The sequence below is a fragment of the Celerinatantimonas yamalensis genome, assembly GCF_046054155.1.
In the GTDB taxonomy this organism is placed as follows: Bacteria; Pseudomonadota; Gammaproteobacteria; order Enterobacterales; family Celerinatantimonadaceae; genus Celerinatantimonas; species Celerinatantimonas yamalensis.
This window is the reverse complement of the sequence record NZ_JBEQCT010000004.1, coordinates 115,343-173,013: the sequence shown is the minus strand read 5'-3', so window position 1 is coordinate 173,013 and position 57,671 is coordinate 115,343. Positions and strand designations below refer to the sequence as shown.

Annotated in this window: 55 protein-coding genes (2 of these 55 running past the window's edge); 24 read left to right on the top strand and 31 right to left on the bottom strand. The window is 47.5% G+C overall.

Annotated features, from left to right (window positions below):
• The 16 genes from rpmC to ABUE30_RS10475 all read right to left on the bottom strand — a co-directional run.
• Nucleotides 1-100: the 5' portion of a 50S ribosomal protein L29 gene (gene rpmC / locus ABUE30_RS10550; protein ID WP_408623734.1), read on the bottom strand. It extends 92 nt beyond the left edge of the window; the window shows 100 of its 192 coding nt (coding positions 1-100); its start codon is at nt 98-100; the stop codon falls past the left edge of the window.
• Nucleotides 100-510, bottom strand: a complete 411-nt coding sequence (rplP, locus tag ABUE30_RS10545; protein ID WP_408623733.1) for a 50S ribosomal protein L16 — start codon at nt 508-510, stop codon at nt 100-102. Before rplP ends, rpmC begins: the two co-directional genes overlap by 1 nt.
• An 11-nt stretch (nt 511-521) precedes the next feature.
• Nucleotides 522-1,214: a 30S ribosomal protein S3 gene (gene rpsC / locus ABUE30_RS10540; RefSeq protein WP_408623732.1), complete on the bottom strand. Its 693-nt coding sequence runs from the start codon at nt 1,212-1,214 to the stop codon at nt 522-524.
• A gap of 10 nt (nt 1,215-1,224) precedes the next feature.
• Nucleotides 1,225-1,557 (bottom strand): 50S ribosomal protein L22, encoded by a 333-nt coding sequence (gene rplV, locus ABUE30_RS10535; RefSeq protein ID WP_408623731.1) that lies wholly within the window; start codon nt 1,555-1,557, stop codon nt 1,225-1,227.
• Between the two features lie 10 nt (nt 1,558-1,567).
• Nucleotides 1,568-1,846 carry a 30S ribosomal protein S19 gene (gene rpsS / locus ABUE30_RS10530; RefSeq protein WP_408623730.1) on the bottom strand — a complete coding sequence of 93 codons (279 nt, stop codon included), beginning with the start codon at nt 1,844-1,846 and terminating at the stop codon, nt 1,568-1,570.
• An 11-nt stretch (nt 1,847-1,857) separates the two neighbouring features.
• The gene (gene rplB, locus ABUE30_RS10525; protein ID WP_408623729.1) at nt 1,858-2,688 is read right to left on the bottom strand and encodes a 50S ribosomal protein L2; all 831 of its coding nucleotides are present in this window, start codon (nt 2,686-2,688) and stop codon (nt 1,858-1,860) included.
• A 15-nt stretch (nt 2,689-2,703) separates the two neighbouring features.
• Nucleotides 2,704-3,006: a 50S ribosomal protein L23 gene (rplW, locus tag ABUE30_RS10520; protein ID WP_408623728.1), complete on the bottom strand. Its 303-nt coding sequence runs from the start codon at nt 3,004-3,006 to the stop codon at nt 2,704-2,706.
• Complete coding sequence (rplD, locus tag ABUE30_RS10515; RefSeq protein WP_408623727.1) at nt 3,003-3,608, bottom strand: 50S ribosomal protein L4; 606 nt, start codon at nt 3,606-3,608, stop codon at nt 3,003-3,005. Before rplD ends, rplW begins: the two co-directional genes overlap by 4 nt.
• Nucleotides 3,609-3,625: 17 nt before the next feature.
• Nucleotides 3,626-4,261: a 50S ribosomal protein L3 gene (gene rplC / locus ABUE30_RS10510; protein WP_408623726.1), complete on the bottom strand. Its 636-nt coding sequence runs from the start codon at nt 4,259-4,261 to the stop codon at nt 3,626-3,628.
• Nucleotides 4,262-4,291: 30 nt separating this feature from the next.
• Nucleotides 4,292-4,603, bottom strand: coding sequence for a 30S ribosomal protein S10 (gene rpsJ / locus ABUE30_RS10505; protein WP_005307944.1), 312 nt, complete (start codon nt 4,601-4,603; stop codon nt 4,292-4,294).
• A gap of 285 nt (nt 4,604-4,888) precedes the next feature.
• The gene (gene argH / locus ABUE30_RS10500; protein ID WP_408623725.1) at nt 4,889-6,769 is read right to left on the bottom strand and encodes an argininosuccinate lyase; all 1,881 of its coding nucleotides are present in this window, start codon (nt 6,767-6,769) and stop codon (nt 4,889-4,891) included.
• 84 nt (nt 6,770-6,853) lie between these two features.
• A complete protein-coding gene (locus tag ABUE30_RS10495) occupies nt 6,854-8,056 on the bottom strand; it encodes an argininosuccinate synthase (protein ID WP_408623724.1) in 1,203 nt (400 codons plus the stop codon).
• A 12-nt stretch (nt 8,057-8,068) separates the two neighbouring features.
• Nucleotides 8,069-8,980: an ornithine carbamoyltransferase gene (locus ABUE30_RS10490; RefSeq protein WP_408623857.1), complete on the bottom strand. Its 912-nt coding sequence runs from the start codon at nt 8,978-8,980 to the stop codon at nt 8,069-8,071.
• A 47-nt stretch (nt 8,981-9,027) separates the two neighbouring features.
• The gene (argB, locus tag ABUE30_RS10485) at nt 9,028-9,795 is read right to left on the bottom strand and encodes an acetylglutamate kinase (RefSeq protein WP_408623723.1); all 768 of its coding nucleotides are present in this window, start codon (nt 9,793-9,795) and stop codon (nt 9,028-9,030) included.
• On the bottom strand, nt 9,789-10,832 hold the full coding sequence (argC, locus tag ABUE30_RS10480) for an N-acetyl-gamma-glutamyl-phosphate reductase (RefSeq protein ID WP_408623722.1): 1,044 nt from the start codon (nt 10,830-10,832) through the stop codon (nt 9,789-9,791). The genes argB and argC overlap by 7 nt, the downstream gene beginning before the upstream one ends.
• Before the next feature lie 290 nt (nt 10,833-11,122).
• Nucleotides 11,123-11,311, bottom strand: coding sequence for a hypothetical protein (locus ABUE30_RS10475; RefSeq protein WP_408623721.1), 189 nt, complete (start codon nt 11,309-11,311; stop codon nt 11,123-11,125).
• A gap of 112 nt (nt 11,312-11,423) precedes the next feature.
• Here ABUE30_RS10475 and ppc point away from each other — a divergent pair, with 112 nt between their 5' ends.
• Nucleotides 11,424-14,060: a phosphoenolpyruvate carboxylase gene (ppc, locus tag ABUE30_RS10470; RefSeq protein WP_408623720.1), complete on the top strand. Its 2,637-nt coding sequence runs from the start codon at nt 11,424-11,426 to the stop codon at nt 14,058-14,060.
• Between the two features lie 58 nt (nt 14,061-14,118).
• Here ppc and ribA read toward each other — a convergent pair whose 3' ends face one another.
• Both ribA and metF read right to left on the bottom strand, forming a co-directional pair.
• Entirely contained in the window at nt 14,119-14,739 is a 621-nt protein-coding gene (gene ribA, locus ABUE30_RS10465) for a GTP cyclohydrolase II (RefSeq protein ID WP_408623719.1), read from the bottom strand.
• A gap of 61 nt (nt 14,740-14,800) precedes the next feature.
• Nucleotides 14,801-15,700: a methylenetetrahydrofolate reductase gene (metF, locus tag ABUE30_RS10460; protein WP_408623718.1), complete on the bottom strand. Its 900-nt coding sequence runs from the start codon at nt 15,698-15,700 to the stop codon at nt 14,801-14,803.
• Between the two features lie 451 nt (nt 15,701-16,151).
• On the opposite strand from metF, the gene ABUE30_RS10455 reads away from it, so the two are divergent.
• The 3 genes from ABUE30_RS10455 to ABUE30_RS10445 all read left to right on the top strand — a co-directional run bounded on the left by ABUE30_RS10455 (nt 16,152) and on the right by ABUE30_RS10445 (nt 18,008).
• Nucleotides 16,152-16,820: a hypothetical protein gene (locus tag ABUE30_RS10455; protein WP_408623717.1), complete on the top strand. Its 669-nt coding sequence runs from the start codon at nt 16,152-16,154 to the stop codon at nt 16,818-16,820.
• Nucleotides 16,821-16,848: 28 nt separating this feature from the next.
• Nucleotides 16,849-17,094: a hypothetical protein gene (locus ABUE30_RS10450; RefSeq protein ID WP_408623715.1), complete on the top strand. Its 246-nt coding sequence runs from the start codon at nt 16,849-16,851 to the stop codon at nt 17,092-17,094.
• A gap of 308 nt (nt 17,095-17,402) precedes the next feature.
• The gene (locus tag ABUE30_RS10445; protein WP_408623713.1) at nt 17,403-18,008 is read left to right on the top strand and encodes a YhgN family NAAT transporter; all 606 of its coding nucleotides are present in this window, start codon (nt 17,403-17,405) and stop codon (nt 18,006-18,008) included.
• A 145-nt stretch (nt 18,009-18,153) separates the two neighbouring features.
• On the opposite strand, the gene ABUE30_RS10440 is transcribed toward ABUE30_RS10445, so the two are convergent.
• Nucleotides 18,154-18,414: a DUF1145 domain-containing protein gene (locus ABUE30_RS10440; RefSeq protein WP_408623712.1), complete on the bottom strand. Its 261-nt coding sequence runs from the start codon at nt 18,412-18,414 to the stop codon at nt 18,154-18,156.
• Nucleotides 18,408-19,004 (bottom strand): 16S rRNA (guanine(966)-N(2))-methyltransferase RsmD, encoded by a 597-nt coding sequence (gene rsmD, locus ABUE30_RS10435; RefSeq protein ID WP_408623711.1) that lies wholly within the window; start codon nt 19,002-19,004, stop codon nt 18,408-18,410. Before rsmD ends, ABUE30_RS10440 begins: the two co-directional genes overlap by 7 nt.
• Nucleotides 19,005-19,135: 131 nt before the next feature.
• Here rsmD and ftsY point away from each other — a divergent pair, with 131 nt between their 5' ends.
• From ftsY to ftsX, 3 genes are read left to right on the top strand one after another with little or no spacing between them, the layout of a single operon-like run.
• Nucleotides 19,136-20,470 (top strand): signal recognition particle-docking protein FtsY, encoded by a 1,335-nt coding sequence (gene ftsY, locus ABUE30_RS10430; RefSeq protein WP_408623710.1) that lies wholly within the window; start codon nt 19,136-19,138, stop codon nt 20,468-20,470.
• A gap of 25 nt (nt 20,471-20,495) precedes the next feature.
• The gene (gene ftsE, locus ABUE30_RS10425; RefSeq protein ID WP_408623709.1) at nt 20,496-21,167 is read left to right on the top strand and encodes a cell division ATP-binding protein FtsE; all 672 of its coding nucleotides are present in this window, start codon (nt 20,496-20,498) and stop codon (nt 21,165-21,167) included.
• Nucleotides 21,164-22,126: a permease-like cell division protein FtsX gene (ftsX, locus tag ABUE30_RS10420; RefSeq protein WP_408623708.1), complete on the top strand. Its 963-nt coding sequence runs from the start codon at nt 21,164-21,166 to the stop codon at nt 22,124-22,126. Before ftsE ends, ftsX begins: the two co-directional genes overlap by 4 nt.
• A gap of 38 nt (nt 22,127-22,164) precedes the next feature.
• On the opposite strand, the gene ABUE30_RS10415 is transcribed toward ftsX, so the two are convergent.
• On the bottom strand, nt 22,165-22,962 hold the full coding sequence (locus tag ABUE30_RS10415) for a DODA-type extradiol aromatic ring-opening family dioxygenase (protein ID WP_408623707.1): 798 nt from the start codon (nt 22,960-22,962) through the stop codon (nt 22,165-22,167).
• 228 nt (nt 22,963-23,190) lie between these two features.
• On the opposite strand from ABUE30_RS10415, the gene manA reads away from it, so the two are divergent.
• The gene (gene manA / locus ABUE30_RS10410) at nt 23,191-24,387 is read left to right on the top strand and encodes a mannose-6-phosphate isomerase, class I (RefSeq protein WP_408623706.1); all 1,197 of its coding nucleotides are present in this window, start codon (nt 23,191-23,193) and stop codon (nt 24,385-24,387) included.
• Nucleotides 24,388-24,807: 420 nt separating this feature from the next.
• Nucleotides 24,808-26,094 carry an ammonium transporter AmtB gene (amtB, locus tag ABUE30_RS10405; RefSeq protein ID WP_408623705.1) on the top strand — a complete coding sequence of 429 codons (1,287 nt, stop codon included), beginning with the start codon at nt 24,808-24,810 and terminating at the stop codon, nt 26,092-26,094.
• Nucleotides 26,095-26,158: 64 nt separating this feature from the next.
• On the opposite strand, the gene ABUE30_RS10400 is transcribed toward amtB, so the two are convergent.
• The gene (locus ABUE30_RS10400; RefSeq protein ID WP_408623704.1) at nt 26,159-27,040 is read right to left on the bottom strand and encodes a LysR family transcriptional regulator; all 882 of its coding nucleotides are present in this window, start codon (nt 27,038-27,040) and stop codon (nt 26,159-26,161) included.
• A 124-nt stretch (nt 27,041-27,164) separates the two neighbouring features.
• On the opposite strand from ABUE30_RS10400, the gene ABUE30_RS10395 reads away from it, so the two are divergent.
• Nucleotides 27,165-28,109, top strand: coding sequence for a glutathione S-transferase family protein (locus ABUE30_RS10395; RefSeq protein ID WP_408623703.1), 945 nt, complete (start codon nt 27,165-27,167; stop codon nt 28,107-28,109).
• 37 nt (nt 28,110-28,146) lie between these two features.
• Here ABUE30_RS10395 and ABUE30_RS10390 read toward each other — a convergent pair whose 3' ends face one another.
• The 4 genes from ABUE30_RS10390 to recC all read right to left on the bottom strand — a co-directional run bounded on the left by ABUE30_RS10390 (nt 28,147) and on the right by recC (nt 38,485).
• On the bottom strand, nt 28,147-29,703 hold the full coding sequence (locus ABUE30_RS10390; RefSeq protein ID WP_408623702.1) for a glucan biosynthesis protein: 1,557 nt from the start codon (nt 29,701-29,703) through the stop codon (nt 28,147-28,149).
• A 154-nt stretch (nt 29,704-29,857) separates the two neighbouring features.
• Entirely contained in the window at nt 29,858-31,681 is a 1,824-nt protein-coding gene (gene recD, locus ABUE30_RS10385; protein WP_408623701.1) for an exodeoxyribonuclease V subunit alpha, read from the bottom strand.
• A complete protein-coding gene (recB, locus tag ABUE30_RS10380; protein ID WP_408623700.1) occupies nt 31,678-35,205 on the bottom strand; it encodes an exodeoxyribonuclease V subunit beta in 3,528 nt (1,175 codons plus the stop codon). Before recB ends, recD begins: the two co-directional genes overlap by 4 nt.
• A complete protein-coding gene (recC, locus tag ABUE30_RS10375; protein ID WP_408623699.1) occupies nt 35,198-38,485 on the bottom strand; it encodes an exodeoxyribonuclease V subunit gamma in 3,288 nt (1,095 codons plus the stop codon). Before recC ends, recB begins: the two co-directional genes overlap by 8 nt.
• A gap of 928 nt (nt 38,486-39,413) precedes the next feature.
• Here recC and ABUE30_RS10370 point away from each other — a divergent pair.
• The 4 genes from ABUE30_RS10370 to ABUE30_RS10355 all read left to right on the top strand — a co-directional run bounded on the left by ABUE30_RS10370 (nt 39,414) and on the right by ABUE30_RS10355 (nt 43,278).
• Complete coding sequence (locus tag ABUE30_RS10370) at nt 39,414-39,740, top strand: hypothetical protein (RefSeq protein ID WP_408623698.1); 327 nt, start codon at nt 39,414-39,416, stop codon at nt 39,738-39,740.
• Between the two features lie 472 nt (nt 39,741-40,212).
• Complete coding sequence (manD, locus tag ABUE30_RS10365) at nt 40,213-41,427, top strand: D-mannonate dehydratase ManD (RefSeq protein ID WP_408623697.1); 1,215 nt, start codon at nt 40,213-40,215, stop codon at nt 41,425-41,427.
• Nucleotides 41,428-41,482: 55 nt separating this feature from the next.
• The gene (locus tag ABUE30_RS10360) at nt 41,483-41,629 is read left to right on the top strand and encodes a hypothetical protein (protein WP_408623695.1); all 147 of its coding nucleotides are present in this window, start codon (nt 41,483-41,485) and stop codon (nt 41,627-41,629) included.
• A 128-nt stretch (nt 41,630-41,757) separates the two neighbouring features.
• Nucleotides 41,758-43,278 carry a YifB family Mg chelatase-like AAA ATPase gene (locus ABUE30_RS10355; protein WP_408623694.1) on the top strand — a complete coding sequence of 507 codons (1,521 nt, stop codon included), beginning with the start codon at nt 41,758-41,760 and terminating at the stop codon, nt 43,276-43,278.
• A 317-nt stretch (nt 43,279-43,595) separates the two neighbouring features.
• Here the strand turns inward: ABUE30_RS10355 and ABUE30_RS10350 are convergent, their stop codons facing one another.
• Nucleotides 43,596-44,285 (bottom strand): GntR family transcriptional regulator, encoded by a 690-nt coding sequence (locus ABUE30_RS10350; protein ID WP_408623693.1) that lies wholly within the window; start codon nt 44,283-44,285, stop codon nt 43,596-43,598.
• Between the two features lie 413 nt (nt 44,286-44,698).
• Here ABUE30_RS10350 and ABUE30_RS10345 point away from each other — a divergent pair, with 413 nt between their 5' ends.
• The 8 genes from ABUE30_RS10345 to ABUE30_RS10310 all read left to right on the top strand — a co-directional run bounded on the left by ABUE30_RS10345 (nt 44,699) and on the right by ABUE30_RS10310 (nt 52,935).
• Complete coding sequence (locus tag ABUE30_RS10345; protein ID WP_408623692.1) at nt 44,699-45,193, top strand: DUF6515 family protein; 495 nt, start codon at nt 44,699-44,701, stop codon at nt 45,191-45,193.
• 417 nt (nt 45,194-45,610) lie between these two features.
• Nucleotides 45,611-47,260 carry an acetolactate synthase 2 catalytic subunit gene (gene ilvG / locus ABUE30_RS10340; protein ID WP_408623691.1) on the top strand — a complete coding sequence of 550 codons (1,650 nt, stop codon included), beginning with the start codon at nt 45,611-45,613 and terminating at the stop codon, nt 47,258-47,260.
• A complete protein-coding gene (gene ilvM / locus ABUE30_RS10335; protein ID WP_408623690.1) occupies nt 47,257-47,514 on the top strand; it encodes an acetolactate synthase 2 small subunit in 258 nt (85 codons plus the stop codon). Before ilvG ends, ilvM begins: the two co-directional genes overlap by 4 nt.
• An 11-nt stretch (nt 47,515-47,525) precedes the next feature.
• The gene (locus ABUE30_RS10330; protein ID WP_408623689.1) at nt 47,526-48,449 is read left to right on the top strand and encodes a branched-chain amino acid transaminase; all 924 of its coding nucleotides are present in this window, start codon (nt 47,526-47,528) and stop codon (nt 48,447-48,449) included.
• 76 nt (nt 48,450-48,525) lie between these two features.
• Nucleotides 48,526-50,364: a dihydroxy-acid dehydratase gene (gene ilvD, locus ABUE30_RS10325; RefSeq protein WP_408623688.1), complete on the top strand. Its 1,839-nt coding sequence runs from the start codon at nt 48,526-48,528 to the stop codon at nt 50,362-50,364.
• 50 nt (nt 50,365-50,414) lie between these two features.
• A complete protein-coding gene (ilvA, locus tag ABUE30_RS10320; protein ID WP_408623687.1) occupies nt 50,415-51,941 on the top strand; it encodes a threonine ammonia-lyase, biosynthetic in 1,527 nt (508 codons plus the stop codon).
• 86 nt (nt 51,942-52,027) lie between these two features.
• Complete coding sequence (locus ABUE30_RS10315) at nt 52,028-52,381, top strand: hypothetical protein (RefSeq protein WP_408623686.1); 354 nt, start codon at nt 52,028-52,030, stop codon at nt 52,379-52,381.
• A 386-nt stretch (nt 52,382-52,767) separates the two neighbouring features.
• The gene (locus tag ABUE30_RS10310; RefSeq protein ID WP_408623685.1) at nt 52,768-52,935 is read left to right on the top strand and encodes a hypothetical protein; all 168 of its coding nucleotides are present in this window, start codon (nt 52,768-52,770) and stop codon (nt 52,933-52,935) included.
• Between the two features lie 14 nt (nt 52,936-52,949).
• On the opposite strand, the gene ABUE30_RS10305 is transcribed toward ABUE30_RS10310, so the two are convergent.
• The 3 genes from ABUE30_RS10305 to ABUE30_RS10295 form a co-directional block, all read right to left on the bottom strand.
• Nucleotides 52,950-54,248, bottom strand: a complete 1,299-nt coding sequence (locus ABUE30_RS10305; RefSeq protein ID WP_408623684.1) for a sensor histidine kinase — start codon at nt 54,246-54,248, stop codon at nt 52,950-52,952.
• A 2-nt stretch (nt 54,249-54,250) separates the two neighbouring features.
• Nucleotides 54,251-54,925, bottom strand: coding sequence for a response regulator transcription factor (locus ABUE30_RS10300; RefSeq protein ID WP_408623683.1), 675 nt, complete (start codon nt 54,923-54,925; stop codon nt 54,251-54,253).
• A gap of 264 nt (nt 54,926-55,189) precedes the next feature.
• Nucleotides 55,190-55,435 carry a hypothetical protein gene (locus tag ABUE30_RS10295; RefSeq protein WP_408623682.1) on the bottom strand — a complete coding sequence of 82 codons (246 nt, stop codon included), beginning with the start codon at nt 55,433-55,435 and terminating at the stop codon, nt 55,190-55,192.
• A 388-nt stretch (nt 55,436-55,823) separates the two neighbouring features.
• On the opposite strand from ABUE30_RS10295, the gene ABUE30_RS10290 reads away from it, so the two are divergent.
• On the top strand, nt 55,824-56,360 hold the full coding sequence (locus ABUE30_RS10290; RefSeq protein ID WP_408623681.1) for a hypothetical protein: 537 nt from the start codon (nt 55,824-55,826) through the stop codon (nt 56,358-56,360).
• A 111-nt stretch (nt 56,361-56,471) separates the two neighbouring features.
• Entirely contained in the window at nt 56,472-57,041 is a 570-nt protein-coding gene (locus ABUE30_RS10285) for a GNAT family N-acetyltransferase (protein WP_408623680.1), read from the top strand.
• Nucleotides 57,042-57,072: 31 nt separating this feature from the next.
• Here ABUE30_RS10285 and ABUE30_RS10280 read toward each other — a convergent pair whose 3' ends face one another.
• Nucleotides 57,073-57,671: the 3' portion of a glycerate kinase gene (locus ABUE30_RS10280; RefSeq protein ID WP_408623679.1), read on the bottom strand. It continues 553 nt past the right edge of the window; only the last 599 of its 1,152 coding nucleotides appear in the window; the start codon falls outside the window, past its right edge; its stop codon occupies nt 57,073-57,075.

The window sequence follows — 57,671 nt, the reverse complement described above, 5'->3', positions numbered from 1 at the left end:
TGCTTGCTTGCATGCGCAGGTTGAATTGCTCACGAAGCAGGCTTAACAGCTCTGCATTTAGCTCTTCAACACTTTTGTCTTTAAGTTCGCTAGCGTTCATCACATCACCGTCCGAGTTACAAAAGTAGTACTGATTGGCAATTTAGCAGCTGCCAATTCAAATGCTTCGCGTGCCAGAACTTCTGGAACACCATCCATTTCGTACAATACTTTACCAGGCTGAATCTGAGCGACCCAGTATTCCACACTACCTTTACCTTTACCCATACGAACTTCAAGAGGTTTTTCAGTAATTGGTTTGTCTGGGAATACACGAATCCAGATTTTGCCCTGACGTTTAATATGACGAGTCATTGCCCGACGAGCTGCTTCGATTTGACGAGCAGTCAAACGGCCACGACCGGTCGCTTTTAGACCAAAGTCACCGAAGCTTACTTGGGTACCTTTAGCAAGACCACGGTTACGGCCTTTATGAACCTTACGGAACTTAGTACGTTTTGGTTGCAACATTACCGTGTCTCCTATTTACCGCGACGATCTTTACGTTTTGGCTTCGCAGGCGCTTCAGGTTGTACAACAGGCATTCCACCCAGTACTTCACCTTTGAAGATCCAAACTTTTACGCCAATAATACCGTAAGTTGTCTTTGCTTCAGAAGTAGAGTAATCGATATCAGCGCGCAATGTATGCAATGGCACACGACCTTCACGATACCATTCGGTACGTGCGATCTCAGCGCCGCCAAGACGACCACTTACTTCAACTTTGATCCCTTTCGCGCCCAAACGCATTGCATTTTGCACTGCACGTTTCATCGCACGACGGAACATAACACGACGTTCCAGCTGACTAGCAATCGAGTCACCGACTAATTGACTATCCAGCTCAGGCTTACGAACTTCAGAGATGTTGATCTGTGCTGGAACACCAGCCAGTTGAGCAACGCGTTTACGCAGCTTTTCAACATCTTCACCTTTTTTACCAATGACGACGCCAGGACGAGCAGTATGAATAGTCACACGAATGCTCTTAGCTGGACGTTCAATCACGATACGTGCCACTGATGCGTTTTTCAGTTCCTTTGTAAGAAACTCACGCACTTTGTGATCACTATGCAGGTTCTCTGCATATTCGCCTTTATCTGCATACCAAGTAGAATTCCATGGTTTGACGATACCTAGGCGAATACCATTAGGATGTACTTTCTGACCCATTGCTTATCTCCTAGTTATCAGATACAACCACAGTAATGTGGCTGGTACGCTTGATAATGCGGTCTGCGCGGCCTTTGGCACGTGGACGTACACGTTTCAGAGTCGGGCCAGTATCTACAAAGATTTTGGCTACTTTCAACTCGTCAATATCCGCACCTTCGTTATGCTCAGCGTTGGCGATAGCAGACTCTAAAACTTTCTTCACTAAAGCAGATGCTTTTTTGTTATTGAAAGTTAGTTCCGCCAGTGCTTTCTCAACAGATAGACCACGAATAAGGTCAGCGACCAGACGGGCTTTCTGTGGAGAAGTGCGGGCAAAACGGTGTTTAGCTAATGCTTCCATCATTTTCCCCTTAACGCTTTTTCGCTTTCTTATCAGCAGCATGACCGCGATAAGTACGAGTTGGTGCAAATTCACCCAGTTTATGACCAACCATTTCGTCGGAAACAAAAACTGGAACGTGCTGACGACCATTATGGACAGCGATGGTCAAACCAATCATATTAGGGAAGACCGTTGAACGACGGGACCAAGTTTTAATTGGTTTTTTATCCCCGCTTTCCACCGCTTTCTCTACCTTCTTCAGCAAGTGCAGGTCAATGAATGGACCTTTCTTGAGAGAACGTGGCATGGTGAATCCTCTTATTTCTTAGATGTACGACGACGTACAATATATTTATCGGTACGCTTGTTGCTGCGAGTTTTCTTACCTTTAGTTGGTGTACCCCAAGGTGAAACTGGATGACGGCCACCAGAAGTACGACCTTCACCACCACCATGTGGGTGATCAACAGGGTTCATTGCAACACCACGTACGGTAGGACGAACACCACGCCAACGGCTGGCACCCGCTTTACCCAACTGACGCAACATGTGCTCAGCATTACCTACTTCGCCTAAAGTTGCCCGGCAATCTGCCAGAACTCGGCGCATTTCACCACTACGTAAACGCAGGGTGACATATTCGCCTTCACGCGCAACAACCTGAGCATATGCACCGGCACTACGAGCCAACTGCGCACCTTTACCCGGTTTCATTTCAATTGCGTGAACAGTCGAACCAACTGGAATGTTACGCAATGGCAGGCTGTTACCTGCTTTAATTGGTGAATGAATACCGCTGATGATTTGATCGCCAGCCTGCATGCCTTTAGCAGCTAGGATGTAACGACGTTCACCGTCGGCATAACACACCAACGCAATATTTGCGCTACGGTTAGGATCATATTCCAGACGTTCAACTTTTGCCGAAATATCGTCTTTATTGCGTTTAAAATCAATAACACGATAATGCTGCTTGTGACCACCGCCGATATGACGAACAGTGATACGGCCGTTGTTGTTACGACCACCAGATTTACCTTTGGTGTCCAACAGCGGAGCATACGGCTTGCCTTTATGCAGGTCATTATTTACCACTTTAACAACGTGGCGACGACCAGCAGATGTAGGCTTAGTTTTAACAATAGCCATTTTAAGAAACTCCTCTTACTCTGCGCCGCCAACGAAGTCGATGTCTGCACCTTCAGCCAAAGTCACGTATGCTTTTTTCCAGTCGCTACGGCGACCAATACGTGCACCATGACGTTTGGTTTTACCCTTAACATTCAGGGTATGTACACCAGTTACTTCAACTTCAAACATTTTTTCTACAGCAGCTTTAATTTCAGCTTTAGTAGCAGTAGTGGCAACTTTAAAAACGATTGTGTTGTCGCTTTCAGCAGACACAGTGCTCTTTTCAGAGACGTGCGGTGCCAAAAGTACTTTTAACAGACGCTCTTCACTGATCATTTCAGCCACTCCTCAATCTGCTTCACTGCATCAGCAGTGATCAACACTTTGTCGAATGCGATCAAGCTAACTGGGTCAATACCAGCAACGTCACGTACATCAACGCGATATAAGTTGCGAGCAGCTAAGAATAAGTTCTCAGTTACTTCATTTGTAACGATCAGAACGTCTTCAACTTCAAATTCTTTCAGCTTAGCAACCAGCAGTTTAGTTTTAGGCGCTTCAACATCAAACTTCTCAACGACAATCAAGCGTTCCTGACGAACTAATTCAGACAGGATACTGCGGATTGCCGCACGATACATTTTAGTGTTTACTTTCTGGCTGTGATCTTGTGGTTTCGCAGCGAAAGTTACACCACCGCTACGCCAAATTGGCGAACGGATTGTACCGGCACGAGCGCGGCCAGTACCTTTCTGACGCCATGGCTTTTTACCACCGCCAGATACCTCAGAACGGGTTTTCTGAGCACGAGTTCCCTGACGGGCACCAGCTGCATATGCAACAACCACCTGATGAACCAGTGCTTCGTTAAACTCACGCCCAAAGGTAGTTTCGGAAACTTCAAGAGCGCTTTGCGCGTCTTTCAATACCAATTCCATTACTATCTCCTCAGACGTTATGCTTTAACAGCAGGTTTAACGATCACATCGCTGTTGGTTGCGCCAGGGATTGCACCCTTCACCAAGAGCAAGTTACGCTCAAGGTCGACACGAACCACTTCCAGAGACTGAACAGTAACGCGTTCAGCACCCATATGACCTGCCATTTTCTTACCTTTGAAGACACGGCCCGGAGTTTGGTTTTGACCAATAGAACCCGGCGCACGATGACTTAAAGAGTTACCATGGGTCATATCTTGGGTACGGAAGTTCCAGCGTTTTACACCACCCTGGAAGCCTTTACCTTTAGAAGTACCAGTAACGTCTACTTTTTTCACTTCGTTGAACAGATCAACTTTCAGCTCACCGCCGATTTCGATCCCTTCACCTTCTTCTTCGTTCAAACGAAATTCCCACAGGCCACGGCCCGCTTCAACTCCCGCCTTGGCAAATTGGCCAGCTTGAGCTTTGTTGACGCGGTTTGCTTTTTTCGTGCCAGTGGTCACTTGCAGAGCACGATAACCGTCTAATTCTTCGTTGATTAAACGAGTCACACGGTTTGGCTCACATTCGATAACGGTAACTGGAATCGACACACCATCTTCAGTGAAGATGCGAGTCATTCCAACTTTACGACCGACTAGACCAATCATTGTAAAAACCTCTTATCTTTCCAGCTCTGCTTAGCCCAGGCTGATTTGCACATCAACGCCAGCCGCCAGGTCCAAACGCATCAAAGCATCAACTGTTTTATCAGTTGGTTCAACGATGTCGACTAGGCGTTTGTGAGTGCGGATCTCATATTGATCACGCGCATCTTTATTGACGTGTGGAGAAATCAGTACGGTAAAACGCTCTTTACGAGTTGGAAGTGGGATTGGCCCACGAACCTGAGCGCCTGTACGTTTAGCAGTTTCTACGATTTCCGCTGTCGATTGATCAATCAGGCGATGATCAAACGCTTTTAAACGGATCCGAATTCTTTGGTTCTGCATTGACCAGAGCTCCAAAATAAATAAAAAAGAACCTAACACACCCCATCTCATCCTATTCCGAAATCCGGGGATGGTGGCGTATGCGACGATTAACATTTGCGTCCAAATCGGACGCACTGTCACCAGCTTCAAATTGAAGCTGAGCGGGTAAACCCGACTACTTACTAACTCAAGCTGCGTTATTATACGCTTTGGCAAACAAAACACAAGCCACTATGGAGAAAAAAGCAGCAATAGCAAACAGCTGGAAAGAATTTATCCTATCATATCCAACTGCTGCCTATTTTAAGCCACGCGTTGTTTATAGATAAGTGAGCGTTGATAAGGGATCAAATACTCCAACGCCACTTCATCACAGGCATGCTGACGCGGACATACATCGCAATCTTTCATCACTTTTTCTGGCAAGAAAGTTTTTGACGTTGGGCTAAATCCTAGTTTCATAAAGAATTCTGGTACTCGCGTCAGTACAAACACTTTCTCCAGTGCCATACCATGGGCTTTTTCAATCATAAATTCAACCAGTGCCTTACCCTGTCCACCGCGTTGAAATTCAGGGTTGACCCCTAATGAGCGGATCTCCGCTAAGCCCGTATCATACAAATACAACGACGCACAGCCCGTGATTCGCCCGGCTTGTTCGGTCACCGCAAATTCGCCAATCGATTTGGTTAACTCCCGGCGAGGACGCGGCAAGTTTTCACCCGCATCAGACCAGTAGTTGACTAGCTCGGCAATCCCATCGAGATCGGTCATACGTGCAGAACGCACATAGAGCCCGGGAATATCGCGACTGTAAAGACGTTTCTCAGCTTCATTAAGCGCGAACTCGATCTGCTGAGGAGCGACGCCACCTAACGCTGAGCGTTTCTCAAGGGTCGATTTTAACGATAAATTGGGATACACATCTTCTTCAATTTCAGGGGCCAGGGTTTGAAACTCATCAAGCGTAAGTGCCTCCAGCGGTACACCTTTTTCAATGGCATACACCACGGCAATGCCAACGATGTGGTGCGCTTCACGAAACGGAATACCCTTGCTGACTAAATAATCCGCCAGCTCAGTAGCATTGGAATATCCACCTTTAGCCGCTTCTTCAGTCGTTTGTTTATTCACTTTCATATCATGTAAGACCAGTTCTGCCATACTTAGGCATTGTCCCCACGTATCCAGTGCGTCAAACAATCCCTCTTTGTCTTCCTGCATATCCTTGTTGTAAGCAAGTGGTAATGCCTTCAAAGTCATCATAATGCCGCTTAATGCACCATACACTCGCCCAGCTTTGCCGCGAATAAGCTCTAGTGCATCTGGGTTCTTTTTCTGCGGCATCAATGATGAACCGGAGGTGACCTGATCAGATAACTCTAAAAAAGCAGATTCGCCGGAGTTATAAAAGATCAGATCCTCAGACATCCGTGACAGGTGCAACATCGACAATGATGCACAGGCAATTAACTCTACAACATGATCTCGATCCGAAACGCTATCTAAACTATTGCGGGTCGCTTGATGAAATCCTAACATCTGTGCCAATTTTTGCCGATCCATCGGATAAGCGGTACCTGCGAGAGCTCCGCTACCTAGTGGGCAGCTATCGAGGCGATCTAGGGCATCGGTCAAACGCGAATAATCACGCTCAAACATCTCAACGTAGGCTAAACACCAATGACCAAAAGTGACCGGTTGAGCCCGCTGCAAATGGGTATAGCCTGGCAAGACCGTATGCTGATGTTCACGCGCCAGACGCACTAGTTTTTGTTGCAGCATATCGAGCTGTCCGAGTAACGATAACCCTTCCTTTTTGCACCATAGTTTTAAATCGGTAGCAACTTGGTCGTTACGGCTACGGCCAGTATGTAATTTTTTGCCCAGATCGCCTACACGCTGAATCAACTGGGACTCAACCCAGCTATGGATATCTTCGGCATCAGAACCCAATATTTGTTGCGGACTCTCATTGACCTGAACGGCTAAATCACTGAGTGCAGCTTCAATTTGCTGCTGCTCGGCCTGCGTCAGAACGCCAACCGAAACCAAAGCCTTAGACCAGGCAATTGATCCTGTAATATCCTGCTCAGCCAAGCGATAATCAAAACGCAGCGAATCATTAAACTGCTTAAACCGACTATCGGCTGCCTGACTAAAACGTCCGCCCCATAATGCCATCTATCTCTACCCTTATTGCACCTGTCAATACGACACTTACCAAAGTGCCGGCAGTGCCGGCACTTGATCAACTGCACTGCGTTATTATTGTTGTTTCAATGCTTTAATCCGGCTTGATAATGAATATAAGCGGATAAAACCTTCTGCATGTTTCTGATCATACACATCATCTTCACCAAAGGTGGCAAACGCTTCAGAGTACAAACTATTGGGTGAGCGTTTTTGTGTCGCATTCACCTGCCCTTTGTAAAGCTTGAGCACGACATCACCACTAAGCTCATCCGCTAAACTTGTTGCTGCGGCCAACAATGAATCTTTAAGTGGTGTGAACCAGCGACCATCATAAACTAAATGAGCAAATTGTTGACCCACCGTTTCGCGCCATTCTCGGGTGCGTTTATCATAGACCAGCTCTTCAATCGCACGCATCGCCGCCACTAAGATCGTGCCCCCTGGAGTTTCATAGCAACCTCGAGACTTCATCCCAACTAAACGGTTTTCCACGATATCAACACGACCTACACCATGTTTCGAGCCCAATTCATTGAGATGAGTAATAACCTGATAAGGACTCATTGACTGACCATCAACCGCAACCACTTCGCCTTTTGCTAAGGTCAAGGTAACACTTTGTGCTTGATCAGGAGCCTGTTCGGGTGAATTGGTCCATGTCCAAACTTGATCAGACGGTTCATTCCAAGGGTTCTCCAGCTCACCGCCTTCGGTAGAGATATGCCATGCATTGGCATCTCGGCTATAAATTTTGGTTAAACTCGCGGCACAAGGAATATCGCGTTCAGCGAGGTAGGCCAGTAGATCTTCACGCGAGCGCATGGTCCACTCCCGCCATGGGGCAATGACGGCTAGATCAGGAGCCAGCGCAGCAAAGCAGCCTTCAAAGCGGATCTGGTCATTGCCTTTGCCGGTACAGCCATGACAGAGCGCATCGGCACCAACTTTACGAGCCACTTCAACTTGTGCTTTGGCAATAACAGGACGCGCCATCGATGTTCCTAATAAATAGGTGCCTTCATAAACTGCGCCTGTTTTCAGGGTTGGATAGATATAATCAGTAGCAAATTCGTCCTTAAGATCAACGATATAACATTCACTTGCACCAGAGGCGATGGCTTTTTGTTCAACACCTTTGAGATCATCTTCACCTTGACCGACATCGGCGCAAAAGGCAACGACTTCACAACCATAAGTTTCTTTCAGCCAAGGGATAATGGCCGATGTATCTAAACCACCAGAATAGGCTAACACTACTTTTTTAAACTGAGCCATGGTAAAAATCCTTTAATCATGTTGAATCAACGAAAGCAGCACGGCATTTTGCGCGTGCATCCGATTTTCCGCTTGATCGAAAATAATAGACTGAGGGCCATCCATCACCGCCGAAGTAATTTCAAACTCGCGGTGAGCCGGTTGGCAGTGCAACACATGACCGATGCCATAACGATCGAGCATTTGCTGATTAATTTGGTAAGGGGCAAAGCGCTCTTTGACTTGTTCAAGCGGCGTGTCATCACCCATCGATACCCATGTATCGCCGTACACGACATCGTAACCCGCGAGCGCATCCAACGAATCGCTGACCACAATTTTACCGCCATTGGCTTTGGCCAGCTCGTTAGCTTTAAGAACCACTTGTGCATCAGGACTTGATCCCATGGGACAAATTGCCGCGACTTCCATGCCTAAAATGGCACCACCTAACATCAACGAATGGGTGACATTATTACCATCACCGACATAAGCTAGCTTCACTTGGCTCAAATCCGAATAGTTTTCCGCAATCGTTTGGAAATCGGCCAATGCCTGACATGGATGGTAGAGATCGCACAATGAATTGACTACGGGCACGCTGGCATAGCGACAAAGTTCTTGCAACGTCTTATGGCTGTAGACCCGTGCAACAATGGCTTCACACCAACGGCTTAAATTCTTGGCATAATCTTTAATCGACTCACGATTGCCAATGGCGCCGTTTTGCTGATCTAAGTAAACCGCATGCCCCCCTAATCGATTTACCCCTATATCAAATGTAACACGGGTACGCAGCGATGGTTTTTCAAACAACGTAACGATGCTTTTGCCCGTTAATGTAGTCGCGTAACGGGCTGGATCAGCTTTGATGTTTTTTGCCAAATCAAGAATGCCGAGGATCTGCTCTCGGCTGAGATCTTGCAGCGTAAGCAAGTGATTCAAGTTATTCATCTCTTCTTTGGTTTCCCCTATCCTGGTAAATGCCTATCTTAGGCAATAATCCGTGTTCCAAACGGCTCGCCACTTAACAATCGCGACAATGCCTGTGCATCTTTCCAACCTGCTAAAATAACTGGTTGCTGTAGGGTTTTCGCCGCATCAAGAGCCGCTTTGACTTTTACCGCCATGCCGCCGTTGATCACCCCTTGAGAAATTAACTGCTGCGCTTGAGAGGTTGAAAGTTCGTTAATCAATTTCCCTTGCGCATCCAAAACACCGGGGACATCAGACAGTAGTACCATAGGTCCTTGCAGCATCTGACCTATGGCCAATGCCGCTTGATCCGCATTGACATTATATAACTGACCATCTGAACCAATACCGATTGAACTGATAACGGGCAGATAATGCTGTTCAAGCAAACAGGTCAATAAGTCAGGGTCACCGGGGTGACAACTTCCCACAGCACCAAGTTTTGCATCCATCTGCGTCACTTGACACAATCCACCATCACCTAAGCACAGCCCAACTGCAGCACGGCCTTGCGTTAAAATAGCGGCGGTCAACTTTTTATTGGCGGTCCCTGCCAATGCCCCCGCAATAAAGTCAATTTGAGTATGCGGTGTGACCCGCAGCCCATCGATTTTTTCGCTTATCAGGCCAAGGCGCGCAAGTAGTGATTCAACAATTACCCCGCCGCCATGCACCAAAGCTAAAGGCCGCTGCTGCACTTGAGCTAAAGCCTGACATAGATTTTTTAGTGCCGTCTCATCTTCAAAAATAGCACCACCCAATTTCACGACAATCGGTTCTAACACGCGCTCTCCTTGGCCAAAGCTTGCGTACTTAAAAATCCGTAACGCAAATTGAAACATTGAATGGCCTGCGATGATGCGCCTTTTAAAAGGTTATCTTCAGCGCTAAATATAATCAGATGCTGGCCTATTTTCGACCAGTTGAGATCGATATACGGCGTATGGGCCACGGCGTTAATCGACGGCCAAACCCCTTGAGGCAGCAATCGAACCAACGGCTTGTCAGCATAAGCTAGCTGGAAAGCGTTCATGACATCGGCTTCGCTGACGTTAGCTTTTAAATCAACATGAATCGTGGCCAGAATACCGCGCGCAAAACTGCCAAGATGTGGCGTAAATATAACTGGGCGGCCCAAATGGGCACTGATTTCTGGCTGATGACGATGCGTTCCCACACCATAAGGGTTTAAACTCACCTCGCAAAAATTACTGGCCAGCGCCGCTTTACGCCCTGCCCCCGTGACGCCACTGGTCGCATCGATCAGTGGCGTACAATCATCATCGAGTAATCCAGCCTGCTGCAGCGGTTTTAACGCACTTAGCGAGGCTGTCGGGTAACAGCCTGGTAACGCAATCAATTCAGCCGATTGGATAGCCGCTTGCTGCCACTCGGCTAAACCATAAACGGCAGTCGCTAATAGCTCTGGATATTGATGCGTAAACCCATAATAATCCGGATAAAAGTCAGCCTGATTCACCCGATAGGCTCCAGAGAGATCAAAAACTTGACACTCACAGGCTAAAAATTTCGGCACTAAATCGTGGCTAACGCTATGAGCCGTAGCTAAAAAAACGCAATCAATTTGGGCAAACAGTGAAGGATCAAACTGAGTGGGAAGCGGCTGCAAGGGCAAATCGACGACCCCCCGTAATCGGCCATATAAGTCACTGATTGGCTTGCCTGCATCGACGCTATTCTCTGAGACATATAATCCACAGAGTTCAACCCGTGGATGGCGTATTAAGATCGCAGCTAACTCGGCTCCGGCATATCCACTAGCCCCCACGATGGCGACTCGCAACTGATTACTATCTTTCATCTATTCCTCAAGATCTGATGAAAATTCATGGCGATACCCTTGGTTTTTAACGTTCACTTCAACGCTTAAAAAAGAGTCTCAATGACAATTTACCTGATAAAATAGGAGCATACCATGGCCAATTATTTATGCAAATAAATTGCATTTATATTTTTTATTGGCAAGCATAACTTGACTGCCTGCATCGCATTTAACAGCATGAGACATACACGCTACTCATTCATTTTGGAAATGAAATGTCAATGACTAACTTATAGAAAATTTTTAGCTAAATATGCAAAAAGGTACAATTAATGCTTATCAACATTGATAAGCACATCAGCCGATGATAAAACACCACCGAGATGAAAAAAAATAACAGTTTTTCGGGCGATTTGGGGTTGAAACTGGTAAGTTAACATCATATAACGGTTGGTCGTTGGCTTAAGTTTTGACCAACTTTCGTAATAATTACAAAAAATAAACATGGCAGCAGCCATTCAATTCTTTTAGACCTTTTGGGCCATACATGGAGCGGTAGATCGCAGCTAAGTCGATACATTGAGTACGCGGATGTCGCTGTAATCTAGATCAAGATACAGGAACCATACAATGACAAAGAACGCTAAAACCAAAGCGTTGCGCGGCAACGTGAGTTTTCTCGGTCAACTTTTAGGGACAACCATTAAAAATCATCTTGGCGAGCCCCTACTAGAAAAAGTAGAAACTATTCGCAAATTAGCGAAGGCATCTCGACAAGGTGATATAGAGGCAAGAAAAGATCTCCTCAATACACTACGTAATCTGTCAAATGAAGAACTACTACCCGTCACTCGCGCATTTAGCCAATTTTTGAACCTTGCTAATATTGCTGAACAATTTCATACCATCTCGCGCTCGAGTAAACAGTCAGTTACAGATACTTCTCCACTGCACAGTCTTCTCAGCCGACTTAAACAAGAGCAGATTAGCGAGCAAACTATTCGCGAAGCGGTCGAATCACTCAATGTTGAATTGGTCTTAACAGCCCATCCAACTGAGGTTACACGCCGCACCATGATCGCCAAATATGTGCGGATTAATGAATGTCTCGACTTTTTAGAACTCGGTAACTTAAGTGATCGAGAACGCCGCATGTTGCATCTTCGTCTTGAGCAGTTGATTGACCAATCGTGGCATACCAATGAGATCCGCCAAGTCAGACCGACGCCAGTTGAAGAAGCTCGTTGGGGATTTGCCGTGATTGAAAGTTCGCTGTGGCAAGCTGTCCCTGATTTTTTACGCATGCTCGATGAAGAACTACAAGAGAATATCGGCATGGGACTGCCCATTGACAGCCAAGTCATCAAGCTTACCTCATGGATGGGCGGAGACCGTGATGGCAATCCATTTGTCACCTCTAAAGTGACCGAAGAAGTTTTATTATCTAGCCGCTGGGTTGCAACAGATCTCTATCTTAAAGATATCGACCTGCTCATCAGTGAACTTTCTATGGCCGATTGTAACGTCGAGCTACGTGAAGCAGTCGGGCCTGATACAGAAGAGCCTTATCGTACCTTACTGAAAACATTGCGAGTAGATATGCGTGAAACCCGCGATTATCTGACAGCAATGCTGCAAAATCGCGAAACCCGCTCGCACGATCTCATCACCCAAACGCATCAAGTCAGAGACCCGCTGATGGTCTGCTATCGCTCACTTAAAGAGTGCGGGATGGATCTAATTGCCGAGGGAACCCTGCTCGACATGTTGCGCCGCTTAGCCTGCTTTGGCGTGCAGTTAGTCCGTTTAGACATCCGCCAAGAAAGTAGCCGTCATACGGAAGTATTCTCAGAACTGACGCGTCATCTCGGAATTGGTGACTATGGGCAATGGAACGAAGAGGATAAGCAGAGTTTCTTACTCACCGAACTCACTAGCAAGCGGCCACTTATTCCGCAAAATTGGCAGCCTTCAGCGCCAGTGCAAGAGGTGCTGGATACTTGCCGCGTCATCGCCAAACAAAAACGTGAGGCACTGGGGATCTATAATATTTCGATGGCCAGTGAGCCGTCTGATGTATTAGCGGTACAACTTCTTCTCAAAGAGAACGGTTGTCCATTTATGTTGCCGGTTTCGCCGTTATTTGAAACGCTCGATGATCTCAATAAAGCCGCTTCGACCATCCGTCGGTTGTTGTCACTGGAGTGGTATCGAGGCATCACTAATAACTTACAATATGTGATGATTGGTTATTCAGACTCAGCCAAAGACGCGGGTGTACTCGCTTCGGCATGGGCACAATATCGCGCCATGGAAGAGTTAGTACAGATGTGTGATGAGCAAAACGTGAAGCTCGTATTGTTCCACGGCCGCGGAGGCACTATTGGTCGGGGTGGTGCGCCCGCTCACGCAGCGCTGTTGTCACAGCCCCCAGGATCGCTCAAAGGTGGACTACGGGTCACTGAACAAGGCGAGATGATCCGCTTCAAATTTGGTTTAGACAAAGTGGCGATCGATAGCCTATCCATGTATGTCAGCGCCGTACTCGAAGCGAATCTGCTGCCACCAATTGCCCCTAAAACGCAGTGGCGAGAGGTGATGGATCAGCTCGCCGAGACATCCTGTCAGGCCTATCGCCAGATTGTGCGTGAAGATCCAGAGTTTGTGCCTTATTTTCGCTCAGCCACTCCCGAACAGGAACTAGGCAAGTTGCCACTGGGTAGTCGACCAGCTAAACGCAATCCTAATGGTGGCGTTGAAAGTCTTCGAGCCATTCCGTGGATTTTCGCATGGAGTCAAAATCGGCTATTACTACCCGCTTGGTTAGGTGCAGGAGAAGCACTCAAAGAGCAACTTGAAAATGGTCATGAACAGTTGATTCAAGAGATGTGCGAATGGCCATTTTTTAGCAATCGTCTATCTATGTTAGAGATGGTCTTTATGAAAACCGATACATGGCTGTCGGAAATTTATGATAAAGAGCTGGTCGATGAATCATTGCGTCATATCGGCGATCACTTACGCGAAAAACTGGCGCTTACTCAACAGGTAGTCGCTCGCTTGATACCGCCAACTAGCTCAGGGGCTAATGATGAATGGGTTAGAGAATCCATTGGTTTGCGCAATCCGTATATCGACCCATTAAACGTGATGCAAGTTGAGCTCCTGCGCCGCTCACGGCAAAACGCTGAAGTTGATGCATTGGTTGATCAAGCATTAATGGTCAGCATCGCAGGGGTTGCAGCAGGCATGCGCAACACAGGTTAACCGAGAAACAAACGCCGCCCTTTGGGCGGCGTTTCCATATTCGTCTTTCGATTACGCGCTAAGACTGCCCATTATCATTATCATTATCAATATGTAACAGATGCCCCATCCGTTTGGCTTTGGTTTGCAAATAAAAATGGTTATGCGGATTATCACCCACCGCTAATGGCACTCGCTCAACAATTTCAATCCCAGAAGCTTCCTGCATTGCTTTGATCTTTTGAGGATTGTTAGTCATCAGTCGAACTTTATGTATCCCTAAATGAGCTAACATCGGCTGACAGATGGAAAAGTCTCGCAGATCGGCGGCAAACCCTAACTTAAGATTGGCAGCAACGGTGTCATAGCCTTGGTCTTGCAAATCATAAGCACGAATCTTATTAATCAAGCCTATACCTCGCCCTTCTTGACGCAGGTATAAAATAAATCCTTGCCCTACTTCACTGATCCGATGCATCGCTGATTCCAGCTGATAGCCACAATCACAGCGCTGACTAAATAGCGCATCCCCAGTTAAGCATTCAGAATGGATCCGTCCCAGCACGGGCTGGTCTTCTTGCCAATGACCCATCGTTAATGCAACGTGCTCTTTACCCGTTTCAGAAACAACAAAGCCATGCATGGTAAAATCCCCCCAACGAGTTGGTAGGGATGATGATGCAACAAACTCAATAGACATATGGATCCCACTTCATGAATAATTAAGCTGCGATGACCAATCGCTTCCATCGCAAAGGCGGTTATTTTAACACTGAAGCTGGACGAACGCCTAATGTATGACAGATCGCATATGTCAGCTCAGAACGATTCAATGTATAGAAGTGAAAATCCTTTACTCCTTCCCGGCTCAACACTTTAACTTGCTCAATGGCAATACTGGCACCCACTAAATTACGAGTGGTTTGATCATCATCCAGTCCGTCAAATTGACGATGCAACCACTGCGGGATTTTCACATTGGTAAAACCCGCAAATTTACACAACGTTTTGTAATTCGAGACGGGCAGTATCCCTGGGACAATATTTTGTTCGATACCCACGGCGACACAGCGATCACGAAAACGCAGATACGATTCGACATCAAAGAAAAACTGGGTGATTGCTCGGTTGGCTCCTGCATCCATTTTACGTTTGAGTGCGAGCAAATCCGCTTGTGCTGATTTTGCTTCTGGATGTACTTCTGGATACGCGGCTACCGAGATATCAAAGTCAGCGATTTCTTTGAGAAGCGAGACCAGATGTTCTGCATACATCGCGGGTTTTCCAGCCCCTTCGGGCAAGTCGCCGCGCAGTGCAACAATTTGCCGAATACCATTATCCCAATAATCTTGTGCGATCTGTTTAAGTTCAGAGCGACTAGCGTCTACGCAAGTTAGATGAGGCGCCGCTTTAAGCGTGGTGCGCTGAGTAATATCTTTAATAATCGCATGGGTCCGATCGCGCGTCCCCGAATTAGCACCATACGTCACAGATACAAACGATGGAGCAAGCACCTTAAGCCGATTAACCGACTGCCATAAGGTTTCTTCCATAGCCAAGTTCGAGGGTGGGAAAAACTCAAATGAAACTTGAATATCCCCCTCAAGTTCACTGATCTTCTGATTGAGATTCTCAAGTTGCTGCGCGCTTTGAAAGACCATGTTGTTCTCCAGACCGTCGGTTTTATAATAAAAGTTAAAATAGACGTTCAGACGTCTGTATAGCCACCTTATAGTAAACGCTCAAAGAGTCAACGCATATTCATCTAAAATAAACCTATAGTGAAATTAATTCATGATGAGAACCAACCCGATCGGATTGCTGACATTTTTACTATCCAACTTATCAACACAATGACATCCCAATCTCATGATCAACAGCGTCTTGCCTTTAAAATAAGGACAATATATAAGACAAAATAGCTAAAAAAATCGCTGTACAAAATTAGCGCTGCTATATTTAGAATAGACGTAGGTTTTATAGGCGATGTTTTTATATTGAGTGATCCTAGCTATGGTGATAGGTAAGTAAGATCGTCACCTTCGCATGATCTAATGTGTATACATTCAGATCATTAACATCGTGGTAGTCAAGTTGTATGAGAGAGTCGTTGTGGTCAGTCCTATTTCAGCCAGTCAAACACAAAGTACACAACAAGTGTTAAAGCCTATTCAGCGCTCCGTAAATGCCCCTGATGGCAGAGCTTTGAATCGGCGAATTGAACAAGGTGCAGCACGCGCGTCAGCGCCGGTGGTTCCCGTTCGAATCACTGGAACACTGCCGCAACCAGGACAGCGCGCGGATGATCCGCACCGCCCGCAGGTCAATCCAAGTGCCCCACCAGCAAGTCAGCCAAAGAACTATCACCCCCCCCAAAATCCGTTGTTATATGCAAGCCCCAGCACACCCTCGGAAACGTCAACACCACCACCCCGCGTGCCATCGAATAGTTCAGATCCTCAACCGGCCTCTGCAAAATCAACAAAAGCTTCTCAACTCGCCCCGAGCACATCGGCAAATCAAAGCCAATCCTCAGAACCTCCCGACTCGAACACCACGCGACAAACACAACAATCTCGGGAACTCCAGTCGGCGCCGAATCAGCGCATCACCCAAGCAGCCATTCGAGCCCAAGGACAAGCGCGCGATACGGTGATGAATGTCAATCAAGCGCTGGCTGTATCTAGCCAGTCAATACAGCGGCACCTAAGGCGCAGCGCTTTAACCGATGCCGCTTATCAGCCCGATGCGGCTGGTCACCAATTCAACCAATCGATTTAACCGATATCGCCATTTGTGGAGAAAAAGTATGTGCGAATCAGTCAGTAACTTAGAATTGATGCAAGTCATGTTGGAACATGATGGGCTATTAAGCAAAGAATCATCAACGCTAAAACTTATCGAAAACTATTATGGGAGCAATCATCACTTTCGACTGACTAATCAAGATTTTGTCTTTGCCAGACTGGCAGGACGTTGTAGTGAACCTGACAAACGACCACCTGACGACAATTTGCTGGCCATTTGTGATGCCCAAATCGGCGATTATCTCTAAAGGTAACACCTCGATTCCATTTCACGATTAAATCCCTATCCCTTAAGGCCGATTATCGACCTCGCGGCTTAACAGATGTTGCTATCCAATATTTATCAGTGATAAATGTGATCATAGATAGTGTTGGCAGACACACTAACGCACACTTTTTTATTTGCTCAATCAATACAAAATTTGCGGGAATTACATGTGCTCTAAGCCGAGTCTTTGTTAGACTACGCGTCCTGAGAAAATCGACTCATCGGTTTATTCTTAGCTACCCTGACGATGCAATAATATCGAATAATTGACGATTCATAAGGAGCTCTATGAGCCTTACCTCTGCCACCGTAATGTTAATCCTCATTATGGATCCACTTGGCAACACCCCCGTATTTATGGCGATTATGAAACACATTGATCGCAAACGTCAGGTCAAGATCTTAATTCGAGAGATGGTTTTTGCGCTGATTATTATGATGGCTTTTTTATGGGCGGGAGAGCAGATCTTAGGATTTTTAAATTTACGACAAGAGGCAGTGAGTATCGCTGGCGGTATCATCCTTTTTTTGATCGCACTGAAAATGATCTTCCCAGGCGAGAATGGTTTGGCGGGGCTTGCCGCCGGTGATGAACCATTTTTAGTGCCCATGGCCATTCCGATGGTTGCAGGTCCTTCGATTCTAGCCACCCTAATGTTGATGGCCCATCAAGACCCGAGCCGAATGGGACAGTGGAGCTTAGCACTCATTCTCGCATGGCTATGCACTTCGATCATATTGATCTGTGGCGGCTTTCTCACTCGCTATCTCGGTGAACGAGGACTAACTGCTATCGAGCGACTGATGGGGATGCTATTGATTATGCTTTCAGTGCAAATGTTACTCGATGGCTTGATTAAATATTGGCACACCGCCAGTCAAATGATGCACTAATTGGGCAATATAGCTTTGCTAAATTATCAATCTCGATTGCACGCTTAGCACACAGTTTTTACTCCTTCGTCAAGCATTGATTTAAACCCCAAGTCAATGCTTGACGGTAAAGCTAATCTCTCTGCTCATCACACGCTCGCTAATACTACTTTTTTAACAATCGTTGACGGATTGTCATCAAACCAAAAACACCGAAAAAAATGAGTCGATATTCGTCGCCTTTGCACCAATGACCACTGTCCTGAAAACTCTTTTTTATCAGCAGCATTTGCGCTATATGCAGCACTAATACAAACGCCCCTGCGGTCAGTAACAACGGCGCAATACGCGCCATTGCCGTCCATGGCGAGCTAATTATCACAAGCCAAATCACAATCATTAAAGCGCGACCCAGTTGTATTAACATACTCTTTCTCCCTCTACTTGGTATAGCCGACTCAATACTTGTCCGGCACATTTCTCTTTTAATAATGACCACGGTACATTAAGCGGCGACGCCTCGCGTTCGCACTCAATATAGACGAGTGCGGCGGGGTTTAGCCAGCCGTATGATTGCAACAATTGACAACATGGCGCGACCAAGTTAGTACGAAATGGCGGATCAATAAACACCAGATCAAACCCCTGTAAAGGTTGATTGGCTAAAAACTGTAATGTATCGGTGCATTGGATCGGCAATTTTTGCTCATCGAGCTGTAAAACTTGTCGATTGGTGACGAGTTGTTTTACCGCAGGAGGGAATAACTCCAACGCTTGCACAAAGCTTGCTTGGCGAGAAAGTGCTTCAAAACTCAAACCACCACTGCCGGCAAAAAGATCAAGACACCTACGATTTGCAATTCGGCCCTGTAGCCAGTTAAATAACGTCTCTTTCACCCGATCAGTGGTTGGACGTAAGCCTTGTGCATCTAACACTGGTAATTTGCGCCCTCGCCACTGACCACCAATAATGCGAATACTGCCCATCGCAGAATTTCGTTTAGAATGTGGTGCCATACTAATTTAGCCTGTCCTGTAATAATGATACTATCTACTCCAGCTATGCGCCGTATTGTAACAGTGTTACGCCGACGCAAATAATCATTTCAGCCGCAACCATGGCTATGTAGTGAAGGGTTTACAATTCGATGGCAAAAAAGAAAGGGTTATTTTCCTGGTTTCGTAAAGATAACAATCAGACAACCGACACCGAAGAGCAAACGATTCTAGAGGCAGAAGCGCAAGAGCAAGCTCACCTTGAAGCAGAGGAAAAAACTAAAGCACAAGAGCATGCCCGCCTTGAAGCGGAAGAAGCAGCTAGAGCGCAAGAGCATGCCCGCCTTGAAGCGGAAGAAAAAGCTAAAGCGCAAGAGCAAGCTCGCCTTGAAGCGGAAGAAACAGCTAAAGCGCAAGAACAAGCCCGCCTTGAAGCGGAAGAAACAGCTAAAGCGCAAGAACAAGCCCGCCTTGAAGCGGAAGAAAAAGCTAAAGCACAAGAACAAGCCCGCCTTGAAGCGGAAGAAAAAGCGCAAGCCAACGAAAAACCCGCCAAACGCCCCAGTTTATTAGCGCGCCTGCGTCAAGGATTAAAACGCACTCGCGGTAACATCGGCAGTGGCTTTTTAGGTTTGTTCCAAGGTAAAAAAATCGATGATGAGCTCTTTGAAGAACTTGAAGAGCAGCTACTTGTCGCCGATTTGGGGGTTGAAACAACCCAAAAGATTATTAAAAATCTGACCGAGTCGGCCAGCCGCCGTGCCCTGAAAGATGGTGAAGCCCTCTATGAACTGTTGCAAGAGCAGATGAGTGCACTACTTGAGGGGGTCGAGCAGCCGTTAGTCCCCGAAACCGATGATGGTCCATTTGTGATTTTAATGGTTGGGGTCAATGGTGTGGGCAAAACTACCACCATCGGCAAACTGGCTAAACAGTTTCAAAATGAAGGCAAATCGGTCATGCTCGCAGCAGGTGATACCTTCCGCGCCGCCGCCGTCGAACAGTTACAGATCTGGGGAGAGCGTAACCATATTCCGGTGATCGCCCAACATACTGGCGCCGACAGCGCATCAGTACTCTTTGATGCCTACAGCGCGGCGAAAGCTCGTGGCATTGATGTACTGATTGCTGACACGGCAGGACGTTTGCAAAACAAAGCAAACCTGATGGAAGAGCTGAAAAAAGTTGTCCGAGTTATGCGTAAAATTGATGCGCGAGCCCCCCATGAAATCATGCTCGCCATTGATGCTGGAACAGGTCAAAATGCCATCAGCCAAGCTAAGCTATTCCACGAAGCCGTCGGCCTAACGGGGATTACCTTAACCAAATTGGACGGCACAGCCAAAGGTGGGGTTATCTTTGCAGTGGCAGACCAATTTAAATTGCCTATTCGCTATATTGCTATCGGTGAAGGAATTGATGATTTACGCCCATTTGAAGCACGGCCATTTGTCGAAGCGCTATTTAGCCATGATAGCGATTCGTAATGTAACGCGATTGTAGGAATACACGATGATCCGATTTTCTCAAGTCAGTAAAGTCTATCCAGGGCGTCACCAAGCATTGCAAAAGGTAGATTTTGAACTCAAGCAAGGAGAGATGGCCTTCTTAACGGGTCACTCAGGCGCAGGTAAAAGTACTTTACTGCGCCTCGCCATGGCTATGGAGCGAGTTAGTGCTGGGCAGATCGAATTTGCGGGTAAAGATATAACCCGCTTAGCGGCGCATCGGATCCCTTTTTTACGCCGCCAAATTGGGATTGTATTTCAAGACTACAAACTGCTCAATGACCGTAGCGTCTTAGATAATGTGGCATTGCCGCTGGTTATTGAAGGCTATGCCTTTCGTGATATCAAACCTCGCGTGTTAGCAGCGCTTGATAAAGTTGGACTGCGTGATAAGTACCAGTGTCTCCCCGCCATGCTATCTGGTGGTGAACAGCAGCGAGTCGGTATTGCTCGGGCAGTGGTTAATAAACCGACATTACTGATTGCCGACGAACCCACCGGGAACTTGGACCCACAATTGTCTGAGGAGATCCTTAAGATCTTTAGCGAATTTAATCATAATGGGGTAACAGTGCTCGTCGCCACCCATGATTTGGGCTTGATCAGTCGAATGAACTATCGAACCTTAACCTTACATGAAGGTCGACTGGTCGATTCACAGGAACAAACGCTATGAGTTTAGGAGCTTCTATGCGTCGTGGCTTATCATGGCCACGCCGTTTTGTGGCATTTTGGGTTCGCCATCTACAACAAGGCACTGCGAGTTTAGGTGAGATCTGGCGTAATCCAACCAGCTCCCTGATGACAATTACAGTGATCGGAGTTTGTTTAGCCTTGCTGGTTTCGTTTCATTTAGTGATCCAAAACGTTCGTCAAGCGGTACCAAGTTGGCAACAAACTGCTCAGATCAATGTGTTTGTCAGCCCAGATACCGACTCAGACGGTGTCGCACAGTTAAGTGAGCAGATCCGTGCGATGCCCTCGGTCGAACATGTTAAGTTGGTTAGCAAAGCACAAGGCTTGCAAGAATTTAAACAAAACTCTGGTTTTGGCAAAGCGCTTGATCTACTTGGTAGCAACCCGCTCCCTGACTTACTCATCGTCACGCCCAATGCCAATCAGCGTCAAAGTGGCCAGTTGCAACTACTACAAAGCAAACTAGCTACCATGGTTCATGTTGACCAAGCGCGTTTGGACACTCAATGGCTCACCCGCCTTGAAAATATCATCAGCATTGCGAACCAAGTACTGCAACTGCTGATCGGTTTGTTGTTAGTTTCTATTGTGTTAACTGTTGGTAATACCATCCGCTTAAACGTATTAAGTCAGCGTAATGAAATTGAAGTGATGAAACTTATTGGTGCCACCAATGCCTTTATCCAGCGTCCTTTTCTGTACACAGGGTTTTGGTATGGGTTTATTGGTGGGCTGTTAGCGTGGCTACTGAGCAATATTATGATGCTGTATTTAGGCAGTGCCCTCAGCCAGCTAGCGAGTCTTTACGAGCAAGATATCTATTTGGCCGGTTTAAGCGTCAGTGGCTTTATTGATTTAATGCTCTTCTCATCACTATTAGGGCTGCTCTCATCTTGGTTCTCAGTCAGTCGCTATGTAAAAACCATCGAACCACGTTAGTGTAGCAGGGCGTTAAGCCCTGTGGCTTTTGGGCAAGTTTAGCCGTCGAAACGATAGCTTGATGCACTAATTCCACCAAACAGGTCATTTTGACGATAGATACAATGCGCCTTGGCGTTGCTGGCTGCGCCAAGGGCAACCCACAGTGGCATCAAATGCTCCTCACGCGGATGCGCGATGCGCGCACTTGGAGCCGACTGCCAGTGCTGTAGTGCTTGATAACGGGCAGATTCAGACAACGCTAAGGTCTGATATAACCAGTCATCAAACTGGCGTGAAGGCTCCTGCGCTGATTTATCAAAGCGACGCAAATTGTGATAGCTCAAGCCACTGCCGATAATTAACACGCCTTGGTCACGTAACCCTTGCAGCGCTTGACCAGCACGATAATGGAGCGCCGTATCTAGATTACTGTTGAGTGATAATTGCACTACGGGGATATCGGCTTTAGGGAAGCTCACGGCCAGCGGCGTAAAGGTCCCATGATCAAACCCGCGAGAGCTATCCGTTCTTGCCTCTATTCCAGCCGATTGCAAACGTTCCACTACCGATTGCGCCAATTGAGGATCACCGGGCGCGGGATATTGGATCTGATAGGTATAGTCAGGAAAACCATAATAATCATAGATCATGCTAGGAAACGCGGCTGATGAGACGCTAAAACTTGGTTCTTCCCAGTGAGCCGTCACCACTAACAACGCTTGAGGACGGCTTGTCAAATCGCTCGATAACTGGGTCAATGACTGCGCTAATTCATCATAAGCGGTGCCAAATTCTTGCATCCAAGGCCATGGCCCGCCTCCATGTGAAAGAAAATAAGTCGGTAGCTGAGGCATACACTTCTCCTTGGTCATATAAATACGAGTAATTACTTATTAAAATACAGCGATGCGACCTTTCGCGCCGCTTTAAATTATTGAACAATCTATTCACCTTTCGCTACTTTGAGGGCTATCTCCCATAAACTTGAAAAAATGCCATGATATGATGGTGCTTTAGTTAATTGATTTATCAACGTCAATTTATATATTTTCTTAACAGCTACCCAGCTATAGAAGGATACGATGAACACTCCCCAACACCCTCATTTTTATCGTATGCACAACCCCATGCAGCATTATGCGTGGGGCTCAACCGATCAATTAAATCACTTATTTGGTATCAGTAACCCTGATGGACAACCACAAGCTGAAATCTGGATGGGTGCCCATCCCAATGGTTGTTCACAGGTTAACTATCAAGAGCAAAGTATTCCCCTCAGTGAGTTAATAGCAAAGGCACCATCCTATTTTTTGGGCACACGAACCATGGGACACTTCGGCCAATTGCCTTTTTTATTTAAAGTATTAAGCGCCGCCCAAGCACTCTCCATTCAAGTTCATCCAAGCATGCAACAAGCAAAAGAGGGATTTGCCAAAGAGCAGCAAGCGGGCATCGATTTAACTGATCCGAAGCGCAATTATAAAGATCCCAATCACAAGCCCGAGTTAGTTTACGCACTTACCCGTTATCAAGCGATGAATGGCTTTCGCCCGATAGAAACCATCCTTACCCTATTTAAACAATTTTCTATCAGCGCACTGGTGCCGCTAGTTACACAGCTAAGTGACAATCAAAATGCCAAAGGCCTCGAGCAATTTTTTGGCCAGATACTATCGCTTAGCGGACAAACCCGTCATCAAGCTATTGAAGAGCTCGTCAGTTACAGCCGTAAACACACCTCCGATCCATTAGCGGCATTGATTAATGAGCTTCATGAACTTTATCCCGATGATGTGGGCCTATTTGCCCCGCTGATACTCAACGTTATGACCCTTGAGCCTGGCGATGCGATGTTTCTCTATGCCTGCACGCCGCACGCTTACCTAAAAGGAACTGGCCTTGAAGTAATGGCAAGTTCAGATAACGTTTTGCGCGCTGGATTAACACCAAAATATATTGATGTACCAGAACTTTTGAGCTGTACCGAATTTGTCAGTAAAGAACCACAGCAACTGCTGATGCAACCCCGCCAAGTTGGCGACGGTGATGTGTACCCTATCCCAGTAAATGATTTTCGCTTTGCTATCTACCAAGATTGTGATGTCGCATTAAGTTGTGACAGTGCTGAAATTATTTTTGCCATCGACAGCAAGGTGCAATTAAGCCATTACGAAGGCGAATCCATCACCTTGCAACGCGGTCAATCGGCCTTTATTGCTGCGGGAACAGCTAGCTATCGGATCTTAACAGCGGGGCGAGTCGCTCGCGCCTACTGTTAATCACAGCAATCATCACAGGGCATTCATCGTAATGCCCTTCTTTAGTGCACAACTTTAAGGCATGAACGCTTTAAAATTGTGCACACCTTGTTAGCATCGTCTTCTCCCACCTCTCTCACAGGCTTACTCGTTCTAATTAACTATATAATATTCATAGAGTTAATCATCAAAATAAACTCTCTATAGGTTCTGGCATAAGTTTTGCGATTGCTAAAGCGCAATCTTAAACTAACGCCTTTAGGTTGGGCATTTTTGTTAAATCAATCAAAAAACGTTGAGATTGCCAGTTCACAATCACTATTGATGAAACTGATATGGATAGGTAAGCGCCTGGACGCGCCAAGATACGTGTTGTAGCAAACGCACGACTTGTGTCCCAGCGATGGTGAATAACCCTGATTAAAAACGGATGAAGTGATAATGATAAAACGTATTGCCAAGTCAACTCTGGTCGCTAGTGCACTGTTGCCTACTCTGGCAATGGCTGATACCCCAACTGCCAGCGGCGCCGATAACGCCTTTATGATGATTTGTACCGCACTGGTGCTGTTTATGACAGTCCCAGGGATTGCATTATTCTACGGGGGTCTACTGCGCTCAAAAAACGTGCTGTCCATGATGGCTCAAGTGATGGTGAGCTTTGCACTCATCTGTGTACTGTGGTTTGTTTACGGCTACAGTTTGGCATTTACTACTGGTGGTTCTTTCTTTGGTAGTTTTAGTGCCTTTATGCTACACGGCATTTCACCAGACTCGCTTTCGGGAAGCATCTATTCTTATATCTTCATCGCTTTCCAATGTTCGTTTGCAGCGATTACAGTCGCCTTGATTGTGGGTGCATTTGCAGAACGGATCCGCTTTAGTGCGGTGCTGATATTCTCTGCACTGTGGTTTACCTTTGCTTATCTGCCAATCGCCCATATGGTTTGGGGCGGCGGTTATCTTGCCAGTGATGGCGCATTAGACTTTGCCGGCGGCACAGTGGTGCATATCAACGCGGCAACCGCTGGATTAGTCGGCGCTTATATGGTTGGCAAACGGGTCGGTTTTGGTAAAGATTCACTGAAACCACACAATCTACCCATGGTCTTTATTGGTGCCAGTATTCTTTATATCGGTTGGTTTGGATTCAACGCTGGCAGCGCGGTCTCTGCAAACTCAATCGCAGGATTGGCATTCTTAAATACCGTGATGGCCACAGCGGGCGCTATTTTGTCGTGGACCTTAATTGAGTGGTTCGTACGCCAAAAACCATCACTGTTGGGTGCCAGTTCAGGTTGTATCGCCGGATTGGTTGCAGTTACGCCAGCAGCGGGAACCGTTGGCGTTGGCGGTGCACTGATTATCGGCCTGATTGCTGGTGTCGCAGGCTTCTGGGGTGTTACAACCTTGAAGAAATGGCTCCGCGTTGATGACACATGTGACGTATTTGGTTGTCATGGTGTATGCGGAATCGTCGGCTGTATCTTAACTGGGGTATTCACCTCAACCTCTCTCGGCGGTGTCGGTTATGCCAGCGGGGTCACCATGGGCCATCAGGTTTGGGTTCAGATCTTCAGTGTCTGCACCACCTTAGTTTGGTCTGGCGTTGTAAGCTTTGTCTCTTTGAAAATTGCCGATATGTTGGTTGGACTGCGTGTTGATGCTGAGCATGAACGTGAAGGTTTAGACATCAACAGTCATGGCGAAAATGCATATAACTCATAAACACTAGCTCATTTCTTCCCCTTATGTCATCGGCCCTTCATTATGAAGGGCCTTTTTTTACCGATTAGTTAACTGCCTGATATTGCCGTAGGTAATCGGCGAACTCATCGATGAAGTGGCGTGCTCGCACCGAAAGTTGTTGACGATTGGGGTAGATGGCATTTATCGGGGCTCGGCCAAAGTCATAGTCACTTAATAATGCCACCAACGAACCTTCCGCTATATATTGATGTACGGCAAACATCGGACAACAGGCCACACCAACATTATGTCGGGCCAACTCAGCACTGGCTCTAGCACTATTGACATAAGCAACAGGCTTGAGCTCAAGAGGAAATTGTTGACCATTGCGATGCGCCACCCAGCGCTGCCTGTCACCGCGCAAATTGGTATCAAAAATCATCGGGAAGCCATTCAAATCTTGTGGATGAGCGATATTTAGCGCATCGATGAGTTGTGGCGAAGCCACCAAGACCGAGTAGACTTGGCCAATTTCTTTGGCGATCATGGTCGAATCTTTCAAATAGCCGATCCGAATCGCTAAATCGAAACCTTGGTTGATCAAGTCAATAAATTGATCCGTCAACAATACCTCAATATTCATTTTCGGATAGTGAGCTATAAACTGACTGATAAACTCCATCATCACCTGTTCGCCAAAAGTATTAGGCACCGATATCCTTAACCGCCCGGCCATCTGCTGCTCACCGTCCAGCAGATCGACCTCCATTTCGGATATTTCATCCAAAATATGACGTGCTTTTTGATAGTAGTGAAGTCCCGCTTCAGTGAGCGTGAAACCGCGGGTTGAGCGGGAAATTAACCGTACATTAAGCGATTCTTCGAGCTGACGGACATGGGTACTCATCAGCGCCTTCGTTTTATTGAGCTTTGCTGCTGCTGCCGTATAAGAGCGCAGTTCGGCAATGTGCACAAAGCTATTCATTAAATTCAGTTTATCCATAGCTGTTAAATATTTTTGAACATAATTTCAATGAAAGCAGAAATTGTTCAATTATTCCACTGCATTTAAGCTAGTAACCCTATTTGTTAATCTAAATGGAGTCGATATGTTAGTTAATGGGCAATGGCAACGCGAGTGGAACCCGGTACAAAAGCAAGATAAACAGGGCCGATTTATTCGTCAAACCAGCAGCTTCCGAACCCGTTTTGACACATCGGCTATCACGCAGCTGAGCCGTGGCGAACGCCCCTACACTCTGTACGTAGCACTGATCTGCCCATGGGCCACTCGGGTCTTAATCGCTCGTTCGCTGTTGGGGCTAGAGGATGCGCTGCCCATTAAAATTGTCGCACCAGCGATCACCGACTATGGCTGGGAATTTAGCGACTTTCCCGGCGCGACACCCAAAGCGGAGGTTGCGTTTAACTATATGCATGAATTATACACACTGAGCGATCCACACTTTACAGGTCGCGCGACTGTCCCACTGTTATGGGATAATACTCAGCGCATCATTGTGAACAACGAATCGGCCGATCTATTGGCTATTCTCAACGATGATTTGCGTCCTTTGCATCAAAGCCACTATCAGCTACGCCCTGAGCAGCAGCGTTCTGAAATGGAAGCGCTCAATCAGCGCATCTATAGTCAATTGAATAATGGTGTCTATCAAGCAGGATTTGCGCAAAGCCAACACGCCTACATTGAGGCCTATACCCATGTCTTTGCCATGCTCGATGAGCTCGATAATCGCCTTGCCTCTCGTCGCTATCTGTTTGGTGACAGGTTCACCGAAAGCGACATTCGCTTGTTTGTCACACTCGCCCGTTTTGATGTCGCCTATTATGGGATATTTAAAACCAATCGCCAACGTATCGCAGATTTTGCGCATCTTAATCGCTATTTTCACGATCTCATTCAGATCGATGCTTTTGCCAAAAACACCAATGTTGAACATATCAAAGTCGGCTATTACTCAATTAAAGCGCTCAATCCGACTCAAATTATCCCACAAGGGCCAAAGCTTGATTGGTTTAAATATCTTAGCTAATTCATCATGAATCCCCGCATCGCTGGCACTTGTCGGTTCAGCGGTGAACACGATTAAATAACGTCTCATCGATGCGATCCATCCAGACTTCTGAGAGGATATGCTGACCAATCCGCAAATAAACTTTGCCATCAATTGGCTGGCTGGCATCAGCATCAAAGAACACCCGCCATATGCCAGTTGGCGTGCGCTGAATGCTCACCCGGTGGGCATAGCCGTGAGATAATTTCACCACAGGCTGAACTAAGACGGCTTGCTTAGCACTTAATTTCGTTAACGCCCCACCAGAAAAGTCGACAGCCATCTTAATCGGCCCGCCATGGGGCTTCATACCTGCTAATCCGCCTTGACCGACACGCGTTGCGACCACTTTTGCATAGTCTTTCGAGATAGCCGGCATAGGGTGATCTAACCACCGCATGCGATAGCTAAAATGAATATCTTGATGAAGCGGCAGTGGCCCCTTCGGTTTAAAAAACACCACGATATTGTCGTTGGTTTCACGTGTGGTCGGAAGTTCGACCAATTGGATCTGACCGGCGCCAAAGCTCTGCGCTAGTGGCTCAATCCAAACGGAGGGGCGACGGTTATAAAAAACCAATGCATCTTGGTAGTGATCAAAGTTGCGATCCCGCTGCATCAAACCAAATCCTTTCACACCCTCGCCGTTAAATGATTGAGTAAAGGGTTTAAATGGATTGTTCAATGGCCGCCAAATGAATTGCTGATCATGGGTCTCAATGGCCAATCCATCTGAGTCATGGACCTCGGGGCGCCAATCAAACGCGGTGTTGCGATTACTCTCAGAGTACCAATACATACTTGATAACGGCGCAATTCCAATGCGCTTTACGTGCTGGCGAAAAAACAGATGGCTATCAACATTCACGATCTGACCGTGCTTAGCCGTGTTGGTTAAATGAAAGCGATATGCGCCTGTGACACTCTTAGACTGCAATAGCGCAAAGATCACCACTTGATTGGGGTGATTCGGCACAGTTTGGAGCCAAAAGTGAGTAAAATCAGGAAATTCTTCCTTAACACTGGCGATTCCCGAATTGAGCGCTAATGCACGCGCTGATAACCCTTCTTGGTGTTGATTACCACGCAGGCGAAAATAAGAGGCGCCTAAAAAACTTCCCCAGAAATGGCTCAGATCAGAGCGCATCAAAGAAAAGCCCGCGTAACCGATATCATCGGGCAGTTTCGCCACAGGACTATCGGCAGGCATACTGAAATTACTGCGATGATAGGCAAACGGATACGCCCGGCCATCAATCACTTGGGAAATTTGTACCGCTTTGGGAAACAATCGTCCCACCGGATAAAACTGCAGCGGCAATTGTGGATTAAGATAAATACTTTTATCTATGCGGTAATGTACATGCTGCAGCACGCTGTAATCAATTTGGTGAATCAACTGAGGCGCTCGAATCGCTCGGGGCTGGTAATCTTGTTCAGCGAGCTGACGGGCCTTGGCAATCAGTCCCTTGTAACTAAACAACGTGCCTGTTGAGCTCAGCTGAGTCGAAGCGGCGCTCGCATTGAGCACACTAACCGACCACAATAATCCAATCAATATATAACGGGTCATACGATCCCCCTTATGCGAATGATTCGAAGTAAATCATTCTTCTTTTGGCAGCACTCAAAACTGCCTCATCTATCTCTATCTACCATGCCAGTAAAAGTATGACCGAAGCTAGAGACAAATGCTGAAAACAAAATACCCATATCGAACTATAAGGCTAAGTGATCAGCCCTAGGCGCTGCGCTAAACCAGAGCGACGCTTAGTGCGATTTTGACAAGCGCGGCGCAAACTGAATTCATCACCAATCAGTGAAAAGTGGTTGCGCGAACGCGTAATCCCCGTGTAAAGCAGCTCCCGCGTGGGATTCCCCCCCGCTTGAGGTGGCAATAACATCAGTACTTCGGCAAACTCGCTGCCTTGACTTTTATGGACTGTCATCGCAAAAACAGGCTCATGATCAGGTAATCGACTTGGCAACACCCAGCGGATGCCCTCTGGCGATTCATTACTTTCAAAGGCAACCATCAAAGTGCCATTTGCCACCTGCACAAAAAGGCCAATATCACCATTATAAAGCTGCTGGGCGTGATCATTATTTTGCACCATAATCGGCAATCCTGGGCACCACCCTTTCGCTTCTTTAAGTAGCCCATGCTGCTGCAATTGCCGTTGCACCCGCGCATTGATCCCCTCGACACCAAAGTCACCCTGGCGCAGCGCCACCAGCAGTTGAAATTGATGAAATCGCTGGAACACTTCCACTAATGGTTTTTGCTCAGATAAAGCACTGAGATAACGGCTTGCAGCTTGCTCAGCGCGATCTAAGGCAAAGCGGTAGCTATCCTCACTCAGCAGTCGCCAATCAATATCTGAGAACTGTTGATCCTGTAGATAACGGATCATCGCGGCACTATCGCCACGATTGACTGCTCGCGCCAACTGACCGACCCCTGAGCGATCATCAAACCGATAGCTTTTGCGTAGCATCACTAGGTTATCCGCTATCGCCGCCACTTGCTCATGATTGCCCGCTAAGTCAGCGGCTCCGCAGCGGCGCAGATAGTCGCTAAGGGAGGAACTTATCCCCGCATCAATAAACTGGCAGATATCAGCGAGTACTGAACCGGCTTCCACAGACGCCAACTGGTCGCGATCGCCAAGTAATATCACCCGCGTATTGGCGGTGATGGCATCAAATAGATGAGTCATGAGTGACAAGTCAATCATCGAGGCTTCATCCACCACCAACAGATCCAACAAAAGTGGGTTTTGCGCATGATGAACAAAGCGTGTCCGTCCGGGGATCACCCCTAATAAGCGGTGAATGGTACTTGCTTGCGTCGGAATAGCGGCTACGACTTCCTTCGGACTTTGGTTGAGGGCATAACTTGCTTTACTAATTGACGCACTAAGGCGCGCTGCGGCCTTACCCGTTGGTGCGACGAGGGCCACTTGCAAGGGCTGACCTTGCTCTTTTATTGCTAGCTCTTGGAGCAGCGCAAGTAGCCTCGTGACGGTGGTTGTTTTGCCCGTCCCTGGGCCACCACTAATCACTAATAAGCGCCGCTGACAAGCTTGCGCGGCAGCAACCCGTTGCCAGTCGGTTAACTCACTTTGCTCGCCAAATAATCGGTTTAAAATCGGTTTTACTTTAGATGGTGCGGGCGCTTTGCGAAGCCCGGTCACCGCGAGTCGATGCGCCAGTTGGTTTTCAAACTGCCAGTAACGATTCAGATAGATCCGCTCGCCATCAAACACCAAAGGTTTATCCACTCCAACGAGAGCCGACTCACTCAGATAGCGCTGCCAATCAGTCATAGATGGCGCCATAGCAAGGCGTTCTAGGCGAGCACTAATAAGCTCCAGGGGAAGGCAGCTATCGCCGCGACTAAGCGCTTCACTAGTCAGTGCACCAGCCAGCACCACTGCATCACAGGCGCCACATTCTTTAAGGAGCATGGCAAAATGCCAATCCAATGGGCGCAGCGCCCCTGTTTCACGCAATTGTTGCAGATAGTCACCCAGATTCGTTTCACTCATCCGCGGTCTCCGGCAAATAACTGATCCAATTCATTTAAAAACGCTTCACTCGGTCTAGAAAAATAAATGCCGGTCTGCGCATCACGTTCACCTGCCACACCCCGTAAAAACAGATAATAGACACCGCCAAAATGTGTTTCATACTGGTAGTCGGGCAGGCGCTGGCGCAGCATTCTCGTGAGAGCCAACGCATAGATCTGATATTGAAAATCGTAACGATGCTCAACCATCGCCTGTTCCATCGCCTGTTGATGATAGTCTGCAGCCGTATCACCCAGATAATTGGATTTATAATCCAGCACGTAATAGCGACCATCGACACAAAAGACTAAATCGATAAAACCTTTGAGCATCCCTTGGAGCTGCTCAAAATTAAGCGCTTTGGCGCGCGCACTTAATGGGTCATATTGACGCAAAAGTTCATTGACCTCGCGAGCTCGAAGCAACGCGAGCGGCATCACAAACTCCATCTCGGCTAAGCGCGCCGTACTCTCTAATTGAGCCAAACAAAAGGGCTGATGAGCGCCGCGATCATCAAGCTTAGCCTGCAAGACTTGAGTGCGCAGCTCAGCCACAACGGGTAACCATTTATCCTCATAGCCGGCCTGACTCATCAGCTCACTGAGTTTTGCCTGCACTTCATCATCTAGTGCTTGAAAATCAATCAGCTCAAAAATACTGTGTAAAAAGGTGCCAGCCTGCGCACCGCGCGCAAAATGAAAAACATCTAATCGTTCCTGTTCATCATGGGCTTCATCGACCACAGTTTGATCGAGCCATCCCATCTCAGTGGAGGCATCCCACTGTCCATGATGGCGTGATAGTGCCGAATAGCTGGTTAGCCACCAATTACGCGGGACCCGCCTCTTGAGTTCTCGGCAACTCAATGATTGAGAAGATTCAACGATTGGCGTTAGAGGCTCAGCCCACTCGCTCACGACCGCCGCATAGCTAATATCTGAGCACTGACTTAACCCTTCAAGCGCTTCAATAAGGCTCGCTTGTGTCCCCGATTGGCCGCGCTGCAGTAAAAAACCTAACGCGCTTTGATGAATTGTGGTGGTGCCTTTTTTATTAGCTCGCGCCGCAACTGGCCCAAGCCCAACCATGCAATGATATTTAGAGCGGGTCAGCGCCACATACAACAACCGCAAATCCTCCGCTAGACGCTCCTGCTCAGCTTGCTCTTTGGCGGCATCGTTTTGATCAAGGGCGTAGGTTAATGCGCCATCTTTGTGGTAAATAGCCTCTTTAGCCGCACGAAAACTCAAAATAAACGGCAAAGCGACAATGGGATACTCAAGCCCTTTACTTTTATGGATAGTGACAATCTGCACCCGTTTAGCATCGCTCTCCAAACGAATTTGTGCATCATCGTTATCACGACTGCCATCGAGCAGTTGCTCGGCAAACCAGCGTAGTAACGCCGCCTTGCTGTCAAGCTGCTGGCTTTGCGTCTGCAATAGTTCACCTAGATGCAACAAATTGGTCAGTTGCCGCTCACCAATACGCTCACGCAAAATACGCCCCGCAATATCGCGCTGTTCCAACCAGCGAAATAACATCGCTAACACGCCACGTTGACGCCACGTTCGCTGATAACCGATGTATTCATCGACACAATACTGCCAGCGCAATTCATCGTTATTAAGCTGCTCGAGAGCGGTTAAACTTAGGCCTAATAGTGGCGTTGCTAACGCCGCTCGCAACAACCGTTCATCATTGGGGTTGAGCGCCGCGGCCAGTTGCAAATAGAGTTGATAGGCCTCATCGCTAACAAAAACACTGTCACGGCTAGCCCGCAGCACGTAAGGAATAGATAACGTATCCAACGCATCAGCGATTAATTGTCCTTCCCGGTTGGTACGCACTAATACGGCGATGTCTCCGGCCTGCACCGTGCGCGCCACCTCGTTCCCCTCGTCGAGTGAGCCTGCGGTTAACCAAGTGGCGATCTGCGAGGCGCAATCTCGCGATTGCAAACGTTGATAATCCCGGTTGTTCATCGTCGGCTCACCGTTTTGCGCCAGCCGAAATTGCAACGCCGGTTGGCTCTCACCAGCCACGACCAAACCGTTGAGATGCTGATGTTTAGGCGCACTATCCACAGCCACAAATTCAATTGCATCACGATAAATAAACGGATTCTCATGCCAAGCAAAAAGCGCATTGACGGCGTTGACCATCGCCCCACTAGATCGGTAGTTAACCGGCAGGGTGTAATGAGCGCGCACCTGTTGACGGGCATGCATGTAGGTAAAAATATCAGCACCGCGAAAGCCATAGATGGCCTGTTTCGGATCGCCGATTAAAAACAACCCATGGCGATGGACAGCCTCGGTTGGATAAATATGGCTAAAAATCCGATATTGCTGGGGATCGGTATCTTGAAACTCATCGATCATCGCCACTGGGTATTGGCTGCGAATACTGCCGGCCAACACACCATCACGCTCAGTGCTTAACGCTTGCGCCAAAATGGATAGCAAATCGTCAAACCCAAGTTGCTGTAACTGCGCTTTAAGCTCAGTAAAACGGGCGCGGATGAGGATAATGAGCGGCGCGAGTAACACCGCCTTAAGATCAAGATCCGCGCTTAACAACACGTCGATGGCATCGATCAATGGATGGCTCGGCGGCGCGCCGCTTTTGGTTTTCTCAAACAATATGGCACTGCAGAAGCGTCCAATATTTTTGGGTAACTGCTCATCGGTGGTTTCCTGACCAGCAAAACTGTGTAGTTCATCGAGCCAATTGGGCAGATTTTTCTTGCTATAGCTGCGCTTATCTAGGTCCGCTTGCTCGATTGCATCGAGCAAGCTACCTGACTGTTGCTGCCAGAGCGTTTTAAATGCGTCGATGGCAGCGAGGCGCTGAGTAAACCAGTGCTGCGGATCCACATCGCTGCCCCCTTCGAGTTGCAGTGCAGGCTGCGCGAGCACGCTTTGCAATGAACGCAGCAAGCTTTGCGGATCTTGCCAAAAGCTCATCACTCGGGCCGCCAACACCTTCGGTAACGGGTAAAAACTTTGCCGCCAGCAATCTTCTATGGCGCGTAGTTTCAAGGTGTATTCAGCGCTTAAAAATTCGCTCTCAAAAGCAATGCCACTTTCAAATGCATGCTCTTTGAGCATCCGCTGACAAAAGCCATGGATGGTGAATACGGATGCCTGATCCATATTCTGCTCGGCTATCAGCAAACGCTCAGCATCTTGGGCTAAATCACGACTTTGCGCCAATAGATGTGCCGTTAAAAAGTCGCCTGACTCACCGCGTAAAAAATCAAGCCGCGCTTGATGAATACGAGCGCGGATACGCCCGCGTAGCTCTGCGGTGGCCGCCTCAGTAAAAGTGACCACTAATATTTCATCAATATTGAGCGGCTCTTGGCGCGCCGGGTCATCACCGAGCAGTAACCGCAAAACCAGCGCGCTAATGGTAAAGGTTTTCCCCGTCCCGGCGCTGGCCTCAATGAGCCGAGCACCGACCAATGGAAAATCAATTAAATTTAACGGCTCACTCATCGCCAAACTCCGCAAGATAGTATTTCATCGGAACCAATAATCGCTCAACCCATGGTGCCAAAGTCACCCACTTATCGCTAAAGTCATCGCCTAATTGTTGGTAAATATAACGATTTTGCCCTTCGCCAAACTCGCCTTGATAATGCTGCAATGCTTTAAACAAAGCGGTTTGTCGCACATTTTCATCACTGCTCATAAGCTGTTGGCTGTCATCCCAGCTATGCTGCACATAGAGCCACAGCGCTTCACATGGCAAAGCAAAGGGCTGTTGCCAAGCAACTTGTAATGCCGCTAGCCAATCTTGTAAGTAACGCTGCGCAAGCTCTTTTGAAATAGCCTCAAAGTGGATCGCCTCATCAATGCCCAGCAGGTAGCTCTGTTTGGGAGCGGCATCGATTAGCTGCGCCACAAGGTAATCCACCCACGCCAACAGTTTATCTTTAGCGCGCAGCTTACCCGGGCGAAACGCCACCAACGCATCGGGGCACTGGCTGGTCAGCCAACCTTGGATCGGCGGACAATTGTCATTGAAAGGTGCCAAGCGAACACTCCAGCGACTTGGCTCAAGCGCAGGTAGTTGTGAAAGTCGCCCAATCAGCGGGTCGAGTGACTGCCAGCGCTTTTCAATGCTGATACGCCCAAACTCCCCATGGGGCAGTTGGCCGCCCGCTTGCAAACCTTCGCTCACCTGCTCAAAGGCTCGCTGCTGAAGGCGCGCTTGCAGCAGTTGCTCATCCAACTGATACCGCGCGAGTCCGTTCACGCTAAAGCTTTCAGCCTCAACCAACGACTCTTCTAATTGAGGATAGTGAATATTCAGTCGGCGCTTGTAGAGCCACTCACTTGGGGCGCGTACAAATTGCTGCAAATCCGCGTAATCGAACATTCTATCTACAGGGAATGCTTCACTTAACGGCTCGAGGGAATCTGTTATCGGTGGCGGCTCATCAAACAATGCTTTGGCCGCCGATAGCCAGCGTGGATGATAACTAAAGTAGCCACTTTGCTCGGTAAAGTAGACTGGGCTAAACGGTTGCAAGGGATGCTGGCAGCTTAAATGCGCCAACAAGCGCTCGCCTGACAAGTCGCTCGCGGCGGTTAAATCGGCACTTAAACAAAAGCTTTGTGCCAGATAGTCACGCAATTCGGCAACCAGTACGGATGGCTCAAGCGGGCTATTATCATTGACACTGCGCCCGACATAGCTGATATACAAGCGATGCTGCGCGGCCAATATCGCCTCTAAAAAGAGATAGCGGTCATCTTCGCGGCGGCTACGATCGCCGCGCTGCATGGGATGTTCGCCCATCAGATCAAAGCCTATGGCCGGTACGCTGCGCGGGTAGTCGGCATCATTCATTCCCAATAAACAAACCACTTTAAAGGGAATTGCACGCATCGGTAAGAGGGTGCAAAAGTTCACTGGCCCGGCCAAAAAACGCTGACTCCCTGAGGTACTGGTTAATTGGTTACGCACATAATCGTGCACAATCATTGACTCAATAGGTGCTTGGTAATCGCAGCTTTGCACCATCTGATAAAAACGTTCAATCAGCTGATGCAATTGTTGTTGCTCAAGTACATCTTGTTCATCAAATTGGTAGAAAGTATCCAATAACCATAACAATCGCTGCTGCCAAGTTGCATAATCAGCGGGGCTCATCAGCATATCGCGCCATTTGATCAGGGCGTCGATAAAATCGGCCAGCTTGCCCACAAGCTCGGCGGCCATACCTTGGCTCTCAGGATAGGCTAGAATACCGCAGACTAACGAGTCTGAGTCCATCGCATAGCCCAGCAACATCCGTTTTAACCCAAATAACCATGAGTTTTGCTCGCTGTTATCTGGGTTTGACCAACGTTGCAGATCGCTTTGATCAAGCCCCCAGCACACGCCTGATTCAATCACCCACTGACGCAGTTTGGGCATCTCATCGCTTTTAATACTAAAACATCGGGCCATCGCGGGCACTTCTAACCACGTCAGCAGCCCACTGGCACTCGCTCGAGCCGTAGGCAATGCCAACAGTTCAATGATACTTTGTAAAAGTGGGCTTTCATCACGCACGCTGCGATCTGATATCGCATACGGAATAAATCGGCTCTCATCGACCGAGCCAAATACGGCTTGAATCGCAGGGCTATAACGGTTGATATCAGGCACCATCACAATCACATCTTGCGCGCTCAAAGTTGGGTCTGCTTCAAACATTGCCAGCAATTGATCGTGGAGTACTTCCAGTTCGCGCCGAGCGCTATGACATAAGGTGAAGGTCACACTATCATCCGAGATCTCCACGGCCCGCTTATGTAAGCTGTCTTGCCAAGCAGTGGGATCAATCGGGTTGTAGAGATTCAACAAATCGCATTGCAATTGCCCAAGCAGAGTTGATGAATCAGGCTCAATAAAGAGATCCAGATCGAGCTCTTGCTTATCAACTTCGGCGAGCAGCTCAATATAGTCTCGGCCTAATTTACCCATCGATGCGAGTAGTGGATTCCCCGCCAACGCATGACTATCACGTAAATCACCCCAGTACTCTCGGCTTGGATTACCAAAAAACAGATGGATATCTAGATGCTGGCCGAGCGCTTCAATCGCTTTAAGGTAAGCGGGCGGCAGCGCTGAAATACCAAAAATGAACACCCGTTCAGGCAACCCCTGCGGCGGGCTGCCAATTTGTAATCGCTCAATAAAATCGGTAAATAAGTTGCCACGATGATAAGGACTATCCATCTGACTGACCGTATCATCCACCAGCAATCGCCATAACTTAGGTTGCCATGGCTGCGAAGCGGTGATATCAACTAAGTCATCACCTTGCTCCCAAGCACTCATCCAATGGGGACGATAGACGAGGTATTGATCAAATAAGTCGGCGATTTTTTGGCACAGTTGCCAGCATTTACGTTCATGCCCTTCACCGCGCTCAGAGAGATAATCAAACAGCGGCGCAAAATCACTATCATCTTGCTGGGTGGGCAATATCCGCATCAATCGCCATGCCATCGCTTCTTTTTGAAACGGGCTTTGCTCGGGCACGTCGGTGAGGACCAGATGAAACATCCGCCAGATAAAACTGGCAGGGAGTGGGAACTCAATATTGGCGGCCACCTTTAGTTGACGTGCCAATTCAAGCTTTAGCCACTGCGCCATGCCAGGACTTTGCACCAAAACTTGTTCACGGGTGAGCGGATTAGCCAGTGGTAATTGGTGCATTAGTGGGCCAATCAATCCGGCCAGCACATCCAACTGATTGCTCTGATAGAAATATAACATGACAGATAGGGCCTGAAATGGCATTGAACTCAAAGGACCAGAGTACCGTGCCCGCTAGGTGCTGAAAAGCAGAAAGTCAAAAGGCTATGGTCATCTCATCATCAATGATGATCTTAGCAGGAGAACAAAAGAGGGATATTTCAAAATATGCGCAATATTGTAAATCAGCCAAGGCAATCACGCATCGCTTAGCCGTTAGCCACTTTTAAGGCAATGTAGATACAAAAACGCCGAGCATTAAGCTCGGCGTCAAATCATCTTTTAGGCTACTTTGTGACTTAAACCCAAGCGAGGGTTTCAACAAATATCACAGCAGAGGTCGCGCTGAACAATGTAGCCAGTAGAGCGATCTCTTTTAAAGTATTTTTAGTTTTGCGGCTCATATGACGCCTCCTGTTGTGTGATCCTTGTCACAGATTATAGCGTTTATTTTGACCAATATGCAATATTTTTGTGACTTGAGTCACAAAAAATAGCTATTTTGAACCATCCTAAATAGACTTATAATGGGTTGTGAATAATATCAATCAGTTAGGATTGACTCCGATAGAGTCTGTCAAAGGATGGGCGAAATTGAGGCTGGGTGGAAAGCAACTATTGGTCCAAAAACAGGGTCGATTCATTCACAATACAGCCATCCGTATTTTCGGCGATCGCCAAATTGACGCAATCAAAGTTTGCTTAAAATTCAGCGGCAACTGATACAGGCGATTGCGGGAATACCCAATTGCGCATAAGTTGCGGCAATCTCTATCAACTCGCATTGATAAAGTATGAGTATTTGCGTAGCCGTTGAGATGAAACAATGACAAGCCACTCAGAGCATTATAAAACCTTAGTGTTAAACAGGGTTGTTATGGCCTCCACATACATGTGTTTGAGTTTGCCGCTATACTGATGAAAAATCCAACCAGAGGATCTAATACTAGTGTCAGCTTCGTTGCTACCGTTAAAGTTAATTATGCGCATTGAACCTGGCTGCTTAGGGCCAGAGGGCGCCCTGCACGTTGAACGTTTTTGTGAATTTGCCAGCGAGCCTTTTAATCGCTTAGGTGGTCAAGCCATGGATTGGCAACTAATTCCCCGTTTTGACAAACAGCTACCTGAAATCGAATACTGGCTCAATGAACATAAATTAACGGCAACGCAGGCTCAGCGCTATCTTAAGTTGTGGTCCATTGATCTTGAGCAGCAAGAAGAGCACACCAGCGAACTACTCAGTGAGCTCATTGATCTATTTTGGCAGCGCCGTTAATCATGGATTTATGTCGATCAAAACAGCGAGCAATCTGAAAGGACTAGTATAAATGCGGTGTCGGTCGGTTACGCCAGCCATAACGCGTCAATTAGATGTAACGCTGCTGCACAGGGTGCTTGTTCTATCTATCCATTTTATTTATCTGCATTAGTTGCACGGCATTTTCATAACCGCCAACTGAAGCTTGATACCCCGTTCGTGCGTTTATCGCGCTATGCTGGACGAATGTTTCCTGAAATTTGTCGCGTAATTCACTACCCATTAGTTTTTTCTCTACTCTTCAGACACCTATCTGATATGCGCCATCGACTCACTTAGCTCATCTTTCAATGCGATAACGATCATGTTTTAGCGCAAAACAAATTTATCCCACAACGACGTTGATTAAATTGTGAGGTACCTTCAAAAACGACACTGAATTAACTTGTATGGTAGTAATGCCAAACAAAGCTGTTAAAGGAAATCATTCATGAAGATTATCGGTGCCGATGTATTCGTCACCTGCCCTGGGCGTAATTTTGTCACCCTTAAGATCATCACTGATGAAGGAATCATTGGTCTGGGTGATGCAACGCTCAATGGTAGGGAGCTCGCTGTGGCCAGTTATCTACGCGATCATCTTTGCCCACAACTGATCGGTCGGGACGCGCATGCCATCGAGGATATTTGGCAATTTTTCTATAAAGGCGCGTACTGGCGGCGCGGACCAGTCACCATGTCTGCTATTTCTGCCATCGACATGGCATTGTGGGATATCAAAGCCAAAGCCGCTGGCATGCCACTTTATCAGCTGTTAGGCGGCGCTTCTCGCAGTGGTGTAATGGTCTATTGCCACTGCACCGGGCGAACCCTCGATGAAGCCATCGAAGATTATGCCAAGCATCAACAGATGGGCTTTAAAGCGATTCGCGTTCAGTGCGGCATTCCTGGAATGGAGACAACCTACGGGATGAGCAAAGGCAAAGGCTTAGCCTATGAACCGGCCACTAAAGGCAATTGGCCGCAAGAACAGATCTGGTCCACCGAGCGATATCTCGATTATACCCCAAAATTATTTGCAGCAATTCGCGACAAATTCGGCTTCAACGAGCACCTATTACACGACATGCACCATCGTCTAACTCCCATTGAAGCGGCGCGCTTTGGTAAATCGGTTGAGCCCTATCGCCTATTTTGGATGGAAGATCCTACGCCGGCCGAAAATCAAGCTTGTTTTCGCCTGATTCGCGAACACACCGTCACGCCTATCGCCACTGGCGAAGTCTTCAATAGCATCTGGGACTGTAAACAGCTGATTGAAGAACAGCTCATTGACTATATTCGCACCACGCTCACCCATGCAGGCGGGATCACCGGCATGCGCCGAATTGCCGATTTTGCCGCGTTATATCAAGTGCGTACTGGCTCACATGGGCCTTCGGATCTCTCCCCTATCTGTATGGCCGCGGCGCTACATTTTGACCTATGGGTGCCTAATTTTGGCGTCCAAGAATATATGGGCTACAGCGAGCAGATGTTAGAAGTATTCCCACATCAATGGCAATTTGAAGATGGCTATATGCACCCGGGTGAAGCACCAGGTATCGGTATCGAATTCAATGAACAACTCGCCGCGAAATATCCTTACGACCCCGCTTATCTGCCGGTCGCTCGCCTAGAAGACGGAACTCTTTGGAACTGGTAGTGGAGAAAATAGTGTAACGTATTGTGAGAAAACCAGCTTAGCATCTGAACGGGTCATGGCATTGCTTGGTATTTCACAAATTTTTTCACCGGAACTGACCAATCATCCATCTTTTGTTGATACGCTCATCACCTGTTATCAACAACTGTTTCAACTTGGCGCGAAAGAAACCGGTGCCCGTATTCACCCCCATAAAAAGTGATAGGCTTTGAGTTGATTGCAGACGCACCATGCGAGGGTACGCCTAGCAATCACGGCAAAGGGCAAGACTTTGAACGATAAAGGCGCTACAATTGACTTATTAGTCAGTTGTAGCGCCTTCATTCGTTTATGGAAAAACTAGCGATCATTAACTCTCGCGCCAGTGTTGGTCTGGATGCACCATTAGTCACCATTGAGGTCCATCTGGGCAATGGTTTGCCAGCATTTACCTTGGTGGGTTTGCCTGAAGCATCGGTACGAGAAGCGCGGGAGCGGGTTCGCAGCGCCTTGTTAACCTGTGGATTTGACTTTCCAGCCGCGCGGATTACGGTTAACTTGGCACCCGCGGACTTACCCAAGGAAGGGGGACGCTTTGATGTCGCTATCGCGGTTGGGATCTTGGTTGCCTCCGGGCAGTTACCCGAGCACCCCTTACACAATCTGGAATTATTAGGTGAACTGGCACTTTCGGGGGAAATTAGGCACATCCCTGGCGCGATTAGTGCGGCCATTGCTACCACTGCAGCGCAGCATAAATTAGTGTTGCCAGAACCGGATGCGAGCGCGGCGGCGCGAGTCGAAAATGCGCGTATCTATGCGCCAACAAGCTTATCCGAGTTAGTCGCTTGGCTACATGGTCAGCAATCCTTGCCCCTCATCCAACCTCACCCGCTACCGGAACAAAGCACTCTGCAGCAAGTAGGTGACCTGCGCGATGTGATCGGTCAAAATGGTGCCAAACGGGCACTGTTAATTGCCGCAGCAGCACGCCACAATTTGCTGATGCTCGGCCCACCGGGTACTGGTAAAACCATGCTGGCCAGTCGGCTTGCAGGGATTTTACCGCCGTTAACCTCACAACAAGCCATTGATGTCGCCGCAATCTATTCGCTGAGCGATCGTGAGCGAGCACTTAATATATGGCAAAATCCGCCGTTCCGTAGCCCCCATCACAGCGCTTCTGCAGTGGCATTAGTCGGCGGGGGAAGTAAACCTCGACCCGGGGAGATCTCACTGGCTCACCACGGCGTACTGTTTCTCGATGAAATGGCTGAATTTCCACGCACGGTACTCGATGCGCTGCGCCAACCTTTAGAATCAGGCCAAGTACATATTTCGCGGGCGATGAGTCAGGTGAGCTTTCCGGCTGATTTTCAACTTATTGGGGCATTTAACCCCAGCCCGAGTGGTTACTATCAAGGCAGTCAAGCACGCAGCAATGTTGATCAAATCTTACGTTATTTAAGCCGGCTCTCTGGCCCATTATTAGACAGATTTGACTTAAGTGTGGAAGTGACCACCCTACCAACGGGCAGCTTAAGCCAAGGTCCAAGTGGTCAAAGTAGCAAAGAACTGCGCCAACAGGTATACCAAGCCCATCAGCGACAAATCTCACGCCAAGGGTGTCTTAATAGTCAGCTAAGTGGCGGACAGTTGCGCGATATTGCCCCGCTTAATAACCCAGATGCTACATTTTTGGAGCAGACTATCAGCCAATTAGGGCTGTCAATTCGGGCTTATCACCGCATCTGGAAAGTCGCATTAACCATTGCCGATCTCGCCCAGCAACCGCTCACTCGCGCCCATTTAGTTGAGGCCTTAGGCTATCGAGCGATGGATCGCTTGCTCAGCCGCTTAACTCGCGCATAACCTAGCCCATATTGACGTTTCGAGACGAAATGGAGTGGGTGATTCGAACAAGGTTTTACTCGCAAAATGAGAAATGATATTACGTGATGATCAATGAGTAACGAGCCGTTGAGGACAAAAAAGTAATCGCAGCGGGGTAAACGAGACTTTTGGATGACGTTCGGCTGGCATTTCTGCTGTGTGATCGCCTGCCTATGTAGCACAACAACACGAATTCACCCTGACATCTAACCCACCCAAACGTGGCAAAAATGATCCGGAAAACGTCAATACGCCCTAGATATACCTGCAGTAGTTTGTAGCCACTGCATCATTAGTTAGTCGGCAAACCAATCGGCATACCGTGTTCGGATCGCATCGATCACATAGGGAAACCCATTTAAGTGCTGGTGCAACAGCGTCAATGCCTGCTGTCCATCATGTTGCTCCAAGGCTGCAACGATGTTTCGATGTTCTTCCAGAACTTGCAGCATCGATGAGTCACGTTGTAAATCTAGATAACGAATGCGATCCATCACAGGTTTTACCGTTTCAATGGTTTGCCAAGCAAGTAAGCAATCATCGGCTACCGACAGTTGCCGATGAAAAGCATCATCGTGCTCTAAGAACAATCGATAGTTACACCCGTCAATGGCATGCCGTTGCAGCTCAATCAAATAATACAACTCTTGTATTTGTGTAGGTGTGATCGTGCGGGCGAGACGCTCTACAATTGCACACTCAATACTGGAGCGAATCAGTTGGCCATCCAAGACTGTCTTAATCGATATCTGTTTGACATATGTCCCACGCTGCGGATAGACATGCACTAAGCCACACTTTGCTAATTGAATAAAAGCTTCGCGAACGGGCTGGCGCGACACATTCATCGCTGCAGCCATCTCTTTTTCTGAAATAGCTCGACCAGGTTCGATCTCACAACTGATGATCGATTGCTTGAGGAATTGATAAATTTGCAAGCCCACTGCAGGTCGGTCTTGAATAGAAAAATTAGAAAACTCTGTCATACTCAATGCGCTTCCAAGTCATAATTCACGGCTATGAACACATCACTGCTCATCACTCGATGGTGAACATTCTCTGCTACAGTCGTAAGCACCTGTAAGGCTGATGAGTAAACTGTTTTCACAGCATCAACGCCGTAGCAACCCAGGTCATCATTGATCCAATATTTGGCCAACAGCCGAAAATAAAAAGAGGACCGGACACACCCAACCCATTGCGCCAGATACCCCATAGTGGTCAATGATACCCAGCCTCGCACACCCGCTAAAAAGGAATGATTTACCTAAGTTTACTTTTCCTAGCCTTAAATATGCAATAACGGATGTATAATAACATAAACATGATCGACGCTTGATTGCCCAGCACAAAAAGATTCACAGAGGCTGTTTTTTCGAACAAGTAAGAGGGATGAAGTATGAACCGACACCATTGGTGTAATCAATTAACTTGGCTGATGATCAGTTTTCTTTTGAGTAGCATGGTCTCAATACAAATGGCGCAAGCTCATCCAGAATTTCATCCCAGAGAACCTTTTCACCCGTGGTTTAGCGCTTCACCCCGTAGCCATGGCCCAAGGCTGCCAAATGATGCAGCATGGATGGTAATAGCTGGTATTAATTACGCGATTATTGATGGTCTATACTACCAGCATTCAGGCGATCGCTATATCTATGTCGATCACCCCCCTAGCATTCCACCATCGAACACGACGATTGTCATCGACAATACCGATGCATTGCAATCAGATGCAGCTAGCACCACCATTTTACCCGGGACATTGGTCGAAAAATTACCGAGGCAATACAAAACTGTATCAGTCAATGGTCGAGATTATTATGTCAGCGGCAGAATTTGGTATGCGGCATTAGCTAAAAACCAAGGATTTATCGTCGTCAAAGCACAATTGTGATCATAAAATGCAACATGGCTCAGAAAAATCATTGCGCTAAAAACCAACAATATGTAAGAAGATTGGGTATCTATTTCGACCAACTTGAGCTAATAATTTCCATAAAAGTAAAATTATTAGCTAAATAATCTAAATATTAACTCTTTCAAGCAACGTACAGATGATCCCATGATCAAATTTAGTCTTGCACCCTCATCGAGGGTGTGATATTTGTTAATAATCCAATGCAAACCACGTCGCTAAAAATATAAAATGAAACTTGTTGCTCTATTAGTCAAAGTCGTCGTCCTGGTGGTGATTATTCACTCACCTCGGGGGCGTTTGTCATTGCAACAAGCATAAGACAGGCGAAAAGAGAACCCCCGCACCGAAAGGTCCGGGGGTTTTTTTTTATATCAGAGTAAAAAGGATTATCTCATGAACGGTGCACAACTGATTGTTCAGGTGTTAAAAACAAATCAGGTCAGCCAAGTCTTTGGTTACCCGGGGGGCGCGATCATGCCATTATATGATGCGCTCTATGATGGGGGCTTGGCTCACCAACTCACACGCCATGAGCAGGGCGCTGCGATTGCGGCTCTCGGCTATGCTCGCGCCAGTGGGAAGGTTGGAGTGTGTATCGCAACCTCAGGCCCCGGTGCTACCAATTTGGTAACAGGGCTAGCGGATGCAATGCTCGACTCCATCCCGCTGGTTGCTATCACAGGCCAAGTCGCTAGCCCTGTCATCGGCACCGATGCTTTCCAAGAAATCGATGTATTAGGGCTCTCTTTAGCTTGCACTAAACATAGTTTTTTAGTCAGCGATGTCAATGAACTCGCAGCGACCTTAGATGAGGCCTTCCTGATTGCCCAAAGTGGCCGTCCCGGACCCGTTCTCATTGATATTCCCAAAGACATCCAGTTGGCCAGCGTTCCCTACACGAACACACCGCCTCGTCCAAGTGAGCCCGCCCCTCAACTGGATCAAGAGACACTGCAAGCGGCCAAAGCCTTGTTAGCTAGCGCCCAAAAACCAGTGCTCTATGTCGGTGGCGGCGTTGGGATGGCAGGAGCTGTCGAGCCGCTGCGAAAATTCATTCACATAACAGGCATCCCAAGTGTCACTACCTTAAAAGGCATTGGTAGTGTCTTACCACAAACCCCGAACTTTTTAGGTATGTTAGGAATGCACGGCAGTAAGGCTGCCAATTTAGCTGTGCAACAAAGCGACCTACTGATTGTCGCGGGCGCTCGCTTTGATGATCGGGTGACAGGCAAGTTAGACACTTTTGCTCCTCATGCCAAGGTGATCCACATCGATATTGACGCGGCTGAAATAGGTAAACTCCGTCAAGCAGATGTTGCCATCAGTGATGATATGGGCAAGGTACTCGATGCATTACAACAACCGCTGAATATTGCCCCTTGGCTGGATGAAACAGCGACATTGGCTATTCAACACACTTGGAATTATCAGCATCCCGGGGAGCCCATCTATGCACCAGCATTGCTCAAGCAACTAAGCGAAGCGCTGCCAGAGCGCCATGTTGTCGCTTGTGATGTCGGTCAGCACCAGATGTGGGTCGCCCAGCACATGCACTTTAGCCACCCTTGCGATCATCTGTCTAGCTCAGGGCTTGGTACCATGGGGTTTGGACTACCTGCCGCGATTGGCGCACAGTTTGCCCGTCCCCATGAAACCGTGGTTGCGGTCAGTGGTGATGGCTCGTTTATGATGAATGTCCAAGAACTGGGAACCATTAAACGCGCTAAGTTGCCGATTAAAATTGTCTTGATTGATAACCAACGTTTAGGCATGGTTCGTCAATGGCAAGACTTGTTTTTTGACGGCCGCTTAAGTGAAACGATCTTAGATGATAATCCGGATTTTCTCACCCTAGCGCGGGCATTTGATATTCCCGGTGAAACCATCACTACCAAAGCACAAATAACGCCCGCCCTCGAGCGGTTACTACGCAGCGATGGCGCTTATCTATTGCATGTTGCTATCGATGAGCGAGAAAATGTATGGCCGCTGGTTCCCCCCGGCGCCGCTAACCATCAGATGATGGAGGATCACGCATGAATCAGCACTCTTTTGCAATGCAAACGCGCGCCACACCAGAGGTTTTAGAGCGGGTATTGCGGGTTACTCGCCATCGTGGCTTTCAGATCCAATCCATGCAAGTCGATGAGATCGACAACCGTCAGGCGCTGCGTATTCGTCTAACAGTTTACAGTGAACGCCCTATCTCTTTGCTACTAAACCAATTGAATAAGCTCATTGATGTCGCCCAGATCAACGAACTTTGCACCGATCAACAACAAAAATGGGCATAAAGGAAAAGCACATGTCAGACTCAAAATCATCTCTTATATGGTTCAATGGTGAACACGTTCCAGAACATCAAGCGACCGTTAGTGTGTTAAGCCACGCGTTGCATTATGGGACTTCCGTCTTTGAAGGGATCCGAGCTTATAAAACGCACAAAGGCACAGCCGTGTTTCGTCTGCAAGACCATATTCAGCGGTTATTCGATTCAGCAAAAATCTATCGTTTGAAACAACCCTATACCCAAGAGCAAGTTGAAGAAGCAATTCGTGAAAACTTGCGCGTTAATGGGTTTGAAAGTGCCTATATTCGACCATTGATTTTCGCGGGTAATGTTGGCTTAGGCGTCGGCTCGGCGCAAGGCAAAAACTGTGAAGTGATGGTCGCATCAATGCAGTGGGGTGCTTATTTGGGTGAAGAAGCCTTAGAACAAGGGATTGACGTGTGTGTCAGTTCTTGGAACCGGGTGGCGCCTAATACCTTGCCGTCTGGAGCCAAAGCCGGCGGTAATTACCTTTCATCGCAGCTTATCAACGAAGAATCACACCGCCACGGCTATGCCGAAGGCTTAGCGCTAGATGTCAACGGTCTGCTCAGTGAAGGTTCCGGTGAAAACGTATTCTTAGTGAAAAAAGGCAAACTGTATACGCCACCACTGAGCGCTGGTATCTTACCAGGGATCACCCGTGATACGATCGCTCATTTAGCCAAGCGTTTAGATCTGGAAGTGGTTGAACAAAACATCGCCCGCGAAGCGCTCTATCTGGCCGATGAAGTATTTATGTGTGGCACCGCCGCTGAAATCACCCCGGTACGCAGCGTCGATAGACAACAAGTTGGCGCAGGCAAATGTGGCCCGGTGACCAAACAACTGCAAACCGCCTTCTTTGGTCTATTCAACGGTGAAACTGAAGACAGCGAAGGCTGGCTTGACTTTATTTAATCGCTTAAATAACCGGATGTGTTGTATAACCTTCCGGTTTTTTTGTGCCATCCATCGATAATAAAAGGATCGAATTATGCCAAAATTGCGTAGTGCCACAACCACCGAAGGGCGCAATATGGCCGGAGCAAGAGCCCTATGGCGCGCGACAGGGACCAAAGAAGAAGACTTTGGCAAACCCATTATTGCAGTCGTTAATTCCTATACCCAGTTTGTCCCCGGTCACGTTCATCTTAAAGATTTAGGCACCCTGGTCAGTGATGCCATCTACGAAGCGGGGGGAATTGCCAAAGAATTTAACACCATTGCTGTTGATGACGGCATTGCCATGGGTCATGGCGGAATGCTCTACTCACTGCCATCACGCGATCTGATTGCGGATTCAGTTGAATATATGGTCAATGCTCACTGCGCTGATGCGATGGTGTGTATATCCAACTGCGACAAAATCACCCCAGGGATGCTGATGGCCGCGATGCGCCTAAATATTCCAGTTATATTTGTCTCTGGCGGGCCAATGGAAGCGGGTAAAACCAAATTGTCGGATCAAATCATCAAACTCGACTTAGTCGATGCCATGGTGATGGCCGCAGACAGTAAAATTACCGATGAACAAAGCGAACAAGTGGAGCGCAGTGCTTGCCCAACGTGTGGCAGCTGCTCGGGCATGTTCACCGCCAACTCAATGAACTGTCTAACCGAGGCGCTGGGATTATCACAACCGGGGAACGGCTCGATGCTCGCAACCCATGTTGATCGTCGCGATCTTTTTGTGAATGCGGGCAAACGAATCGTCGCGCTGGCCAAACGCTATTATGAGCAAGATGATGCTTCAGTATTACCGCGTAATATTGCCAATTACGCGGCGTTTACCAATGCTATGGCGCTGGATATCGCCATGGGTGGCTCAACCAATACGGTACTGCATTTGCTGGCTGTCGCGCAAGAAGCAGAGGTTGATTTCACTATGAGCGATATGGATGCGCTATCGCGTAAAGTGCCACATCTTTGTAAAGTGGCACCATCCAATCAGCTTTATCATATGGAAGATGTTCATCGCGCGGGCGGCATTGTAGCTTTGCTCGGCGAGTTAGATCGCGCCGGCTTAATCGATACTAGCGTCACCAATGTGCTCGGTGAAACCCTTGCTGATACGCTCGCCAAATGGGATGTAATGCAAAGCGATGATGACGCAGTGAAAACCTTCTTTCGCGCAGGCCCTGCTGGCATTCGAACCACCAAGGCCTTTAGCCAAGACTGCCGCTGGCCAGCACTTGATATAGATCGTGCCAATGGTTGTATTCGTGATATCGAACATGCCTACACCCAAGAAGGTGGTTTGGCCGTATTAAGTGGCAACCTTGCACTTGATGGCTGTGTGGTAAAAACAGCTGGGGTTGATGAGTCCAACTTTACCTTCCAAGGTCCAGCCGTGGTGTTTGAAAGCCAAGAAGCCGCCGTGGATGGGATCTTAAATGGCAAAGTGAAAGCTGGCGACGTGGTGGTCATTCGCTATGAAGGCCCTAAAGGCGGCCCAGGCATGCAAGAGATGCTCTATCCGACCAGTTATCTTAAATCAATTGGTTTGGGCAAAGCCTGCGCACTGATTACTGATGGCCGTTTCTCTGGCGGAACGTCCGGTTTATCCATAGGTCACGTTTCGCCAGAAGCGGCTAGTGGCGGCACCATTGGCCTTGTTGAAGCCGGCGATCGCATCGTGATTGATATCCCTGCGCGAAGCATTGTTTTAGATGTGGATGCATCAACACTTGCCAAACGCCGTGCCGATAAGAATGCCCAGGGCTGGAAACCGGCCAATCGCCAGCGCCCAGTTTCGACTGCGTTAAAAATGTATGCCCATTTTGCCACCAGCGCTGATAAAGGTGCGGTACGTGACAAGAGCAAATTGGACTAACCCTCGCGCTCTGGCTGAAACCAGCCAGAGCCTGACTATTGAGTGTTGTTATGCAAGAATCCCTTGTGTCGGCCAACGATTATCTGCGCCGAATCCTGCTATCGCCTGTCTATGAAGTTGCCCAATTTACCCCGCTACAGGCGATGACACGTTTGGGCGATCGCCTAGGTAATTCTATCTTTATTAAACGCGAAGATACCCAGCCAGTTCATTCCTTTAAGCTGCGCGGCGCCTATAACAAAATTGCCCAGTTAAATGATGAGCAAAAAGCCCGTGGGGTCATTGCCGCATCGGCAGGTAACCACGCCCAAGGTGTGGCGCTATCGGCAAAGCGATTAGGCATTCGCGCCACCATTGTGATGCCAATTACCACCCCGGATATTAAAGTGACCTCAGTGCGCGCCCATGGTGCCGAAGTCATCCTGGTCGGTGAAAATTTTGACGAAGCCAGTAGCCACTGTCAGCAGTTGATGCAGCAGCACGGCTATACCATGATTCCCCCCTTTGATGACCCCGACATCATCGCCGGTCAAGGCACGATTGGCAAGGAGCTACTGGATCAGGACAGCCATTTAGACGCGATTTTTGTCCCCGTTGGCGGCGGTGGATTAGCTGCTGGAATCGCAGTTTATATCAAACAATTGCTCCCTCATATTAAAGTGATCGCGGTTGAACCAAGTGAAAGCTGCTGCTTAAAAGCGGCGCTGGCAGCAGGCCAACCGACTTTACTTGAACGAGTTGGGCTATTTGCCGATGGTGTGGCTGTGCGGCAAATTGGCAAAGAGACTTTTCGCTTGTGCCAGCAATATATTGATGAAGTTGTCACCGTTTCAAGTGATGAGATCTGCGCAGCCATGCAAGATATTTTTGAAGATACTCGTGCCATCTCCGAGCCCTCTGGTGCACTGGCTCTGGCTGGCTTAAAACGTTACACCAGCGACCATCAACTCAGTGGTCAGCGACTCGCCTGCATTTTGTCTGGGGCGAATATGAATTTTCACAATTTGCGCTACATTAGCGAGCGCAGTGAACTCGGTGAAAAAAAAGAAGCTATCTTAGCAGTCACCATTCCTGAGCGGGTTGGCGCCTATCTAGAGTTTGTCGAATACCTTGGCGGGCGAGCAATCACCGAGTTTAACTACCGCTATAGCGACATTAATCGCGCCAACATTTATGTCGGCATCAAAGTCACCAACCGCCAGCAAGAACTCAATGAAATTATTGACACACTGCGCCAAGCTGATTATCAAGTGGTTGATTTAAGCGATGATGAAATTGCCAAGCTACATGTGCGCTACATGGTTGGCGGAAAAGCAGCCAAACCACTCAAAGAACATATATTTAGCTTTGAGTTCGCCGAGCAACCCAGGGCACTATTACGTTTTTTACAAACCTTAGGGCCGAAGTGGAATATTACTTTGTTCCATTATCGCAATCATGGGGCAGCCTATGGCCAAGTCTTGGTGGGTTTTGAAGACAATGGACTAGATTTAGCCACTCTGACCGAGCATTTTGACCAAATAGGTTTTAATTATCATTGTGAAACCAACAATCCAGCCTGCCAGTTCTTTTTGTAATCAGCCGCTGCCAGTCTACTCTGGCAGCGCTTTTCAGCCATGCTATACTGAACCGACATTCACCACTATAGTCAGGCTAACTTGCCATGAAAGTCATCGCCTTATTATTGCTCGTTGTTGGAGCATTTTATTTTGGTTGGCAGTTTGCACATATTCATCCCAGTTGGGTGTATTACAGCCACGACAGTTATTATGACCATGAATTTAGTTTTCTAAGTTCTGGCGCTTTGGGATGGGTTGGCGCCCTCATTATGGGATTATTTTTGCTCATGATGGTCTTAATGAGTCTAGGTGCAGCACTTATCATCGGCGGCATTGTGCTAACCTTTATAGCCGCTTTTACCATGCCATTTTGGGTTCCACTACTATTGTTGGTCATGCTAGTCGCCTATATAACCCGCCGACCCCGTAACACCAATTCTAGTAACGAACATTATTAGAAAGTCTAGCGCGCAGCGTTTTCACACTGCGCTGCGATCATTTGAATGCTCTACATCAATAATTGCAAAAAATCAGCCCATAAATTCACCTGCGATATCTCATAAGTGAAATGCCATGACCGCCGTTAACAGGGCCATCAGCCGCTAAACATAAGCTAGCGCTGATATCGACCAATCCTTGTGATCACAACCAAATAGGAACTTGACGCCAAAGTAAAAAATAGACAAGTCTCAGTTTGGGTAAATGACGGGCCGCCCATATGCGATTTCAGACTCTCTCGCCCAGTTAATTATTTTATAACTTATTGATCAATAAAAATGAAACTTCGTGATACAAGGGTGGTTTCAAACATCGGATATCATTCAAAGATTGAGGATTAAGATTGATGGTTAATAGTGGTTGCTGGGGGAATATGGATCAGAGCACATTGCGTATTGCTATCGCCATCAGCGCAGGCGATATGCACCGAACTATCCTGACCGCATGTTGTCCGGCAGCAATAGCCTCAAGCGTTGCCAATGAGCAAGTCTCAACAGCTCGCCAGTATCCATAAAGAAAACACAGTGGCTAGCTGGGGATATCAGACGTTTTCTGAGTACTTTCTGGATGCAATAGTATCATCGCCTGACACCCTCCCGAGGGGATAGCATTAAGGCTGAATTGCCAACCAAATTTATGGCAGATATCACGGACAATCAATAGCCCTAAACCAAATCCTTGGCCACTGCGGGCTTGGCTTTCAAGGCCTATCCCCGTGTCAATAACTTGAAACTTCTGACGATCAGCAATAATTCGCACGCTACCTTGTTCGGTACAGGCGAAGGCATTTTTGACCAAATTACCAAGTAAAATTTTCAAACTCGTTTCGGGGATCACTAGCGAGACAGGTTCGATGAGTTCAATATGCCAGCTGACCGGTTTTTCTTGGAGCAGATACTCATGCTCGATGGCGATATTAGCAAGCTCCTGCTCTGAAATTTCACGATCCGATAGCGCGTTGACATCTTCTTCGCGCGTTAATGACAAGAGCGTGGTGACAAAGTCATTCATCTCATCACTGGCATGTTTTAAACGCAAAGATTGACGCTTAATCGAATTCGGATCGGGATTTTTATCTAGCAGCGCAATCGCCCCTTTGATCACCGTCAGTGGTGTACGTAGCTCATGGCTGGCATAGCGATTAAACGAGCGCTCACGTTCCATTAACTCGGCAATATGCTGCCGATAGGCATTGATACTATTGACCAACTGCAATAGTTCTTGAGTCGAAGACCCTTTGGGCAGTTCAAGTGGGCTAAAGTCTTGTCCGCCACGCTTTTTTAACTCATCAGCAAGGGTTGTCAACGGTGATGTCAGCCGCATTGAAATTCGCAGTACCACCACCAGGCTGGCAATCAACAAGGCCAATGACAACAGCACTTGTCGACTCTGTGTCCACAATATTTCACCTTCGGTGAGCTCATAATCATTGTCAAAATTAATCAAGTAGGCCGTGGTCAATTTACCGTGATATAGCAACTTTGTCTTCAGTGCAAAGTGCTCATTAGGTGGGTTCATATGATCATAAACCACTTTAATTTGCTCGGCTGGAAAATCCGCAGCTAGGGTAAAGGTCTTAGGCACCGACTCATCCCCAATATAGACATGAGTATAAGGCTGAATAAAAAAAGACCGCTTTGAGCTTTGATCGAGTCTGAGTTCTTGCTGAGCAAGTTGCTTGGCAGCATAGATCTGATTTTTTGCATAGAGAAACTCAAGTCCTTCCATGGTGGAATCAAACACACTCAGATGGATCACAATAATCGCGATTGCAACCAACGAAAAATAGCGAAAGGTTAGCTGACGGGCAGTCTTAATACGGCGCATGGTTAAACTTCATCGACCAATTGATAGCCCACTTTGGGGACAGTTTTCAAATAGTGTTTGGCAAATGGCTTATCCATTTGATGGCGGAGTTGATAAATATGGCTACGCAAAACATTGCGCTCTGGCTCATCATCGCCCCATAAGACGTTGATAAGTTCTGCTTTGCTGACGACATTAGGAGCACGCAACATTAATAGCTTTAATAAATTAAATTGACTTGGGTTCAAAGAAAACTGGCATGATTGGCGGATCAATACGTGTCGATTGAGATCGAGAGTTAACTCGGCAAACTGCAATTGTTTCGGTTGTACAGCCCCTTGCCGACGTCGGGTCAGTGCACTTAAGCGTGCTTCTAAAATTTCCAAATCAAAGGGTTTCACCAAATAGTCATCAGCGCCACCAGCAAAACCGGCCAATGTATCTTCTCGGGTATCGCGCGCGGTGAGCATTAATACGGGGGTGTCGATGCCTTCTTCACGCAATTTACGGCAAACCGTACAACCGTCCATCCGTGGCAACATGACATCTAAGACGATCGCATCATAATAACCATTTTTTGCCAAATCATAGCCTTGTTGACCATTACGCGCATAATCAAGCACATGACCACTGGCCTCAAAATAATCAAAAATAATCCCAGCAATCTCTTGATGGTCTTCAACAATCAGTAATTTCATAATAGTCACTCATCCTAAATGACGCCAGCAAGCTTACAGCGACAGCCCCTTCTCACATAAAACATTATGGCATGTTTGAGCGTTAAAAAAATGTCAAAAACAGGCCGTCTCATCATGGATGCATAGGAAGCGAAACGGGATTCGTAGTATTGCCTTTCCTTCATAAAAAAGCGCCGTGTCATCGGCGCTTTTTTCAGTATTAGACGCTCATTAATCGGCGCCCTAATCTATCACTGAGAATTGAATCGTTCAGCAAGTCGGCAATTAGTTGCTTGTCGCTGGCGCACTCCCGTTAGTGCTATCCATTGGGGTGCTGTTTGCTCCCCCATTGGTCGTTGAATCAGATGATGGCGCCACGGTGTTTTGCGAGTTGTCTTGCGTTGAATTCATTTGACCACTGGGTGCCGTCGTGCTCGATTGTGGTTGATCAGCTTTATCGTCATTACAGGCCGCCAAAGACATCGCCGCCGCCATTACAATCAGAGGTAAAGTTAGTTTTTTGATGTTCATAGGATTCTCCTGATGATAATTGTTTTAAGATGACACACTTCAGCTATGCTGTTGGCTGTGCCAGTGCGACCAATCTAGTGACTCTGACAGACAATCACAATATCTAATTAAATGAGTACGATAGGGGAATACCGATAGACAAAAAGCGATACGCTGTAGCGCCAGCGCACCATTCACTGACAAAAATGTCTATAGATTGATGGGGATACCTCATTTGACCAGTACACCGATTTAACGCTTTGTCATCAGTGGCTCATGTACCCGTTTTATTGTCTTTATCATGTAAAAGCAAATGAACTCGCTTCTTTGTCGAAATAATGTCAAAAACATTTTTACGACTACACTTTATATACAATGATCCCTATCAATTAAGTCTGTTGGAGTAGGCATGGATTCATTTCACAATGATGATCTGTCGATCATCTCAATGGGATCAACAGCTACGCCGCCTCAGGCTCTATTGGATCAGTGGCAACAGCTACGTCAATCTCTTGGCGATGCTGAACTTATCTGGCTAACTTCGGCTAAAGAACCTCATCAGATGCAGTATGACGGGCTCACATCAATCCGAGTGAGCACTCGTAGCGATCCAGATGGCTGTTGGCAAATCGGGGTCCGTCAAGCGCGTCATCAATATATTTTATTAGTAGCGCTTCCTAACGCTGCGCTACCGTTTAGCACAGCACAACTCTCACAGTGGCTTATAAGCTCACCGTCAAAGCCCCTGATCTTACTCAACTCGATTTCGTTGATAACACGTTGGCAAGCAAGCTATGCACTCTCAGATAGCCACTACCAACGCGCATTCCAATTGCAACCTTATTATCTACTAGATCGCCAACAGCTGTGCAGAACACAGGGCTATACCGGTTGGCGACAGCGATTACAATTAAGTTATACATTGATGCTCAGTGGATCTCGATAGCCTGACTACGCCCCATAATTGGATTATTTTGTTCGCTAATGTCCAGCAATCCTGTTATTAAACAACTATGCTTGGCTCAAGAGAAAATAAAATTGCAGGTATGAGACAGGTATGTTGCAAGTCCCTACTTTGGTTAGTGATCGAGCCATTATCACTATTTTACGTACCGAACAGGCCACCCAGCTGGCTGAGTTTTATGCGCGCAACCGACAAAAGTTTAAACCTTGGTTCCCCAAGCGTCCTGCAAGTTACTACACCAGTGAATATTGGCAAACGCGATTAGAAACCATCTATGAACAGTTTTTAGCTGACCGAGCACTCTGCTTTTCGGCTTTAAGCCAAGATCAGCAATGCGTGCTTGCAGTGGCTAATTTTACCGCCGTCACTGAGGGGGCCTTTAAAGGTTGCTACCTGCACTTTGCGATTGACAACCACTACGAAGGACAAGGTCTTATGCAGGAGATCTTGTGCCATACGCTAAACTATATATTTTGCGAGTTAGATTTACACCGCATCATTGCCTGCTATCCACCCGCCAATCAACGCGCCCATAAACTGTTAGCACATCTGGGGTTTGAACAAGAAGGCTTCGCCCGTTCCTATTTAAAACTGGATGACCAATGGCAGGACCACCATCTAACCTCATTGATTAATCCTCTGCACGATCATGCATTTAACTAACAAATTATCCACAGGAACACCAATTAATCGGTTACGACGACTCCTGATGACGATGGGCTATCTGCCAAAGCGCCGCAACATTACGCGCAGCTTCGGTAAGATCTTGCTCTGCGGTTGCTAAGATTGCAGGCAGTGTATCAATGCGATTAATGCAACTTAAAATAACATCAATGCCACACGCATAGAGTGTCTGATAATCGCTCCCTAACGAGCCGCCTATGGCCACAACAGGCACCCCAAATTGGCCCGCTCGCTTGGCAACACCAACGGGTGTTTTACCGGAAGCAGACTGACCATCCAATCGGCCTTCGCCAGTAATCACTAAGTCAGCGCCTTGCAACATCTCATCAATTCCAAGCGCATCCATCAACAAGTCCACACCGGGTCGAAGTTTTGCCCCCAGTAGCCCGCTAAAAGCCGCGCCCAACCCACCGGCTGCGCCGCCACCTTCAATGTTGAGTAAATCCACATCAAGTTGCTCTTGGCAGCGTCGAGCAAAATGATTTAATGCGCTATCAAGCTCGATAATACCTTGTGAATCAGCCCCTTTTTGCGCGCCAAACACAAAACTTGCCCCATTGGGACCACACAATTGATTACTCACATCAAAGGCAACCTCTATATCCAGCG

Excerpts from the sequence above, each read along its gene's own strand:
- ilvA (WP_408623687.1), top strand. The coding sequence starts at position 50,415 with ATGCAAGAATCCCTTGTGTCGGCCAACGATTATCTGCGCCGAATCCTG.
- ABUE30_RS10415 (WP_408623707.1), bottom strand. The coding sequence starts at position 22,962 with ATGCCTCAGCTACCGACTTATTTTCTTTCACATGGAGGCGGGCCATGG.
- ABUE30_RS10360 (WP_408623695.1), top strand. The coding sequence starts at position 41,483 with ATGGCATTGCTTGGTATTTCACAAATTTTTTCACCGGAACTGACCAAT.
- ABUE30_RS10440 (WP_408623712.1), bottom strand. The coding sequence starts at position 18,414 with ATGTTAATACAACTGGGTCGCGCTTTAATGATTGTGATTTGGCTTGTG.
- recB (WP_408623700.1), bottom strand. The coding sequence starts at position 35,205 with ATGAGTGAGCCGTTAAATTTAATTGATTTTCCATTGGTCGGTGCTCGG.
- ilvD (WP_408623688.1), top strand. The coding sequence starts at position 48,526 with ATGCCAAAATTGCGTAGTGCCACAACCACCGAAGGGCGCAATATGGCC.
- rplD (WP_408623727.1), bottom strand. The coding sequence starts at position 3,608 with ATGGAATTGGTATTGAAAGACGCGCAAAGCGCTCTTGAAGTTTCCGAA.
- ABUE30_RS10475 (WP_408623721.1), bottom strand. The coding sequence starts at position 11,311 with ATGGCTGCTGCCATGTTTATTTTTTGTAATTATTACGAAAGTTGGTCA.
- rplB (WP_408623729.1), bottom strand. The coding sequence starts at position 2,688 with ATGGCTATTGTTAAAACTAAGCCTACATCTGCTGGTCGTCGCCACGTT.
- ABUE30_RS10300 (WP_408623683.1), bottom strand. The coding sequence starts at position 54,925 with ATGAAATTACTGATTGTTGAAGACCATCAAGAGATTGCTGGGATTATT.
- ABUE30_RS10315 (WP_408623686.1), top strand. The coding sequence starts at position 52,028 with ATGAAAGTCATCGCCTTATTATTGCTCGTTGTTGGAGCATTTTATTTT.
- ABUE30_RS10400 (WP_408623704.1), bottom strand. The coding sequence starts at position 27,040 with ATGAATAGCTTTGTGCACATTGCCGAACTGCGCTCTTATACGGCAGCA.
- ilvM (WP_408623690.1), top strand. The coding sequence starts at position 47,257 with ATGAATCAGCACTCTTTTGCAATGCAAACGCGCGCCACACCAGAGGTT.
- rpsJ (WP_005307944.1), bottom strand. The coding sequence starts at position 4,603 with ATGCAGAACCAAAGAATTCGGATCCGTTTAAAAGCGTTTGATCATCGC.
- ftsX (WP_408623708.1), top strand. The coding sequence starts at position 21,164 with ATGAGTTTAGGAGCTTCTATGCGTCGTGGCTTATCATGGCCACGCCGT.
- ABUE30_RS10355 (WP_408623694.1), top strand. The coding sequence starts at position 41,758 with ATGGAAAAACTAGCGATCATTAACTCTCGCGCCAGTGTTGGTCTGGAT.
- ABUE30_RS10310 (WP_408623685.1), top strand. The coding sequence starts at position 52,768 with ATGGTTAATAGTGGTTGCTGGGGGAATATGGATCAGAGCACATTGCGT.
- rplV (WP_408623731.1), bottom strand. The coding sequence starts at position 1,557 with ATGGAAGCATTAGCTAAACACCGTTTTGCCCGCACTTCTCCACAGAAA.
- ABUE30_RS10495 (WP_408623724.1), bottom strand. The coding sequence starts at position 8,056 with ATGGCTCAGTTTAAAAAAGTAGTGTTAGCCTATTCTGGTGGTTTAGAT.
- ilvG (WP_408623691.1), top strand. The coding sequence starts at position 45,611 with ATGAACGGTGCACAACTGATTGTTCAGGTGTTAAAAACAAATCAGGTC.
- rsmD (WP_408623711.1), bottom strand. The coding sequence starts at position 19,004 with ATGGCACCACATTCTAAACGAAATTCTGCGATGGGCAGTATTCGCATT.
- ftsY (WP_408623710.1), top strand. The coding sequence starts at position 19,136 with ATGGCAAAAAAGAAAGGGTTATTTTCCTGGTTTCGTAAAGATAACAAT.
- rplC (WP_408623726.1), bottom strand. The coding sequence starts at position 4,261 with ATGATTGGTCTAGTCGGTCGTAAAGTTGGAATGACTCGCATCTTCACT.
- metF (WP_408623718.1), bottom strand. The coding sequence starts at position 15,700 with ATGGTCTTTCAAAGCGCGCAGCAACTTGAGAATCTCAATCAGAAGATC.
- ABUE30_RS10350 (WP_408623693.1), bottom strand. The coding sequence starts at position 44,285 with ATGACAGAGTTTTCTAATTTTTCTATTCAAGACCGACCTGCAGTGGGC.
- manD (WP_408623697.1), top strand. The coding sequence starts at position 40,213 with ATGAAGATTATCGGTGCCGATGTATTCGTCACCTGCCCTGGGCGTAAT.
- argC (WP_408623722.1), bottom strand. The coding sequence starts at position 10,832 with ATGAAAGATAGTAATCAGTTGCGAGTCGCCATCGTGGGGGCTAGTGGA.
- rplW (WP_408623728.1), bottom strand. The coding sequence starts at position 3,006 with ATGATCAGTGAAGAGCGTCTGTTAAAAGTACTTTTGGCACCGCACGTC.
- ABUE30_RS10445 (WP_408623713.1), top strand. The coding sequence starts at position 17,403 with ATGAGCCTTACCTCTGCCACCGTAATGTTAATCCTCATTATGGATCCA.
- rplP (WP_408623733.1), bottom strand. The coding sequence starts at position 510 with ATGTTGCAACCAAAACGTACTAAGTTCCGTAAGGTTCATAAAGGCCGT.
- ABUE30_RS10450 (WP_408623715.1), top strand. The coding sequence starts at position 16,849 with ATGTGCGAATCAGTCAGTAACTTAGAATTGATGCAAGTCATGTTGGAA.
- ppc (WP_408623720.1), top strand. The coding sequence starts at position 11,424 with ATGACAAAGAACGCTAAAACCAAAGCGTTGCGCGGCAACGTGAGTTTT.
- manA (WP_408623706.1), top strand. The coding sequence starts at position 23,191 with ATGAACACTCCCCAACACCCTCATTTTTATCGTATGCACAACCCCATG.
- amtB (WP_408623705.1), top strand. The coding sequence starts at position 24,808 with ATGATAAAACGTATTGCCAAGTCAACTCTGGTCGCTAGTGCACTGTTG.
- ABUE30_RS10295 (WP_408623682.1), bottom strand. The coding sequence starts at position 55,435 with ATGAACATCAAAAAACTAACTTTACCTCTGATTGTAATGGCGGCGGCG.
- recD (WP_408623701.1), bottom strand. The coding sequence starts at position 31,681 with ATGAGTGAAACGAATCTGGGTGACTATCTGCAACAATTGCGTGAAACA.
- ribA (WP_408623719.1), bottom strand. The coding sequence starts at position 14,739 with ATGTCTATTGAGTTTGTTGCATCATCATCCCTACCAACTCGTTGGGGG.
- ABUE30_RS10330 (WP_408623689.1), top strand. The coding sequence starts at position 47,526 with ATGTCAGACTCAAAATCATCTCTTATATGGTTCAATGGTGAACACGTT.
- ftsE (WP_408623709.1), top strand. The coding sequence starts at position 20,496 with ATGATCCGATTTTCTCAAGTCAGTAAAGTCTATCCAGGGCGTCACCAA.
- ABUE30_RS10285 (WP_408623680.1), top strand. The coding sequence starts at position 56,472 with ATGTTGCAAGTCCCTACTTTGGTTAGTGATCGAGCCATTATCACTATT.
- ABUE30_RS10305 (WP_408623684.1), bottom strand. The coding sequence starts at position 54,248 with ATGCGCCGTATTAAGACTGCCCGTCAGCTAACCTTTCGCTATTTTTCG.
- ABUE30_RS10395 (WP_408623703.1), top strand. The coding sequence starts at position 27,165 with ATGTTAGTTAATGGGCAATGGCAACGCGAGTGGAACCCGGTACAAAAG.
- rpsC (WP_408623732.1), bottom strand. The coding sequence starts at position 1,214 with ATGGGTCAGAAAGTACATCCTAATGGTATTCGCCTAGGTATCGTCAAA.
- ABUE30_RS10390 (WP_408623702.1), bottom strand. The coding sequence starts at position 29,703 with ATGACCCGTTATATATTGATTGGATTATTGTGGTCGGTTAGTGTGCTC.
- argH (WP_408623725.1), bottom strand. The coding sequence starts at position 6,769 with ATGGCATTATGGGGCGGACGTTTTAGTCAGGCAGCCGATAGTCGGTTT.
- rpsS (WP_408623730.1), bottom strand. The coding sequence starts at position 1,846 with ATGCCACGTTCTCTCAAGAAAGGTCCATTCATTGACCTGCACTTGCTG.
- ABUE30_RS10345 (WP_408623692.1), top strand. The coding sequence starts at position 44,699 with ATGAACCGACACCATTGGTGTAATCAATTAACTTGGCTGATGATCAGT.
- ABUE30_RS10290 (WP_408623681.1), top strand. The coding sequence starts at position 55,824 with ATGGATTCATTTCACAATGATGATCTGTCGATCATCTCAATGGGATCA.
- recC (WP_408623699.1), bottom strand. The coding sequence starts at position 38,485 with ATGTTATATTTCTATCAGAGCAATCAGTTGGATGTGCTGGCCGGATTG.